Below are 57,671 nucleotides of genomic sequence, written 5' to 3' on the forward strand. Positions count from 1 at the left end.
AGCTGGCGGGCACCTTGCATATTTGAGCGAAAATAAATACTTAGCTGCAACAGCAGCTTCCTTGCCATCTCCACATTGGTTCTGCACAAAACAGAGATGGTATTAATGGCGTTAAATAAAAAGTGCGGGTTCACTTGTGCTTGAAGGGCTTTGATCTCTGCATCTTTTAGCAGGCGGCTTTGAGTTTCCGCCTCTCCAAGCTCAAGCTGTGTGGAAAACAGCATCGCCAAACCTTCTGCAAGCTCCTCTTCCACCCTGCTTAATCCGACCGGAGAATTGAAATACATTTTTAACGTCCCGATCGTTTGACCGTTAGAAGTGAGCGGCAGCACGATTGCGGCTTCAAGAGGGCAATGAGCGACGGAACAATTGATTTCGCCCTTCGAATGTGCCTTCATAATCTTGCCGCTCATCAAGACTTGTTTCGACAGCCCCGTAATCAGGCTTTTAGATGGAATATGATGATCTGTTCCATCTCCGACATGCGCTAAAATCTTTTCTGTATCTGTTAAAGAGACCGCATCTGTTTCAGTCAATCGATGAATGATCTCCGCCACACTTTTACAAGACTGTTCATTTAACCCTTGGCGGAAAAAAGGCAGTGTTTGATCGGCGATCAAAAATACACGATGCGTCTGCATCGCCTTTGCCTGCTCTTCTTGCCGAATGACTGACTGTAAAATAGATAAAAAGATAAAGCTGCCGATTCCATTCACAAAAATCATCGGCAGGGCAATGATACTGACTAGCCCCCATGCATCGGCGAATGGCCTTGCAAACAGAAGGATAATGATCATCTGTAATGATTCCATCGCCACACCAAAAAAAGCTGCTTGGCGAGGTGTCACCATTCGATTCCTCCGCTTAAACCTGCTGCCGACATAACCTGCAATGACACCGGCTAAAATGGAAGAAATCGCACAGCTGAGCGCGGTGCTTCCTCCAAGGGAATAGCGATGAATTCCAGCTAAAAGCCCTGCACCAATCCCTACAAACGGCCCCCCGATCAAACCGCCCATTTCGATCCCCATAATTCTCGTATTGGCGATAGAGCTTGACGAGCCGAGATGATAAGAAAACTCATGGTTCATGACAATTTGCTGCTGGATTTCAATTCCTGTGTAATTGCTGATAATGCTAAAAGAAGCAAAAATGAAGACAAGGATAGCCTTTTTCCGAAATCCTTGATTATGTAGCAATAGATTGCGAAAGCCCTTCACATGAGCAAGCACAAATCCTAGAATAACGATGATCCCTACACGCTCGATCATCATGATAATTAAATGAAGCAAACCGGCCACCTCAATTGATGTATGTCATATCTACTGTCTTTCTATTCTATCATGTGCGGTCAATGATCAAAGATCTCTCAAATCTTTTCTTTATTGGCCTCTTCTTCTATTGTAAAATGAACATGAGCCTGTCACTTGCAGTTGAAGGTAACACATACATAAAAAGGGAGAAGATCATGAAAGCCGTATTTTTCGATTTAGATGATACTTTGCTTTGGGACGAAAAAAGCATTCACACAACTTTTCAGGAAACTTGCCGGGAAGCGGAAAAGAAATATGGACTCGATCCAGAATCGTTTGAACAGATTGTACGTGAAGAAGCAAGAAAGCTGTACTCTTCCTATGAAACATATGATTATACTGTCATGATCGGCATTAATCCTTTCGAAGGACTGTGGTCCAATTTTAGTGAACCGATTAGCGAAGGCTTTCAAAAGCTGAACGCCATTGCACCAGAATATCGCAAAAACGCTTGGACCAATGGCTTAAAGGCAGCGGGAATTGACGATGAGGCGTTTGGACAATATTTGGCTGATTTCTTTGCAGCAGAGCGCAGAAAACGCCCATATGTCTATGAAGAAACATACCCTGTTTTAAACCGACTGAAAGGCCGCTACGAATTGCTCCTTTTAACAAACGGAGATCCTAGCCTTCAAAAGGAAAAACTTGCGGGTGTTCCTGAGCTTGCTCCTTACTTTAACGAGATTGTGATTTCAGGGGATTATGGGAAAGGCAAGCCTGATCCAGGTATCTTTGAGCACTGCCTTCAGCTGTTAAACTTAACAAAAGACGAAGTGATCATGGTTGGGGATAATCCAAAAACAGATATTCTCGGCGCATCTCGCGTTGGTATCCAAACCGTTTGGATCAATCGCCATGACAAGAAAAATGAAACAGATGTGACGCCTGATTATGAAATCAAAGACTTACATGAATTGTTTGATATATTAAAATAGAACAAAAAAACACCCTGCTCCTGACGAGATTGGGTGTTTTTGTATTCTCAGAGTTATATGATTGCTGCTAGACTTTGCGCTTGCCGGTCTAAGCCGCGTGCTGCTTCTCCTACAATGATGAATTCCTCGCTTGCCAGCTTTACAAGATCCCGGTTTGTAAACACGGTTGTCTTTGCCCGGCTTGTTCCGCTGCTGACCTTCTCTACTTCTGCATGGATCGCCTTCACATATTGATCGACCTTGACGATCGCTTCTTTTGAATTTGTCGCAAGCTTTCGAATTTCTGCTGCCACTACACTAAAGCCATTTCCATAGGAACCCGCATGTGCCGCTTCTATTGCCGCATTTAAGGCGAGTAGCTGGGTTTGCGAAGAAATACTGTTAATGGTTGTAGCAATGGAGCTGATGGACTCTACCTGCTCCGTTAATCCTTTTAGCAAGCTCATATTTTGATCGGTTTCGTTTGCTATATGATCAAAGGAGGCATTGACACTTTGACTATGCTGAATGCCAACTTCTGCTCGTTCCATTAATTTCGCAGACATCTCCTTTAAGTCTTCCACAACCTGTTTCATCGAGAGTTCTCTCTCCGTAATATCTGTCGCCACTTTCACAACACCCACTACAGCTCCTTCTTCATCTCGAACAGGTGAATATGTTGCTTCAAGCCATAAGCTGCTGCCGTTTTTTGTGATCCGCTGCACTTTTTCCTGAAAGACTTGACCTTCTCTCAAACGCTTCCAAAACATGTGATAACTTGTGTGTTCTGTAATATGTGGAGGACAAAACTGTCTATGTTTAAGACCGATCATCTCTTCTTTAGAATATCCCATGGCTTTTGCAAAAATATCGTTCACCCATAGAACTTCACCTGTCACATTAAATTCAATCATTGCCAGCGAGTGTTCTAATGCACGAAGAACAGCTGATTGCTCCAATACTTGTGACGATAAAGTGTTTGTTGTTTGCTTCATCGATTTCATTCCCCCAATTTGTCTCAAACCAATAGTACATACTTACCCTTACTTTTGTACTATCTAAACGTCTCTTTTTAGGAATTGGATCACTATTGGAGAAAGTTTTCCAAAAAGAAAAAAGCCAGTGATCTAAAAAGAATCACTGGCTGCTTCATTATTTTTTCGCTTCTGCTACTGCATGTTTCACAAAGGCTTCGAGATCCATTGTTTCTGAATCTTGTTCCCCGTATTTTCTAACATTGACAGCGCCATTTTCTGCTTCTTGATCTCCGACAACAAGCATGTACGGAATCTTTTGCATTTGCGCTTCTCTAATTTTGTACCCAATTTTTTCATCGCGGCTGTCAAGTTCTACACGAAGGCCTTCAAGCTGCAAACGTTCCTGCACTTTTTTCGCATAGTCTAAATGAACAGACGGTGAAACCGGGATGACTTGGAATTGTACAGGTGCCAGCCATGTTGGCAGAGCTCCTTTGTATTCTTCAATTAAGAAGGCAACGAAGCGTTCCATTGTAGAAACAACGCCTCTATGAATGACAACTGGACGATGGTGCTTTCCATCTTCTCCGATATATGTGAGATCGAAGCGTTCTGGAAGTAAGAAATCAAGCTGTACAGTGGATAATGTTTCTTCTTTTCCAAGAGCTGTCTTCACTTGTACATCCAGCTTCGGACCATAAAATGCCGCTTCGCCTTCTGCTTCATAATAATCGTGGCCAAGCTCGTCCATTGCATCCTTCAGCATCGATTGTGCTTTATTCCACATCGCATCGTCATCGAAATACTTCTCAGTATCTTCTGGATCACGGTAAGATAAGCGGAATGTGTAGTCATTCAAGCCAAAGTCTTGATACACTTCTTCAATTAAGCGAACTGTACGGATGAACTCGTCTTTGATTTGATCTGGACGAACAAAGATGTGTGCATCGTTTAATGTCATACCGCGGACACGCTGAAGGCCAGATAAAGCACCTGACATTTCATAGCGGTGCATTGTACCAAGCTCTGCAATACGAATTGGCAATTCGCGATAACTGTGCGGCTCGTTTTTGTAAATCATCATATGGTGCGGACAGTTCATCGGACGAAGAACAAGATCTTCGTTGTCCATTTCCATCACGGGGAACATGTCTTCTTGATAATGCGCCCAGTGTCCTGATGTTTTATACAACTCAACATTCGCAAGAACTGGTGTGTACACATGCTCATAGCCAAGACGCACTTCTTTATCGACAATGTAACGCTCAATAACGCGGCGGATCGTTGCGCCTTTTGGCAGCCAAAGCGGAAGTCCTTGACCAACCTTTTGGGAATTTGCAAACAGTTTCAGCTCTTTTCCAAGCTTACGGTGATCGCGTTCTTTCGCTTCTTCAAGCAGACGTAAATGCTCATTTAAATCTTCTTTGCTGAAGAAAGCTGTTCCGTAAATACGCTGAAGCATTTGGTTGTTACTGTCACCTCTCCAGTATGCACCTGCAAGGCTTAACAGTTTAAACTCTTTGATTTTCCCTGTAGATGGCAAGTGAATACCGCGGCAGAGGTCAAAGAATTCACCCTGCTCATAAATTGTCACAGCTTCACCTTCTGGAATCGCCTCTAACAGCTCAAGTTTCAACTCATCACCAATCGCTTCAAAGCGCTTTTTCGCTTCTTCTCTTGATACTTCAATTCGCTCAATTGGCAGATTGCTGTTAATGATTTTCTTCATTTCTTTTTCAATCTTTGGTAAGTCTTCAGGTGTGATGGCTACATCGATGTCCACATCGTAGTAGAAGCCATTTTCGATGACAGGACCTACGCCAAACTGAACGTGATGCTCTTTTCCATAAAGACGTTTGATCGCCTGCGCTAGCAAATGGGCTGTGCTGTGGCGCATAATGTCGAGTGCTTCTTCACTTTTATCTGTGATGATCTCGATTGTTCCACTTTCTAATAGCGGCGTACGCAGATCTATTTCTTTACCGTTCAATTTACCGGCAAGTGCTTTTTTCTTTAGGCCCGGGCTAATTGATGCCGCGATGTCTTCTGTTGTAGCTGTTTTGTCAAACTCCTTGACTGCTCCATCTGGAAATGTAAGTTGAATTTGTTCTGACATCTCTGGTCACTCCTTTTTTTGGCAATATAAAAACCCCGCCCCCTGGAAAGGGACGAGGTTGAATAAACGGAATCGTGGTTCCACCCTTTTTCCCGTACTTGCAGCTTGCTTTTCATATGCAAATACGGCTTGCGGTTCGATAACGGGAATTCCCGTCAGCCATTACTAAAAAGTTCACAGCTGATGTTCAAAGGTGGTAAAGCAAATGGTCCTCTGCTAGGAAGCTTTCAGCCGCGGCTTCCCTCTCTTTAAGCGGGTGTTCATTTGTTCATGTCCTTATCAATACGGTCTCTGTATGAAGTTACACCGTATTATAAAACGTTTTTTCGTGAAAATCAAGAAAGCTTTTCACTTTTCTTGTCGAAATGGTCATGTACAAATTGAACATTCTGCTCTTGGAATGAATGAGACGGGAACACCTCGACCCTTTCTTGAAAAATATTTTGAATCGTTTGCACCATCGAGTGACCTGTATCATTTGTAAATAGGTCAATTTTTTGCGGTGCAATGGAGACAAGCGGTGCAATCAGCTGCGAATCAATATACATTGGATGCTCTCTTACAAACTGTCTGTCTATGTATTGTTTTTGATCACGCTCAGAAGCGTAGCGAAATTCCCAAATCACCAGGCGGTCCTGATGCACAACATGTACTTTTTCGAGCCTAGGCTCTCTTGCCATCACATAGTCTCGAAGCGATTGAATGAAGTTTTGATACTCTTGCTCCATTTTGTATTCTTCAATGGACACTTCAACATAGTTCTTCAGCCTTCGATCATATTCTGACAGCCTAAATGTCATAAATGAACCAATTGAAAAAACACCTTGCTGTAAAGAAATTGCCTCAAGCTCCTTTTTTAAAAGGGCTTCTCTTGACGGGTCTTGCTGAATGCCGGGAATATCATCTAAGTCCCCGTTCATGATACTGTGAGCGATGGAAAGAATTTGGTGCTGCTCTTCAGGATCTTTAAACAAGTAAGTGTTTTCAAGGATGCTGCGCATGCGCTCATTTTCTTTGCATTCCAAAAAAAAGTGAACCAATAATGGCCGCACAATGTGCTCAAGTGCTTCTTCTGATTCCTTCGCCTCTATGAGAAGCCGGTCTTTCCCTTGTTGAATTGACATGTGATGCCGACTGTCCAAGTGTTCAGCAAGATGTAAAAAAGCGGCGGTATCATATTCATCTTCAAAGATTATTTCAAGCATGTTTGTCCCCCCTAACGACATCTGTTACATATATATGGGGGAAACATAAAAAATAGACGCCTAAAATAAATCAGGCATCTTTCTTTTTAAAATGAGTGGAACGGAGATAAAGATCAAATAAATCAAACAAACAACCACTAAGGCGGCATAATTGCCGCTGACAAAGCTTGAGCCGAGAACATTTAACGCAATTGTACCCGGTATTAAGCCTAAAAAGGTGGCTGCCACAAATGCACGATAATTTGCACGTGAAGCAGCTGCCGCATAGCTGACGAAATCAAAATGAATCGGTGCAATACGCAATAACAAAATATAAAGAAATCCATGCTCCTGAATGCGGGACGTCACCGCTTTCAGCTTCCGGCTGTTTGATGCCGTTTCCTTCTTTTTTGCACGAAAGGTTGAAGCAATCATGAAGGAGCCTGTTGCCCCGGCTGTAGCCCCAATGAGGGCATAAATCGTCCCAAGGACACTGCCGAATGCCAAACCTGCTGCCAGCGAAAAGACTGTAATCGGGACGAGAACAAACGGGCGAAAAAGAGATAAGAAAAGAAAAACAAAGGGAGCCAGTATCCCAAATTGAAGCACCCAATTCTTCACATCTTTCGGCGCGAGCTGAAGATGCTGTTTATTCAGCCACCACAACGCAGCAGCAAGAATGCCAATCACAAGAAAAAGCAGCCATTTTCTTTTGTTCATTTCATTTGCTCCTCCTTCAGGTGACATACGCTTTTATAAATGACGGCGATTTTCTCCTTCGAGCAAGACCGGCTCTGCTAAATAGAGAATCCGTTCCATTAAACGAGCGGCTTTGACCTCTTCTTTTTCCCCGCGCTGAGAGTACGTAAAATGATGTTTCAGCTCATTTGGTGAGAAATTAGAAGAGAAAAACGTCGGCAGCTGCTCTGCCATACGGTATTGTAAGATCGTACCGAGCAGCTCATCCCGCACCCAGCTTGTCATCGATTCTGCTCCAATATCATCAAGCATTAAAATCGGGGTGGATTTGACCATATTCAGCTTTTCTTCTAGCGTATGATCAGCTAACGAATTTTTTAACTCTCTCACAAATTCAGGCACGTAAACAAGGAGAGATGGGTATTCTTTCTCCGCTAGCTGCTGCGCAATGGCTGCCAGAATATACGTTTTTCCTACTCCAAATTTCCCGTGTAAATACAAGCCTTTTCCTTTTCCAGTCTCATCATAGCTTTGGAGGAATTGACCTACTTTTTGGATGACCTCTTGTCTTCCCACAACGTTCAGATCAGCGAACGTCGCTTGAAGGACATTTTGCGGAATATACATGCTTTTCATCAGCTCTTGCTGTTTTTTCTGTCTATCGAGCCGCAGCTTGACTGGACAAGGGGAATATTCAATATCAATACTCTGACCTTTGATCACAAGCTTCGGGTGATACCCATCTAAAATGGCATTGACGTTTTCGTCATCTAAGCAGTAAGAGCAGCCCTTCGACTGCTGCACATATTCAAAGAGCCGGTTCAAGCTGCGATTGATCATGTCTTCATGTATCTCTTCTTGATGCTTCTGTAAAAAGGCCTTCACATCTTCATCAGATAACACACTTTCTTTAATCTGATTGTATCTCACGCGAAAATCTACTCGTCCTTTTAGCTGTTCAAATGAACGACCGATCGGTTTCATCCCATCTCACCTCACCTTAATGTGCATTGTACTTTTTCATATTTTTAAACTGATCTAACAGTTTTTCTTTTTCTCGTTCGAGGTCTTCTGTAGACAGATTGTCCGTTTGCTCTTTTGCCGGCTGTTCTTTCGTTTCGGTTTCTTTCATCCAGTCAGGCAGTTTCTCTTCCCTGACGACTTTTCCTGAACCATATGTGCTGCGCTGCTTTTTCTGCTGCGCCCACTCTGTCATTTGCCTGTTCTCTTCTTTGGCAATTTTCATGGCCGCGGCAACGGTTTTGATTTTCTTTCTTACCCAATGAGCGGCGATTTTTTGCATGTATGTTTTCGACAACTTCATATCTGTTTTGAGTAATGTATAGTAGATGAGAACATTCATGACACCTGGCTCGAGCTGCTGCTCGAGCATGATATCTTCGACAATTCTTAAGTCGGCATATGTTGGCTCAATGCCATCTGCCATGTCTTTTAGCAGCTCTCTAGGCGAAATATGATCCAGCTTTTCAATCAATTTTGCATCTGGAGTATCCGCTGCCGGCGTCTTTGAAGCATCTTGTCGCAAGTGTCTTGGCTGTTTTTGATCAATCAGCTTTGGCTGTTCGCCTCTGTATTCAATTTGGTACCAGTCTCTTGCTGCTTTTCTCAGCTCTTCTGTTGAGATCATTTGATCCGAACCACATGCACCTGCTACAATATTTTGCATTTGAAGCGGGGTGATGCCGTATACAACAGCTAACTTCTTAATTGTTTCTTTTACCTGCTTTGTCAAAGCCTTTCTTGGAATCATCATGTCAGACATACCCGCTAACAATAGATCGAAATCGAAGGATTCGTCTGAGAGCGGTGCCGGCTGACTCGATCCAACAGTCACATATTCATAGCCTTGATCAAGCGATGTCGCCTGATGAATCTCTTCTGTCATCTTGCGTTCGCCTGGCTGCAATACGTGAAAGACTTCTTCAAACGACCGTGAAATGTTCTTTGCTTCTGCAGGAACACCTGGGTAAGAGAAATAATCACGAAGCTGCATATATTTTGCTTTCTCTACACGATGGTACAGCAGGACATTCAGCATACCATCTTGGAAAAATTCATCCGGTCTTAGCGGCGGTACAAGCTCATATGTAAACAGTCTGCCTTCTACCGTTTCCTGTTCATATGTGCGGAGTAAGCCGATCGCTTCAAGCTTTAAACGTTCCTCAAAAATATCATTTAAATTCGTCTGCAGCATGACCATGAGCTGCCGATGAGGTGCAGGTTTTCCCCACATACGATTTTGTTCCAGCTCTCCCCACAGCGTCATGTATAAGCTAAAAGCGGACATGCCAATAAGCGGCTGATATAAAAGAGTGATGAGCTGTCTATCGATGTCACCGAGCAATGAAGCGCTTTTGACGACATACGGATCGACGGCTAGCACTTCCTTCCAATGCTCTGTCATATGCTGATCCTCCCCATGAATTGCGATTGTTTCCATTGTACACTCTTTTTGCGTTTTACGCTTTACGCAGGAAAAAGAGCATGAAGAATCTCCAGCTCTTTTTAGCGTTCTTTCTTTAATAGATCTTTTAATTCATCAATAAAGACATTGATGTCTTTAAACTGCCGGTAAACCGAGGCAAACCTAACGTAAGACACTTCATCAATTTTCGCCAGCTCGTCCATCACCATTTCACCTACAAGCTCGCTTTTCACTTCTGACATGCCTTGATTGCGCAGTTCTTTTTCGATATTAAAGCAGACATCCTCCAGCTGCTTTAAAGCGACAGGACGCTTTTCACACGCTTTGATAAGTCCTCTCAGCATTTTTTCGCGGCTGAATTCTTCTCGAATCCCTTCTTTTTTCACCACAATCAGCGGTAATTCTTCTAATTTCTCAAACGTCGTAAAGCGATATTGGCAGCTTTCACACTCTCTTCTACGACGGATGGATTTCCCCTCATCTACTGGTCTTGAATCAAGCACCCTTGTGCCAAGGTGCTGACATGTGGGACATTTCATATCATCAGCTCCGATCTATTCTTGGAAGTTGTTTGTCTAGTTCATCATAAAGGGACAGAACGGTCTTCTGACTATAGCCGAAATCTGTTGGCAGGGCCGTTTCTGTTGTTACATTAAAATCGACAGCTGTTTCAAAAGGACGAATTGAAATGACAGTCGCTACGAGAAAGGCTTTTTTCGGCAATCGTATGTTTGCGCTGATTTCACCTCGTTCTGCTGAAACAGATGTCACTTGATAGGAATCGTTTCGGGAAAGAATGGCTTCCACCGCTTGAAAAACTTGTGCATTCGTCGATTTGTAGTAATGGCTTTTCAGTTCTGACACTGGATGCTCGTCAGATGTTTCTGTATGGTTTGACATGAACCGTTTAAACTTTTGTCTTAAAATCATACACGTATCCCCTTTGCCATAATGCCTCTTTCTTTATTTTATAAAAAAAACCTTTGTTTTCCTAGAACAAAAGTATAGACAAGCTGGGGAATGTTGGATTTTTTATTAAATAAATATAAAAAGGAGCATAACACAAAGGCATTTAATGCTTTTGGCCAGCTCCCATTGCAATCTTTTTTATGTTTACAGTGCTTTGGCTTGTGCCTGTTTTACTTGTACAGGTCCCATGCCTCGAGGAATTTCGATGTTTTCTCTTGTTTCAGCACCTAATTCATCTCCGATATGATCTGCTGCAATATTCGGATCTAGGTCGCCGCAAGTATAAACATCTATGCTCGCATAACCATGTTCAGGAAAGCTGTGAATTGTCAGATGAGATTCAGAAATAATGACAACTCCACTTACTCCTTGAGGTGCAAATTTGTGAAAAGCAACCTCTCTTACCTCAGCTCCTGATTTCAAAGCTGCATTTACAAACGTTTTTTCAATAAAATCCATGTCGTTCAGTTTATCACAGTCGCATCCCCATAGCTCGGAGATAACGTGACGTCCGATTGTTTCCATCATGGACCCCCCTTTAAACAAGAATGAAAGAGTGAAGTTCTAAGCAGCCGGACCGGACATATACCACGGGGGAAAGTTAGTCCTAAGAGGTCCTAACCCTTTAAGTATACCCGAATGAGTCTGCGAACAAGAAGTTCACGAAAAATAGTATACTTTGTTTAGACCCATTTTGCAAGCTGTGTTTTTAGTGGGATTTTCTCTCATTTCTTGAAAAGGGACGATCGTCTTCTTCATTTCAAACAGCAGAAAGCTCTTTCATCTGTGCGCCGACAAATTTCACAAGGTCAACCACTCGGCATGAATAACCCCATTCATTGTCATACCATGCAAGAACTTTTACTTTTCTCCCTTCCATTACCATCGTTGTCAATCCATCAACGACTGCTGAGTAAGGGTTCGTGTTAAAATCCGTAGAGACAAGCGGCTCATCTGTGTAATCTAAAATACCAGCAAGAGATGTTTTAGATGCATTTGAGAAGGCTGCATTGACTTCTTCTGCTGTGACATCTTTTTTTAAGTCTACAACAAGGTCAACCATCGACACATTGGAAACTGGCACGCGGAGTGCAAGCCCATGCAATTTCCCTTTCATGTGCGGAAGCACTAAAGAAAGCGCTTTAGCGGCACCTGTCGTAGTTGGAATAATGGACTGAGCACATGCTCTTGCCCGGCGCAGATCCTTATGCGGGTTATCGATATTTTTTTGATCATTTGTATAAGCATGAACCGTTGTCATTAACCCGTTGTCGATGCCAAATTCATCATCTAACAGTTTCACAACTGGTGCTAAACAGTTTGTTGTACAAGATGCGTTTGAAATAATGACGTGCTTTTCAGGATCAAGATCATCCTCATTGACACCCATCACAATCGTAATGTCTTCATTTTTACCTGGAGCTGTTAGAACGACTTTTTTCGCTCCGGCATCTATATGGCCCATCGCTTGATCTTTTGAATTAAATTTACCTGTTGCTTCAATGACGATATCAATCCCAAGCTCTCCCCATGGAAGCTGCTTTGGGTCTCTATTATTAAGCAAAAGCACTCTTTTGCCATTTACAATCAAGGCGTCATCTTCTGCTGTCACATCACATTCGTAACGTCCATGATTTGTGTCATATTTAATTAAATGTGCTAGCGTTTCGGCAGGATAGCTTGCGTTCACCGCTACAATTTGAATTTGATCATCAAGCATTGCTTTTCTGAAGACCATGCGTCCAATTCTGCCAAACCCATTGATCGCTGCTTTTACCTTCATGAACAGGTCACTCCTCTATTATGTGTTATACTCAATAAATTTATTTATGAAATTAGTATATCACATTAGAATGTAATTGCCAGTATATAAACGTATATTTTCTAAAAAGGGCTGTTCTTTTCAAAGGAAATCAGAATAAAGCATAAAAAAAGAAGAGTACGTGTATGTACTCTTACTTATCTGTATGTTCCCATTCATTTAATATGTTCTGCAATTGCTTTCTGATAAACGCGAGATCTTGTGTGTTCTCTATCACACGGTCTGCTTTTTTACATTTCTCCTCAAGAGACTGCTGAGAGTGAATACGATTCAGCGCTTCTTCCTCGCTGAGGTCATTTCGATTCATGAGCCGCGACAGCTGCAATTCAGGCGTTGTATACACCACAATGATGCGGTCGACAAGGCTTTCCAGCTGACTTTCAAATAAAAGCGGGATATCGAGGACAACGAAGGTTTCTTGCTGACTAACTCCTTCATCTCTCTGTTTGAGCATTTCCTTTCTCACTTCAGGATGAACAATCGCATTCAGCTGCTTTCTTTTCTCTTCATCAGAAAAAATGATGGCTCCAAGCTGCTGCCGGTTCAGCTCCCCATTTGGCAGGAGAACATCCTCGCCAAAGGTTTGAACGATTTGTTGAAGAGCTGGTGTACCTTTGGCAACCGCTTCTTTTGCAATGACATCTGCGTCCACGACCCGGATGCCCTGCTCTTTTATCATTTGCGAGACGGTGCTTTTTCCACTAGCAATCCCGCCTGTTAATCCAATGACAAGCGTCAATTGATTTCCTCCTTTACAGCTTCCACACCCCAATTAAAATGAGCAGAAGCCCTGGTAAGCATGCAAGTTTATCGATCCAGCGCCAATTTGCCAAGTAATGTCCGGAACGAAGCCCGATACACACAAAGAGTGAGCTCATCACGGCCACAGTGATACTCATGACAATTGGTGAAAAGCCTAGAATCGCAGCGCCAATCCCTGCGCCAAATGCATCAATGGATAAAGCAATCCCAAGAAGCACTGCTTCTATTCCATTGATCGTCCCAGAACGGTCAATATCTGCACTTGTCGGCTTGCGCAAAATTTGAATGACAAGACCAAGTGACTGCACTTCCACATTAAGCAATGTCTTTTCATGAAGTAGCAAATCACGCTCTTTCGCTGGTTTGTAAAATTGATAAAGGACCCAAAGTCCAATGGCGATCAAAATGCCTCCACCAAGTTTATCTGTCACTGAGACAGGGAGGAATGTCGTCAGCAGGCTGCCAATCAGCATAGAAATGAGCAGCACAATCCCTGAACAGCATGCAATAATGACAATCGCTTTAAATGGAATCTTCATTTTACGAAGTCCATACGTAAAGCCCACAGAAAAGCTGTCAATGCTGACTGCAATAGCTAAAAACAGGAGCGAAATCGAAATCATACCTGAACTCTTCCTTTCTGTTCATGCAACGATGATCAAGAGTCTCTAGGCGTCCTTAGACTCTTCTTCACTATATGAAGAGCAGGTGGGCTGTGTGTCAGTCTACACCTTGCTGAAAAATGAATGTTTTTTATCGTATGCACAGCAAAAAGGAAGCATGCTGATGGCTGATTTTTATTGAGGACGTTTTTGGCAGGTTACACAAAAATGTGTGCCGCGCCCTCCGACTACTGTTTTCTCAATGATGCTTCCGCATGTTTGACAAGGCTCTCCCCGCCGGTCATACACAAGAAGCTGCAATTGAAATGTTCCAATATCACCTTGTGAATTGATATATGAGCGAATCGTGCTTCCTCCTGCATCTACCGCTACTTGAAGTGTATCGATAATATGCCTGTGAAGTACTTTACACGATTCAAGGCTGAGCTGATTCGCTTTTGTTTCTGGATGAATGCCTGCTTTAAACAAAACCTCGTCTACATAAATATTACCTAGTCCCACGACAATCTTTTGATCAAGCAGCGCTGTTTTGACCACACGAGATGTTTTTTTCAATTGCTCCCATAAATATTCCGGAGTGAATTGATCATCAAAAGGCTCATACCCCAGCTGTGAGAGCGGGAGTTCCTTTTCCTCTTCACCCGGCTGAAATAAATGCATTGTGCCAAATTTACGCACATCATGATACCGAAGCTCAGTACCATCGGTAAATGTAAAGACGACGTGTACATGTTTATCGTATGGTTCATGCGCTTCATGTACACGGTATTTCCCTTCCATCCTTAAATGAGAGACCATTACGTAGTGGTCTAAATGAAAGAGCAGGAACTTTCCTCTTCTTTCAATGGTTTGTATCGTTTCTCCTACCATCCTTCTTGCGAACTCTTCCGGCTCCCCAGGACGTTTGATGATATTTGGCCATTTGATATCGACCGTTTCAATCGTTTTTCCTTCGACTAACCGCTTGAGTGTGCGCCGGACGGTTTCAACTTCTGGTAATTCCGGCATGCTCCTCGCTCCTTTTTCTCTCTCTATTATTTTGCGTCGTACCAAGATGGGCCTGAAGCAAAATCAACTTTTAGCGGCACATCTAGCTGAAGTGCATTTTCCATGACTTCAGGGACAATTTTTTCGAGTATGGCAATTTCTTCTTTCGGCGCTTCGAAGATCAATTCATCGTGCACCTGTAATAAAAGATTTGCCTGCAAGTTTTCTTCTTTTAACTTACGCGCCATATCAATCATGGCTTTTTTAATAATATCAGCTGCACTTCCTTGGATCGGTGTGTTCATGGCTGTTCTTTCCGCAAAGCTTTTGATATTAAAATTACGGCTGGTGATATCCGGGATATACCGTCTGCGTTTGAGAAGTGTCGTGACATATCCTTTTTGTTTCGCTTCCTGCACAATCTCTTCCATATAGGTTTTCACGCCTTTAAAGCTTGTTAAATAGCGTTCGATAAAGGCAGCCGCTTCTTTTCTTGTGATCCCAAGATTTTGAGATAATCCATAGTCACTGATTCCATATACAATTCCGAAGTTGACAGCCTTGGCTTGTCTTCTCATAGAGGAAGTCACTTCTTCTTCTGAGACATGGAACACGTCCATCGCTGTTTTCGTGTGAATATCCATATCTTGCGTAAACGCTTCGATCAAATTCTCATCCTGAGAAATATGAGCGAGTACACGCAGCTCAATTTGTGAATAGTCAGCAGCAAACATAAGCCAGCCTTCTTTTGATGGAACGAATGCTTGACGAATCTTCCGTCCTTCCTCTAAACGAATCGGGATGTTTTGCAGGTTGGGATCTGTTGAGCTTAGTCTTCCTGTTTGCGTGAGCGCTTGATTAAATCGTGTATGCACTTTATGTGTATCCTTGCGCGTTACCTTCATTAAGCCTTCCACATAGGTCGATTGGAGCTTTCCAATTTGGCGGTAATGCAGAATAGACCGAATGATTTCGTGCTTATCTTCAAGCTTTTCAAGAACATCCGCAGATGTCGAGTAGCCTGTTTTTGTCTTTTTAATAATCGGCAGACCTAATTTTTCAAAAAGAATCACGCCAAGCTGTTTAGGAGAATTGATGTTAAACGTTTCTCCTGCTAAGCGGTGAATCGTTTCCTCATATTCTTTCAGCTTTTTCGCTAACTCTTCACCCATCTTCTCTAGGCGCTCAATATCTACCTTTACGCCAAGTGATTCCATTTCACCTAAGATGAGGGCAAGCGGCAGCTCTAAGTCTTCATACAGTTCATGTTGATCATTTTTTTCTAGTGCTTCAAGTGTTAAGTCATGCAGAGCAGAGATCGCCGCTGCTTTTCGCCCAAGATGTTCCTTCAGTTCATCTTCAGGTGGGATCGCCTGCTTTGCTCCTTTTCCGTACACTTTTTCATCAGAAAATGCGATGTTCAGACCGTATTCCTTCGCCACACTTGCGACGTCCTCATAGGATTTCTGAGGATTGACGACATAGGAAGCGAGCAGGACATCGTTATCGACACCTTTTAGATCGACATCGTGCCATCTGAGGGCGACAACTGCTCTTTTTGAATCGAAAACCCATTTCTTCTTCGTTTCATCCTGTACCCATTGTTTAAATGCATCTGATTGAAGTGCATCTTCTTTCGTGATAAAAAATGCACCGTTTTCATTATGGATCGCAAAACCGATCAAATCCGCTTCATGATAATTATCTCCAAGCTGTTCTACCACAAGGGCGGCGTGATCTGTCAGCATTTCATCCGTTACATCGGTCATTTTTTTCACTTCTAATGCTTCAACTTCGACCTGTTCACCTGTTTCTGGTGCTTCTCCTAGTCGCTCTAGCAGCGTTTGAAAGCCTAGTTCTTTATAAAGAGAGATCACTTGATCCATATGAGGACCTTCATATGCGAGATCCTTGCTTGATACATCAATTGGCGCTTCTACAAGAATCGTTGCGAGTTGTTTACTCATCACCGCTTGCTCTTTATATTCTTCAAGCTTTTCTTTGAGTTTTTTACCGCTGACTTCGTCAATATGTTCAAGCAGGTTTTCTACCGTTTCAAACTGCTTTAACAATTTTATCGCTGTTTTTTCCCCTACACCCGGCACCCCTGGGATATTATCTGAGGAATCTCCCATCAAGCCTTTCATATCAATGATTTGATCTGGGCGCAGGCCATACTTTTCTTCAATATGAGCCGGTGTGTAATATTCTACTTCTGTAATGCCTTTTTTCGTAATTGCCACCGTCGTATGGTCTGTTGAGAGCTGCGTTAAGTCCTTATCTCCTGAGAAAATTTTCACTTCAAAGCCGTCTTTTTCTGCCTCCACAGCCAATGTCCCGATAATATCGTCAGCCTCGTATTGAGGAAGCTCGTACCTTTTCACCTGATAGGCATCTAATAGTTCACGGATAAACGGCATTTGTTCTGATAGCTCTGGCGGCGTTTTTTGTCTTCCACCTTTATATTCTTTAAATGTCTCGTGGCGGAACGTTGTTTTCCCCGCATCAAATGCGACGAGCATATGGGTTGGCTTCTCGTCCTCGAGCATCTTCATTAAGATCATTGCAAAGCCATAAATGGCATTTGTATGGACGCCTTTATCATTTGATAGTAGCGGCAAAGCAAAAAAGGCTCGATAAGCGAGACTGTTTCCATCCACTAGTACTAATTTCTTTTTGTCTGTCATGTTTTAATCCTCCATCGGCTGAGCCATTTCAGCCGTCTCTTTCACACATTGTATCATCATTTTATCAAAGTTTATTTTGAAAAGAAAATAGTCGAACCTGCATAAAAAAAGGGACGAAAACAACAAGTGTTTTCGTCCTTACAAAATTGGCTCCTTGGATGAAGGGGTTCCTATTCATCCTACCAATGATTGTTTAACTTAACATGAATCCATTGTAAAGATCATGTAAATTTTAACGTGACTTTCCTTTTTCCCTATTTTGATTTCAGGCTCACTGTAAAAGTCGTTCCTTTCCCTTGTTTGCTATGGACTGAAATCGTCCCTTCATGCGCCTCCACAAGGTGTTTGACAATCGCAAGACCAAGTCCTGTTCCGCCTGAATTTCTACTTCTATCTTTATCAATTCGATAAAACCTCTCAAATATTCTTGGAATCTCTCTTTTCTTCATGCCGATTCCTGTATCTGATACGTCAAATTCATAGGCGCCTTTCCGCGGTCTTGCCGAAATGGTGACACTCCCTCCCTCTGGTGTATATGTAAGGGCATTGTTCACGAGATTGAGGAAGATTTGCTTTAATCTCAACGGATCTGCCATCACATAGACAGGCTCTTTCGGAATACGCACTTGTAATTGAATACCTTTTTCCGCAGCCTTTTGTTTTAAAAGAACTTCAATCTCTTGAATGATTTCTGACGCATTGGCGTCTTGAATATTTAGTTTGAAATGCTGCTGCTCGATTTTGGAAAGATCGAGTAAATCTTGAATGAGAGTTTCGAGTCGGACACTCTCTTTTAAAATGATGGAAAGGAATTGTGTCAGCGCTTCTTTGTCATCAATTGCTCCATCAAGAAGGGTTTCGGAGAATCCTTTAATCGACGTAATCGGTGTCTTTAATTCATGAGAAACATTGGCGACAAAATCTTTTCGCATTTGCTCGAGCTGCTTTGTTTCTGTCACGTCATGAAACACAAGGACAATTCCTTTCCATTCATCGTCTGTACTTAAAATTGGGACACCATCCACTTGGAAGTAGCGCCGTTCAATGTCAACGGCTAGGCGCAAAAACTTCCGCACCTTCGTTTCTGTCATAAAAATTTCGTCAATCAGCTCAATAATTTCGTCATGTGTAAATGCTTCATGATACAGCTTGTGCATGTAAATGTGCTTTTGCACCTTAAACTGCTTGCGGAAGGTTCGATTGACTAGGTTGATATACCCCATCTTATCAATCAAAATAATTCCTGCACCGATGTTTTCAATGACTGTTTGCAGACGGTCCCGCTGCATTTCCCCAGTGCTTGTCATTTCTTGAAGGCTTTCTGCCAGACGCTTCATTGATGTATTAAGCTCACTAGTTTCAATGATGAGCTCTTCATAATGATTGGTATCATAGTTCCCGCGTTCCAGCTGTTTGGCTACCTTTGTGGCATAATCTATCGGTTTTACATATTTCATCGACATGCGGTATCCAAAGAAAACGATGATAATAATCGCCGAGCCAAGACAAACGGCTAATGCGAGCCAAAGCTGGCCGTCAATTTCATTTAAAGGCTGGAATGACGCATGGAGAAATAAATAGCCTGCCGGTTCGTTTTGTTTCACGATAGGGACTGCGTAATGAAACAGCGCATCCTTTTCATCCTCAATGACGACGCCTTTTGTTTGAAGCCGTTCATTGTTCAGTGTGTTTTGAATGATGCCCCTTTGCTCCGCTTGACCCGTTGTATGTATGATATTCCCCTTCAGATCCACAATTGACGCATTCATGTCGAGATGCTGCTTTGCCTGATTGAGGATCTCCTTGTTTTGCTTCGCCTGCAGATCATCACCATCCATGGAAGAAAGAAGAAAGCTCGATTCATTTTCCATTCGTTCCGTTAATTTTGTTTCATAAAAAACATGGAACATGTGATCCAAGAAAAGGCCAAGTGCAACAAACACAATAAAAAGGAGAAAAATAAGTCCCGAAAACAGGCGGGTTCTTATTTTACTCATTTGGCTTTGGCTCCTCCAATTTGTAGCCTAAGCCGCGAATGGTTTTAATGTATGTTGGTTTTTTCGTATTCTTTTCAATTTTGTCCCGCAAGTGGCTGATGTGTACATCCACAATACGAGTGTCTCCTGCAAAGTCATAATTCCAAACGGCACTTAGCAGCAGATCACGTGTGAGGACACGTCCTTTATGCTTGGCCAAATAAAGCAGCAGTTCAAATTCCTTCGGCGTAAGCTCTAGACGTTCTTCTTGGAAGTAGACTTCGTAGTGTTCTGGTAAAATGCGCAGTTCACCAATTTTGATTTGGTCTGCAATGACCTCTTCCTTGTCCTCTTGCGTGGGGGCAGGCTGAGATTGCTGCGCTCTTCTTAAGATGGCTTTTACCCGAGCACCCACTTCTCTAGGACTGAATGGCTTTGTCATGTAATCATCGGCTCCAAGTTCAAGGCCGAGCACCTTATCAAATTCATCGTCCTTTGCTGTCAGCATTAAAATAGGGAACATCATTTTTTGAATTCTCAGTTGTTTGCACACTTCAATGCCGTCCATTTTCGGAAGCATTAAATCTAATACAATGAGATCAGGCTGTTCACTTGCTGCTTTTTCAAGCGCTTCTTCCCCATCTCTTGCTGTGACGACATCATAGCCCGCCCTTTCAAGGTTATAGCTTAGAAGTGTTACAATCGATTCTTCATCATCCACAACTAATATTTTTTTATTCATGTTGTGCCTCCAATTAGTGATTTCCCCTGCATCCGTTTTTTTGTATCTTATGTGAAAAGCGAGAAGTCACGCTTTCTCTTTCATTTTAACGAAAGCTTAACAAGAGGACAATTTAAAATTTCGACAAGATTTGTTTTGTAAACAAAAAGAAGGCCCCTCATAAGAGAAGCCTTCCTTTTTCATATTAAGACAATACTTTCATGACGTTCTTAACAGATTCAACAGAACGGTCAAGCTGACTTCTTTCTTCTTCTGTCAGCTCAAGCTCAATGATCTGCTCAAGGCCGTTTCCACCTACGATTGTTGGTACACCAAGGTAAATGCCTTCGTAGCCATATTCACCTTCAAGGTAAGCAATCGTTGGGATTACGCGGCGCTGATCTTTTAGAATCGCCTCAACCATTTCTACAAGTGAAGCAGCAGGTGCATAATAGGCACTACCGTTACCTAATAGGTTCACGATTTCGCCGCCGCCTTTTCTTGTTCTTTCAACAATCGCATCAATTCGATCTTTTGGAATCAATGTTTCAAGCGGGATACCGCCTGCATAAGAGTAACGAACAAGCGGAACCATGTCATCACCATGTCCACCAAGGACAAAGCCCGTCACATCTTTGACAGATAGGTTTAATTCTTGAGCAACAAACGTACGGAAACGTGCTGTATCAAGAATACCCGATTGTCCAATGACTTTTTCTTTTGGTAATCCTGATTCTTTATAAACTGCATATGTCATTGCATCAACAGGGTTTGTTAACACAACAATAATGGCTTCTGGAGAATATTTAACGATTTCGCGTGTCACGCTGCGCATGATTTTTTCATTTGTTGACACGAGATCGTCACGGCTCATTCCCGGCTTTCTTGCAATTCCTGCCGTAATGACCACGACATCAGAACCGGCTGTATCTTCGTAGTTAGAAGTGCCTGTAATGTTCGCATCGAAGCCTTGAACAGGGCTTGCTTCCAGCATATCAAGAGCTTTCCCTTTTGTTGGGTTCTCAAGCTGCGGGATATCAACTAAGACGACATCCGCTAATTCTTTTTGAGCTGTTAAAAATGCTGTAGTTGCTCCAGTAAAACCTGCTCCGATGACAGATACTTTTTTACGCTTGTTTGCCATTTCCTTTTTCCCCTTTAACTTTAAAGTTTAAGAATCAAGACAAGTTTTTGATGAGCTCGTCAGCAAACTCAGAACATTTCACTTCTGTTGCGCCATCCATTAATCTAGCAAAATCGTAAGTGACGACTTTAGATGCAATTGTTTTTTCAACAGATTGAATCACTAGATCAGCTGCTTCCTGCCAGCCAAGGTGCTCAAGTAAAAGCACGCCTGATAGAAGAACAGAAGATGGATTCACTTTATCAAGACCAGCATATTTTGGTGCTGTTCCGTGAGTCGCTTCAAAAATAGCGTGTCCTGTTTCGTAGTTGATGTTCGCACCTGGTGCGATACCAATTCCACCAACTTGTGCTGCAAGTGCATCAGAGATGTAATCTCCATTTAAGTTCATTGTAGCCACAACATCGAACTCAGCTGGACGAGTTAGGATTTGTTGAAGGAAAATATCTGCAATGCTGTCTTTGACAATGATTTTGCCAGCAGCTTCTGCTTCACTTTGCGCTTTGTTTGCCGCATCTTTCCCATCTTGTTCTACAATACGATCATATTGTGCCCATGTAAAGACTTTGTCGCCAAACTCTTTTTCAGCCACTTCGTAGCCCCAGTTTTTGAAGGCACCTTCTGTAAATTTCATGATGTTTCCTTTGTGAACAAGCGTCACAGATTTACGGCCTTGGTCAATTGCATATTGGATAGCCGCTCTGACAAGACGGGATGTTCCCTCTTCAGAAACTGGCTTGATTCCGATACCTGACGTTTCTGGGAAACGGATTTTGTTCACACCTAATTCGTTTTTCAAGAAGTCAATTAACTTCTTCACTTCGTCTGAACCTTTTGCATACTCAATACCAGCATAGATATCTTCTGTGTTCTCACGGAAGATCACCATATCTGTGTCTTCTGGACGTTTCACAGGAGAAGGTACGCCTTTGAACCAGCGAACTGGACGTAAGCATGTGAATAAATCAAGCTCTTGTCTAAGTGCCACGTTTAATGAACGGATTCCTCCGCCAATTGGTGTTGTTAGTGGTCCTTTAATGGCAATTAAGTATTCACGAATGTCTTCAAGCGTTTGCTCAGGAAGCCACTCTCCAGTTTTATTGTAAGCTTTCTCACCTGCATATACTTCTTTCCAAGTGATTTGCTTTTCACCTTTATATGCTTTTTCTACAGCTGCTTCAAGTACTCTTGATGCTGCTTTCCAAATGTCAGGACCGATTCCGTCCCCTTCGATAAACGGGATGATTGGATTATTTGGTACATTCAATACGCCGCCAGTAACTGTAATTTTTTCGCCTTGTGACAATGATATTACCTCCCAGGTTATGTAGTGAATATTTGAAACTTCTTGGCTTGATGTCTGCAAGCAAAAAAGTTTTTCACGTGATTCGTTTTTTGTTGATGTTGATATGGAGGCTGATTAGCCTTTTGAAATCAGCCCCCGCTTATTCTATAAACATTAGTCTCTTTCACTGATCGGAACAAAGGTTTGAAGATCAGGTCCAATGTAATCAGCTCTTGGACGGATGAGTCGGTTGTTGTCATATTGCTCTAGAATATGAGCAATCCATCCAGAGAATCGGCTGATCACGAAAATTGGTGTAAACAAGTCATGATCAATGCCAAGACTGTGATATACAGATGCAGAATAAAAATCAACATTTGGTGGAAGATTTTTCTCTGATGTCACGATTTCCTCTGCGCGAACAGACATTTCATACCATTTCGGCTCGCCAGTGAGGTTTGTTAAACGCTGGCTCATTTCTTTTAGATGCTTTGCACGCGGGTCACCTTGACGGTATACGCGGTGGCCAAAGCCCATAATTTTTTCTTTCTTCTCTAGCTTACCATGAATATAGGAATCTACGTTTTCAACTTCGCCAATTTCTGAAAGCATCTTCATCACGCCTTCATTAGCGCCGCCATGAAGCGGTCCTTTCAGCGCACCGATAGCCGCTGTCACACCAGAGTAGATATCTGATAGTGTAGCAACACATACACGTGCTGTAAATGTCGATGCGTTTAATTCATGATCCGCATGTAGAATAAGCGCCTTATCAATGGCTTCAATTTCTACTGGTGACGGCTCTTCGCCATTTAGCATATACAAGAAGTTTGCAGCATAGCTGTATTCTTCTTTTGGCTGTACAGGCTCAAGTCCTTTGCGAATGCGAGAAAACGCAGCGACTAGTCCAGAAATTTTCGCCTGTAAGCGAATTGCTTTTCTGTAATTCGCTTCTTTGTCCATAATCTCTGATTCGTCATCTAGTAAACCTAGTAAGGATACTGCTGTACGAATCGCAGACATTGGATGAACCCCATCGAGCGAATAAGATTTAAAATGCTCAATGATTTCTTGCGGAATCTGAGCATTTTCATTGAGCTGCTGTTTTAATTCACTCAGCTCCTGCTCATTCGGCAGCTTTAAGTGCCATAACAGGTAGACAATTTCTTCGAATGTAGCTTTTTCAGTTAAATCATCGATATTGTACCCTACATAAGTAAGAGTATCATCAATAATTGAGCTTACGGATGAAGTTGTTGCCACGATACCTTCAAGACCTCTTGTTGCTGTCATGTTCAATCTCCCCTTTTTAAAAAGATTCCCCTTCGTTGCAGAATTCTCACTTTTTGAAAGCGCTATCCAATCCGAATAAGATGGCAGTTTCTGAAAAGAAAATGCTTACATTTACCTATACGGTTAGAGCGCTTTTAGCCTCATATCTCTTGTGTGATCAATGAGTTCAAAATTAAGCCTATTCCCATTATAAACAATAATCAGACATTTGTTAAATGTTTAACTATAATTTTTTTTGATATTTTTTTTTCCAGTCTCCCATATCAGGCATGGAATAAAGGGAATTTGCTTCTTTTAATATATTTAATTATGTTTTTTTGCAAAAGCTCACGCAAGAAAAAATTTAAAAAAGAAAGTGGCAGGAACCACTCTCTTTTCACCCGCTGAAAAATTTCACAGCCTGCATCGCCAAATAAGCAATTCCTGCCCCGATGAGCGGTCCAACAGCCACCCCTTTAAATAAGCTGACTGCCAAAATGGTACCGAACACAAGCGCTGCCGTAATATGCGGATCATTTTCGAGTAGCACAATCCCGTTTTTTGCAATTAATGCTACTAATATACCCGCTCCAAGAGCTATCCAAGCATAGGAAGATTTCATCGCTTCTCCAAGCTGCTTAAATCCAATGTCACCTGTTGCAATCGGGACCAGCACAGCAATGGTAATAACGGTCACTCCCCAATTAATGCCTTTAGATTGGAGAACCGGGAAAATTTTTTGATCCAGGCCAATCAGCTTAATTGCGATCAGTACAGAGACCGCTAAAATTAACGAATTGTTTTTTGCAATAAGTGCAATAACGAGTAAAAGTACCAAAAATAAATTTGCTTGAGTAAACATACGCCGCTCCTTTCTTTCTTTTTATTGCGACCTTTTCATATTACTAATCTTTTTGAATAAAATGAAGTATCGGACATGCTTGTTTTTTGGAGGGGATTGTGTGAATCACGCCTATGTGGCCATTTTTCTGCGAAGTTTGATGATGATCAGCATTGCTGTTTTTGCTGTTGTCTTTTTATATCAGTCTTTTCCGTTTTTATATCCTTTTTGGATCGCCCTTATTGTGTCATGTTTGATTCACCCTGCCGTCTGCAAAATTGAAGAGATTACCGGGATGCCAAGAGGACTTGTTGTGGTCATTGTACTGTTGCTCTTTTTAGTCGCAGCCGCCGGCTTCATGACGCTTTTAGTGGCTGAAATCATTTCAGGGAGTGCTTATTTGGCAAAGGTGCTGCCTGGCCATCTTGATCAATTGATTGGTATTGTAGAGCAATTTTTCACAGATAAAATTCTGCCTTTATATCATGATGTCACAGCCCAATTTAATACGCTTCAAGCAGGTCAAAAGGAATCCATTTTGGGACAAATTCAAGCACTCGGTGATGAAGCTGCCGCAAAAATCGGGACTTTTCTTTCAAAAACACTTGAGCTTATTCCGGCTTTTTTAGGTCTTTTGCCTGATGCAGCAGCAACATTGTTATTTTCTGCTCTGGCAACTTTTTTTATCACGAAAGATTGGTTTACATTAAAAACATATGGCTCACGTATCTTTCCCGCAAAATGGATGCAGCATACACGCGCCATTTTATCTGAAATCAAAAAAGCCATTACCGGCTTTATGAAAGCTCAGCTTCTGCTTGTGGCCATGACGATTGGTATTGTATTGATTGGACTCATTATTTTAAAGGTCAAGCATGCCCTTGTGATTGCTTTATGTATTGGGCTCGTCGATTTACTTCCTTACATCGGGAGCGGCACTGTATTTCTACCGTGGATCATTTATTCTGCCATGACAGGAAATCTTTCACTTGCCATTGGTCTAGGCATTTTGTATATTGTTGTCCTCATTCAAAGACAAATATCAGAGCCAAAAGTCTTAAGCAAATCCATCGGACTTAATCCTTTAGCAACACTTGTGGCGCTATTTGTCGGGTTAAAATGGTTTGGTTTTCTTGGGCTTGTGATTGGCCCTGCTTCCCTTGTCGTGTGGCAGGCGTTCCGTAATGCAGGAGTTTTCAGAGATATTTTTGAGTACATTCGGTATGGCATGCAAAAATAAAAGAGACCTAGGCTGAAGGTCTCTTTAGCGAATGATTGTATAGCGGTTGCGATTAGACAAGTTTCTAAGCCAGCGTTCAAAGAGCGGCTTGATTCCCTTTCTCGTTACCGGAATGAGCAGCAAAGCCCCAATGAGATCCGATAAGAAGCCTGGAATGAGCAGCAGCAGACCGCCAATCAGAATACAAAAACCATCGACAATCGCTCCCCCTGGCATCTTGCCATATTGCAAATCTCGCTGCACTTTTTGGAAGGCTTCTATTCCTTGTTTTCTTGCGAAGTAAGCACCTAATGCACTTGTCAGCACGATGAGCAGCATCGTTGGCAAAATGCCAATGATTTTACTTGAGATTAAAAATAAACTAATTTCCACCGCAGGGAACAGAATTAATAATAGTAGAAAATATTTCTTCAACCATATCACCTCATGGGGTATCTTTCATCGAAAGCTGTTTACTTTTTTTAGTGTAACATAAAAAAAGAGAGGAGTCAGACAACTCCCCTCTTGGATGATTTAAAGGACGCTAGCACGGCCTTTGTAGATCGCTCCGCGTGCTGGATCTACTGTAATCTCTTCGCCTTCTTTTAATAGTGTTGTTGCGCCGTCAAGACCTACAATTACTGGAATGCCAAGGCTTAATCCAACAACAGCTGCATGGCTTGTTAAACCGCCTTCTTCTGTGATAAGGGCAGATGCTTTTTCTAAAGCTCCCATCATATCACGATCTGTGCAGTTTGCGACTAGGATCGCACCGTCGTACATTTTTTCTTCTGCTTCTTTTCCGCTTTGTGCAATGACAACCGGTCCAAATGCAGATTTACGGCCAATACCTTGACCTTTCGCAATGATGTCACCGACAACATATACTTTCATTAAGTTCGTCGTACCTGTTTCACCAACTGGCACACCTGCTGTAATCACGATTAAATCGCCGTGTCTTACATAGCCTGTTTCAATAGACTTCTCTACTGCATTCTCAAGCATTTCATCAGTAGACGTCGTTTTTGATCCGCTCTTTGCAAATACACCGAATACGAGTGAAAGCTTTCTTGCCACTGATTCGTTTGCTGTAACTGCTACGATTGGTGCTTTTGGTCTATATTTTGAAATCATTCTTGCTGTATGTCCACTTTCCGTAGGCGTCACAATTGCTGCCACATCAAGCTTCATTGCTGTATGTACAACAGATTGACCGATCGCATCTGTAATGCTGACTTCTACTTCTTCGCTTCTACGGGAAAGAATTGCTTTATAGTTTAGTGCTTCTTCTGAACGTGATGCAATGTTATGCATCGTTTGTACAGCTTCTACTGGATATGTTCCTGCTGCTGTTTCACCAGAAAGCATAATTGCATCTGTACCGTCAAAAATAGCATTGGCCACGTCACTTGCTTCCGCGCGGGTTGGACGAGGGTTACGCTGCATGCTGTCCAGCATTTGAGTCGCTGTGATGACAGGCTTGCCTAAACGATTGCATTTTTTGATCAGCATTTTTTGAACAAGCGGTACTTCTTCTGCCGGGATCTCTACACCAAGATCTCCACGCGCAACCATTAAACCGTCAGATACCTCAAGGATTTCGTCGATGTTATCAACACCCTCTTGGTTTTCAATCTTAGGAATGATTTGAATATCAGTCGCATTGTTCTTTTCAAGAAGCTCACGAATTTCAAGAACATCAGAAGCTCGTCTAACAAAAGAAGCTGCGATGAAATCGACGCCTTGTTCAATTCCAAACAGAATATCATTAGCATCCTTTTCTGTAATACCTGGCAGGTTCACACTGACGCCAGGTATGTTGACGCCTTTTTTGTTTTTGAGCGTGCCTGTATTCATGACTTTAGTGACGATTTCTTTGCGGTCCTTGTTAATTTCTTTTACTTCTAAACCAATCAGACCATCATCTAATAGAATCGTTGAACCTACTTCTACATCATGAATTAAATCTTCGTATGTCACACTAATTTTTTCCGTATTTCCAACAATGTCTTCCATACTCACGATAAGATCAGCACCAGCGACTAGCTCAATTGAGCCGTTTTCAACTGTACGTGTACGGATCTCTGGACCTTTTGTATCTAGAAGGATCGCAATGTCCTTGCCTAATGTTTTACCTGCTTTACGTATGTTTTCAATGCGTGCACCATGCTCTTCAAAATCTCCGTGGGAGAAGTTTAGTCTGGCTACATTCATTCCTGCTTCAATCAATTCAGTCAGCTTTTCAATGCTTTCACTTGCTGGACCGATTGTACAAACGATTTTTGTCTTTCTCATTACTGTTCCTCCTAAGGTCTTCTCGTTTTATATAGAGAGCTCTTGTGAAAGTCGGTACATATTTTTATCGACTGTATGTTTTTTATCTAAGATTTCTAAAATATCATGATGGACAAGTTCATTGCTTTGAATGCCTACACAGCGTCCGCCTTGTCCTTCAAGGAGAAGCTCGACTGCGTATGCTCCTAAACGGCTTGCCAGTACACGGTCAAATGCACTCGGAGAACCTCCGCGCTGAATATGTCCTAAGACAGATACACGTGTTTCAAGGCTTGTCTCCTCTTCAATCCGCTTACCAAATTCAACACCGCTGCCTACGCCTTCTGCAACGATAATAATACTATGCTTCTTGCCGCGCTCGTGACCTCTTCTTAACCTAGCAATAATTTCGTCCATGTCATAGTCTGCTTCAGGAATCAAAATAGATTCGGCTCCGCCCGCAAGACCTGACCAAAGGGCAATATCACCAGCATGTCTTCCCATTACTTCCACTACGTATGTACGTTCATGAGATGTGGCTGTATCACGAATTTTATCAATGGCATCAATGACAGTATTCAGTGCTGTATCAAAGCCAATAGTGAAATCAGTACCTGGAATATCGTTGTCAATCGTGCCAGGGACACCTACACATGGAAAACCGAGCTCTGTTAATTTCTTCGCTCCCATAAATGACCCGTCTCCACCAATGACTACAAGTCCTTCAATACCGAATTTTTTTAAGTTTTCAATTCCCTTTTCACGACCTTCAACTGTCTTGAATTCAGGACATCTTGCCGTGTAAAGTTTTGTTCCTCCACGATGAATGATATCGCCTACCGAACCTATTTCGAGTTTCTCAATTTTACCGTTAATTAGACCTGAGTATCCATTATAAATACCGTAAACTTCAACATTATGGTAAATTGCTTTCCTTACAACTGCGCGCACAGCTGCATTCATTCCTGGGGAATCCCCACCGCTTGTTAAAACTCCTATACGCTTCATCTTTTTCACCTCAGAGACCATATATGAATTAAACATACCATTTCCACTGCTTGAAAACAATCATGAGCAAATTTGGATGTTTTCAATACGAATTTCTAAAACCGTACTTATTATACAATTAAATAAACCGTTTTTAAACAAAAGTTAAGAACGTCGTGAAAGCAAATCTCTCTGAAATCTGTAAAGGCAAGTGCTATAAACCTTATCATATCAAGGTTTTCAGACGTTTCAAATTTTATGAAAACAAAAGAAAATTATTTTCAAATAGCGCTTACATGAGGTCGGTTTTCATGAAAAAAGATGAAAAAAATAAACGCCAGCCAAAAAGGCTGTACGTTTATTTAGTTTACCCCAATATATTGATTTTCAATCGATACTTTCCCGATTGCTTTGTATTTTTCATATCTTTGTTCGACTAGTTCTTCAGGTGTTAGTTTGAGCAAAGATGTAAGTGATTGTTTTAATACATTTTCCATGTAGGCTGCTTGTTGTTTCACGTCTCGATGTGCTCCACCTTGCACTTCTTTAATAACATCATCTATAATATCTAATTCTTTTAGGTCTGGAGCGGTAATTTTCATTGATTCTGCAGCTTTTTTCGCAAGTGATGAGTCCTTCCAGAGCAGTGCTGCTGCACCTTCAGGTGAAATCACTGAATACGTTGAGTTTTCTAGCATGAATAGGTGGTTTCCTACGCCTAGGCCTAGTGCGCCGCCGCTTCCGCCTTCTCCAATGACAATACAGACAACCGGTACACGAAGTCCTGCCATTTCGAATAGGTTTTTCGCAATTGCTTCACTTTGTCCGCGCTCTTCAGCTGCTTTACCAGGATAAGCTCCTTTTGTATCAATAAAGCAAATGATCGGGCGATTAAATTTATCTGCTTGTTTCATCAAACGCAGCGCTTTACGGTAGCCTTCTGGATGAGGCATTCCGAAATTACGGCGCAAGTTTTCTTTTGTATCTTTACCGCGCTGATGACCAATAACAGTGACAGGAAGCCCTTTAAACGTGGCAATTCCTCCAACGATCGCTTCATCATCACCATAAAAACGGTCACCGTGACATTCGAAAAAGTTGTCAAACAGCTCTTGAATGTAATCGAGAGTTGTTGGGCGCATCGCATGCCGAGCAATCTGCACTCTGTCCCACGGCTTTAAATTTGTATAAATGTCTGCTTCAAGCTTGCTCAGACGCGTTTCAAGGCGCTCAATTTCTGCACTTAAATCCATTTCTGAGTTTTGTGTGAACTTTTTCAGTTCATCAATTTTCGCTCGAAGTTCAATGACAGGTTTTTCAAATTCTAGTTCTCCAGCCACTCTCGTTCACCTCCTGTGCTGTGTAGCGCTAAGATTCGGCCTAGTGTTTCTTTCATTTCTGCACGATGGATGACAGCATCAAGCTGTCCATGCTTCATTAAAAATTCAGCCGTTTGGAAGTCCTCTGGCAGGTCTTCACGAATCGTTTGTTCAATGATTCTTCGGCCTGCAAAACCAATTAAAGCACCCGGTTCTGCAAAGTTGTAATCACCGAGAGACGCAAAACTAGCTGATACACCGCCAGTTGTTGGGTTCGTCATCACAGAGATAATCAGCCCTTGATCTTCGCTGAACAGTTTTAATGCTGAACTTGTTTTTGCCATCTGCATCAGACTGAGAATTCCCTCTTGCATTCTCGCTCCACCAGATGCAGTAAAGATAATAAACGGCACCTTGTCCGCTTTTGCTTTCTCGATCGCCAGTGTGATCTTTTCACCAACAACCGATCCCATGCTGCCCATACGGAACGTGGCATCCATGACAGCAATGACAGCACTTTGGCCTTCAATCTCACCTTTACCTGTGACAATGGCTTCATTCAAAGATGTTTTTTCTCTGTCTTTCTCAAGCTTTTCTTCGTAGCCTGGGAAACCGAGCGGGTTTGCTGAAATGAGGTGCCCGTTAAATTCTTCAAATGTGCCTTCATCTACAAGGCTTTCGATACGCTGTTTTGCATTCATTTGCAAATGTCTGCCGCAATTCATGCAAACACGTAAATTTTTATCTAGTTCTTTGGTGAGCATTATTTTTTTACATTGCGGACATTTGGTCATGATGCCTTCAGGCACATCTTGGCTTGCCTGTTCAGAGGGTACAGATGCATATTTTTTCTTTTTACTGAAAATATTCTTGATTGACAAATGACTACCTCCCTTTTTGAAGGGTTTTTTCTTTACACGCACATCCACTATTATAGGACATGTCATAACTGTACCGAAACTATTGTACTTTTTTTGTCAAACGCTGTCATCCTTCATTCAATTTTTTCAGTGGGGAATTGATGAGAAATGAGTAGGTGTTTGGGGCGCTGAGCAGTTGATATGTTTGAATTGTGAACGTCTACAAAAAAATCTCATTCCGGATGAAAAATTTTTCGCGTAAGAGAGGAAATGTTGCACGTTTTTCCTCCAATTTCAGAAAAAACGTGCACACTTTTCCAGTTGATTATTCGCCGATAATCGTTAATTTTCTTGTTTTTTCAGCGACCGCTTCTGGGTCGACTTTGATTCTTGCAACGCCAGTTTCCATTGCTGCTTTTGCCACAGCTTTTGCTACCGCTGGTGCCACGCGTGCATCAAATGGTGCAGGGATGACATATTCAGCTGACAATTCCTCATCTGAAACAAGAGACGCTATCGCTTCAACAGCTGCGATTTTCATTTCTTCGTTAATGTGAGTTGCACGTACATCTAATGCTCCGCGGAAAATTCCTGGGAATGCCAGTACGTTGTTCACTTGGTTCGGGAAGTCAGAACGGCCAGTTCCTACAACACTTGCACCTGCTGCATGTGCATCTTCTGGCATAATCTCTGGATTTGGATTAGCCATAGCAAAGATGACAGGATCTTTTGCCATTTTTCCAACCATTTCTTTTGTTAAAGCGCCTGCTACAGAAACCCCGATAAAGACGTCTGCGCCTTCAATGACTTCTTCTAATGAACCTTCTTTGCGGTCTTGGTTCGTGAATTTAGCTACTTCGTTTTTCACTGCATTCATACCATTCGGGCGGCCTTCGTAAATGGCACCTTTCGTATCACACATAATGATATCACGTACACCGAAATGATAAAGAAGTTTGATAATCGCAATTCCTGCTGCCCCGGCGCCGTTTGCCACTACTTTGATTGAAGACATAGATTTTCCAGAAAGCTTCAGTGCATTCACAAGTCCTGCTACTGTCACAATGGCTGTTCCGTGTTGATCATCGTGGAAAACTGGAATGTTTGTCTCTTTTTTCAAGCGCTCTTCAATGATAAAGCAGTTAGGAGCTGCAATATCTTCAAGGTTCACACCGCCAAAAGTCGGCTCAAGAAGCTTCACTGTTTCAACGATTTTGTCTACATCGTTCGTTGCAAGCGCGATTGGGAAGGCATCTACGCCTGCAAAGCTTTTGAATAATACGGCTTTCCCTTCCATTACTGGAAGAGATGCTTCTGCACCAATATTTCCAAGCCCTAAAACAGCGCTTCCGTCTGTGACAACAGCGACCATATTGCCTTTCATTGTATAATCATACACTTTGCTTGTGTCGTCATAAATATCTTTACATGGTTCTGCAACACCAGGTGAATAAGCCAAGCTCAAGTCTTTCGCATTTTTCACTTGTACTTTTGATTTTGATTCGAGTTTGCCTTGATTCTCTTTGTGCATATGTAATGCTTCTTCTCTTAATGACATGTGATGAACACTCCTTCAAGTGGAAAATGATTTAATGATTTGCTAAATTGATAAGCACATACTGGCAGTTTTAAATACACAGAATCTTTAAAATGATAACACAATAGGTGAATTTGTAAAACATATTCAGGCGATTTGTCATCATTTAATCACAACGTTTTGTTCACCGAGCAGCTCTTTTAACTGGAAAATCACAGCATGATCTGCATGAACTTTGTATGCATCTGGAAGTCTCATCGTCTTTTTTTGCTTCTCATAATACAAATAGACATCTGCTTCTCCTCTGTGCATCGAGAGGACTCGTTTTACTTGCTCTAGCAGCTCCTGCGTATGATTCTTTTCTTTCACCCGAATGTAGACAGACTCTTTTCTTTTTACGTCCATCTCTTCCAGCAAAGCAGCTTCTTGCACGATGATTTGACTGCTGTCATTTCTGATCTCTACTCTGCCTTCCACATAAAGCATGGTGCCCTCCTCAAGTAAGGGGGACAGCTTTCTAAATTGCTCTGGAAAGATGACGCCTTCCATTTCTCCCGTTTCATCCCCAAATGTAACAAATGCCATCGATTGTCCATTTTTTGTCCGAATCGATTTCACTTTTGTCAAAAGACCACCCATTGAAATCTTCCGCTTAATATAGGAAGAAAGTCTGATTATTTCCACTGCACCATTCTCTCTTAAGCGGTCTCGGTATGCTTGTACTGGGTGATTTGATAAATATAACCCGAGTGCCTCTTTTTCAAATTGCAGGAGATCAACAAGCGGCATTTCTTCTATCTCCGCATATTTTGGCTTAATGGAGAAGGTTGTATCCCCAAGAAAGTCCAGCTGATCCTCAGGATTTAAAAATGACACGTGGTCTAACGCAATATCTATCGATGCTAATAACGAAGCACGATTGGGATAAAACTCATCCATCGCCCCTGAAAAAATGAGCGCTTCAATCGTTTTTCGGTTGACACTCTTTGGTGATACTCTTGCGCAAAAATCGAATAAATCTTCAAACGGCTTTTCCTGTCTTGCCCTGTATATATCCTTTACAGCTGACACTCCGACATTTTTAATCGCTCTTAAGCTGTAGCGGATCTCCCCTTTTTCAACCGTAAATGGAAACTCACTCTTATTAATAGAAGGCTTCAACACAGATATCCCTTTTTCCTTCGCCTCATAGAAATATTGAGCAATTTTGTCTTCATTTCCAATTACACTCGTTAAAAGACCGCACATAAAATATAACGGATAATGCGCTTTTAAATAAGCAAGCTGAAAGCCAATCATGCTATATGCAACAGCATGGCTTCTATTAAAACCATAGTTTGCAAATTTGACGATTAAGTCATAAACGTCATTTGCAATGTTAACAGGATACTCCTTTTTTAGGCATCCTTCAACAAAATGGCTTCGCTCTTCATCAAGGACCTTTTTATCCTTCTTCGAAACAGCTCTTCTTAATAGATCAGCCTCGCCCAGCTGAAAACCAGCCATCTTCGCTGCAATCAGCATGATTTGCTCCTGATAGACGATGACCCCATATGTATCCTTTAATATGTCATACAAATCAGGATGAGGGTAGGAGACCTTGACTCTGCCATGCTTTCGGTCGATAAAAAGCGGGATATTTTCCATTGGACCTGGACGATAGAGGGCATTGACCGCTACGATATCTTCTAAACTAGACGGCTTCAGGCGTCTCAGCACCTGACGCATTCCCTGTGATTCAAGCTGGAATATTCCAGTTGTATCGCCCGCAGATAACAATTCAAACGTTTTCTGATCCTCATATGAAATGTCACTAAAGTTAATGTGGACGTTTTCCTGTCTTTCAATCTGGTTTTTAATGGATTCAATTAATGTTAAGTTTCTGAGCCCTAAGAAGTCCATCTTTAAAAGTCCGAGATCTTCTAAATAATTCATGGCATACTGCGTTAAATACACACCTTCATGGCCGTCTTGAATCGGAACGACCTCTGTCAGCGGCTCTTCGCTCAGCACAACGCCAGCTGCATGTGTCGAGGTGTGTCTCGGTAAGCCTTCTACCTTTAAAGCAGTTTGGAAGACCTTTCGAAGCTCTTCAGATTGCTGAAGCATCGTTTTTAATTCAGGAGATGCAGTCACCGCTTCTTTCAGCGTCGTTCCTGGCTTTGATGGAATCAGCTTGGCAAGACGGTCCGCTGCCTTTGAATCGATTCCCATCACACGTCCAACATCCCTTAAAGCAGCCTTTGCTGCAAGTGTTCCAAACGTGACAATTTGCGCCACATGCATGTCTCCGTATTTGTCTTTTACATAAGAAATGATTTCGTCTCTTCTCGTGTCGGGGAAATCAATATCAATATCTGGCATACTGATTCGCTCTGGATTTAAGAAGCGCTCAAATAAAAGACCGTGACGGATCGGGTCGACATCCGTAATAAACAGAACATATGCAACAAGTGAACCCGCTGCTGATCCCCGTCCAGGGCCTGTGACAATCCCTCTGTCATGCGCATACTTCATAAAATCCCACACAATGAGAAAATAATCACTGAAATTCATTTTTTGGATAATGCTCAGTTCATATTCAAGTCTTTTGACATACGTGTCATTTGAAGCAATCTTTCTTTGCTTCATCCCTTCTGCGCACACTCTGCGTAAAAACTGATCTGCTGTTGATTGATCAGGAGTTGGATAGGATGGAAGTTTTGTCTGCCCAAGATTTAAATCGACCTCGCAGCGGTCTGCAATCTCCACCGTTCTTGTCAGCAGCTCTCGATCATCTCTATACCATTCCAACATTTCTTCAAAGGATCTGAAATGCTTTTCTCCTCGGTCTTCCTCTATCTCTGAAAGCTGCTCTCCTGCTTTAATAGCCTTTAAACACGTATAAGCCATTTTATCCTCTCGATTGATGTAGTGAACATCCCCCGTCGCAACAAGAGGTATGTCCACAATTTGTGAGACGTCCCGCAGTTTGCTGGTGAGCGATTCGTCCTGCTGAAATGGCTGAAGTGCGATGTACACGTGGCCCTCGCCGAATATATGCTTTAATTGTTTTGCGGCTTCACGCGCTTCTTCTATCTGATCATGCTGCAAAAGCGTTTCAATATACCCAGATGCACCTGGTGTGATCGCAATGAGCCCGCGATGATAGCTTTTTAGCCATTTTTCTTTCAGTCCGGCTTTTGATTTTGATTTCAGCACACTGCTGATTTTGATCAGGTTTTGATAGCCTTCGTTGTTTTTTGCAAGGAGTACCAAGGGATAAGCCTCTGTCTCTTGTTCATCTATGAAGACAGAAGCTGTTAAACCGATAACCGGCTTGATGCCATGTTTTTTACATTCCTTATAAAATTCAACCGTTCCATACATCACATGGTCATCGGTAAGAGCGAGCGCCTTGCAGCCAAGTTCTTTTGCTTTCAGTACAAGCTCCTTTACTTTAGCTGCACTGCTTAACAAGCTGTATCCACTGTGGACCTGAAGATGAACATAAGACATGCTAAATCCACTCCTTTCGTCTAAAGTCATTCTTTCATTATAAAACGCGATGCGATGAGAAACAAATGTTCTTTCTTTTCTGTCCGTTCATACTTGTCCAGCACACACCATATATTGAATAGAGTGAGGTGGACAAAATGGATGTGAAGGAAGCTTTTATTCCGAATTTTATCAGCTGTTATTTTATCGCCCTTGGGGTCATTTTGGGTGGTGCTATCATAGGCGGTGTTGGTGCGTATTTATCTGGTCAGCCGCCTTTATCCATTATTACTAGTCTTGCCAACCGTTTAAAGATTTGGGCGCTTGTCGCCGCTATCGGCGGAACATTTGATGCTGTTTATAGCTTTGAACGAGGCATTTTCGAAGGAAACACGCGTGATATTTTCAAGCAGATTTTATTAATTATCTCTGCCATGGGCGGCGCACAAACGGGGTATCTCATTATTACGTGGCTTACACAGGAGCATGTGTCATCATGAGGGTGCCGGAGCTGTATAAACGCCCAGGCTGGCAGCGTTTTTTTGCAGGAATGATGTTTGGTGCGATTGTAAGCTGGCTCATTTTTCTCTTTACATACGGAACCTTTCAGGAAAAGCAAGTGACACTGCTGAGAAGCCAGCAGCATCATATGGACAGTTTGAAGGAACAAATCACACTCTATCGGGAAGATTTGCATAAGTTAAATGAGGATAATAAGAAGCGGCTGCTGATCCAAAGCGTAGATGTTCATCTCGTGAATCGTGAGCAATATAAAATCCCAGAGCCAGATACGCTAAAGTTTGAAGATCAGGTTAAGGAGGATATCTCAGAAGTCATTACAAAGGATATTGAAAGTGTCTATAAAACAAAGGAATTACTAAAACGGACAGTGGAAAATAAAGAATATACGATTCGGGAAAAGGCATACCGAGCGAAAGTGACAGAGCTGACAATTTATACGAAGCTTTCACTTGAAGTACGTATTTCATTTGCTGAATAAGGAGGTTGTGGAATTTTTATGAATTTCTGCCCTCAATGATCGCTTTTCACGCTTCATTTTTATACACTAAAAGTAGAACGAGATCTTAAATAGAAAGAGGTGAGGACAATGGAGGTTTACAGCTATCGTCAAATGGCACGAGACAAAGCAAGCCGGATCAAAGACGGCATGTGTGCTTATGCTGAGACAGAAATGATGGCTCATTTAATTAAAAAAGAATTAAAGCATCAAAATCTCCAAGCCTATGAAGATTCAACAGACATCGGCTGCTGGTTTATCCCTGTATGCAAGTAACCCTTTTCTCCATGACAAAAAAAGAGAGAAGGGACTTCATATCCCTCCTCTCTTATGATGATGATTTACATACTTCTTCTAAATCTCGCAAAATCTCATCTGCTACGGCCCAATCATAAATGGACGCACCGGCTGCAAGCGGGTGGCCGCCGCCATGATATTTTTTCGCAATGGTGTTAATGACGACACCTTTAGAGCGGAATCTGACACGAATCTGATCGTTTTCTTCCACAAAAAAGACCCATGCCTTAATGCCTGCAATATTTCCTAGTGTCCCAACAAGCTGTGAGGCCTGCTGCGCTGTTGTTTGGAACGATTCCAAAATTTCACGCTTAATGAACACAGATGCAACCCCGTTCTCTGACAAAGAAATATGTTGAAAAATATAACCATTTAATTTCACGACATTCAAATCTGTCTCATACAATTGATTGAAAAGATCTGAAGATGAAAACGGATATTCGATGAGTTCCCCTGCATATTTGAGTGTCTTTTTCGTTGTGTTTGGGAAAAGGAAGCGGCCAGTGTCTCCTACAATGCCGGCATAGATCAATTCAGCCGCCTTTGTATTCAGCTGATATCCTTCTTCTTTCCCCTCTAAGTACAATTCATAAATCATCTCGCTCACAGAGCTTGCCTCTGTATCCACCCAAAGCAAATCACCATAAGGATCTTCATTCGGGTGATGGTCGATTTTCATCAGCTTATCGCCCATTAAATAGCGCTGATCATCAATTCTTGCTTGATTGGCCGTATCACAGACAATGACAAGGGCCCCTTTATACACGTCGTCTGGTACCTCATCGAGTTCATATAAAAATGAAAGGGATGGCTCAGGGGTTCCTGTTGCATAAATATTTTTTTCTGGATAGGTGGCACGCAAGATTTCCGTAAGGCCGCACTGCGATCCATACGCATCAGGATCTGGTCTTACATGTCTATGAATGATGATGGTGTCATATAATGATATGGTTCTAATCAGTTCTTTTTTCATAAAAACTCCTTCTCATGCGATACTCTTTTTATTATTAAATCATAATCTATCGTGACGGAAAAGTGAGGAATAGACAATTTATTCTAGTAAGCAAGCCTATTTACGTTTAAAATAGGGTTGTAACCACTTACAATGGAGGCTTGGCACATGCTTGTTTTGATTGTGTTTATTATTTGTTCTGCCATGTTTTATTTATACTACAAAGCGAAAAATGTCCGTACGAACCGGCCAGTTGAGAAAAAATTCTGGTCGGCGAAATCCAGTATGGCCCTTGGCTGCTTTGTCCTGCTTTTCGGTGTGAATCAATTATTTTTAAACCGCTCGTCACTCGCATTTGTCATCGGATTTATTTTTGTTGCTGTCGGTATCGGCAGTACGTGGGCTGGGTATAAAGCCTACAAGCATTACCTTCCGCTCTTTTTAAAGGAAGGCGAAAAAGATCACGCGTAATAAGGAAAGGGGCGACATGGGTTCGCCCTTTTTATCATTATCCCCTCTCCATCAGCTGCACCATCAGCATCGCTTTACCTACGATATTCGATTGGTGATAAACCTCGACTTCCAGCTTTCCAAACTTGCGCCCTACTTCTAAAATATTCGGCTTGATCTGGATTGTGGATTCCATTTGAACTGGTTTTAAGAAGTAGACAGAAAGACTCTCGACGATCAGCTCGCCCTTTTTATGAGATTTTAAGAAGCGATTGGCTGATTCAATTAAAATTTGTGTGAACACCCCATATGAAATGTTTCCAAGCTGGTTCGTCATTTGCGGGGTGACCTCATATTGATAAACCGCATCTGCTTTTGGTTTTTCTGTATCAGTTTCTTTAAACCCTCTTGAGACAACATCATCCAGCTTTTCTCCGACCTGCGGCTGCTTTTGAATCATTTGGAGCGCCTTGAGCACATCCTGACGGCTGATCATCCCGATCAGCTTCGCATGATCATCCACAACTGGCAGCACCTCAATGCCTTCCCACACCATCATTTGGGCAGCTGAGGCGACAGATGTTTTGCCAATGACCGTCAGCGGATTTTTCGTCATCACCTTTTCAATCGGTGTGGAGCGGTCATGCCCCGCAATATCCTTTGAGGTGAGGATGCCGTGAATCTTCATTTGATCATCTGCGACCGGGAAACGGCCGTGGCCAGTTTCATAATTCTTTTCATACCATTTTTCAAGCTTATCCTCTGGTGATAAATACACAGTGCGTTCAATCGGCGTTAAAATATCTTCTACAAGCACAATCTCTTTTTTAATTAATTGGTCATAAATGGCTCTGTTAATGAGAGCCGCTACGGTAAATGTATCGTAGCTTGTTGATAAAATTGGCAGCTCTAGCTCATCTGCGAGCTGAATAATTTCATCATCTGTTGAGAATCCGCCAGTGACCAGCACAGCCGCCCCTGCCTCTAATGCCTGCTTATGGGCATTGATCCGGTTTCCGACGATCAGCAGGTTGCCAGCTGCCGTATAGCGCATCATCGCATCCAGCTCCATCGCTCCGATGACAAATTTATTTAACGTTTTATGTAAGCCTGCTCGTCCTCCAAGCACCTGTCCATCAATGACATTAACCACTTCTGCATATGTCAGTTTTTCAATATTTTCTTTTTTCTTCTGTTCAATTCGAATGGTGCCGACTCGTTCAATGGTACTGACGAATCCTTTATTTTCAGCATCTTTGATGGCCCGATAAGCGGTGCCTTCACTCACTTTCATTTCTTTCGCTATGCGCCGGACAGAAATTTTCTCCCCGACATCTAATGAATCAATATACGATAAAATTTGCTCATGCTTTGTCGCCAATCCCGTTCACCCTTTTTGTTTTCAGCGTTTTCATCTATGTTTCATTATAAGGGCAGGAGGCTTTTAATAGCAATTTGTCTTTTCTTTCAGCAGATAAAGGCAAACAAAAAAGCCGGCATTTGTGTGCCAGCTTTTTTCATATGGGGATTAAATCTCGATTGATTCCCCGCTGTTTAACACATGACCGACGCCTCCATGCAGGCTGTCTGCAAATGCATGCGGATCCTGTTCAATTGGCGGGAATGTGCTGTAGTGAATCGGAACGACCTGTTTTGCCCGCAGCCATTCTGCTGCGATTCTTGCATCCTCCGGCCCCATCGTGAAGTTATCACCAATTGGAAGGAATGCGAGCTCAATATGATTCAGCTCACCAATCAGTTTCATATCTGAAAAGAGTGCAGTGTCTCCAGCATGATAAATTGTTTTGCCCTCTGCGGTAAATAAAATACCTGATGGCATCCCTGTATACGTAATTGTCTGTGCCTCTTCATCAATGACAGCAGAACCATGGAACGCTTGCGTGAGCTTCACTTTACCAAATTCAAACTCACGGCTGCCTCCAATAGAAAGCGGGTGCGTTTTCACCCCTTGCCAGCTTAAATACGTGGCAAGTTCGAAAGGCGCGACAACAAGTGCATCATTGTTTTTAGCGATTTCAATGGTGTCACCGATGTGATCTCCATGTCCATGTGTCAGTAAAATGACATCTGCTTTCACATCTTGCGGATTGATATCTGTGTGCTTATTTCCATTTAAAAATGGGTCAATCCAAATATGATATCCGTTTGTTTCAATGTGTACAACTGAATGTCCATGATATGTAGCTTTCATGTAGTATATCCACCTTTCAATTTTGATCTCATATCATTTATTCCCTCTATAAAAAGCTGAAAAACTTAATGCCTGTGAATGACGTTAAGACCACCTGTTGCTTCAATGACGGTGCCTGTAATGAGGTCTGAACGGTCATCACATAGAAATGAGATGATACGTCCTATATCCTCTCCAGTACCAGACCTGCCTATTGGCGTTTCTTCGTCTTTGATTTGGCGGGCTTCCTCTATTGTCGATTCTTTCATGTCTCCAACGATTTTGCCTGGACAAACCATATTGGCGGTGATGCCGTTTTCGGCTTCTTCAATCGCAATGGTTTTCGTCAATGACGCAAGGCCCACTTTTGCCGCTCCAAAGGCTGATCTGTGCATCCAGCCTGGCGCATGGTCTGCACCTTGGAAGCCATAAGTGATAATGCGGCCAAAGCTTTGTTTTCTCATCATTGGGATGACCATTCGGAATAAATGGAATACTGCTGATAAGTTGCCTTCCATCATTTGATACCATTCATCTTCAGAGTAATCCGCCAGTTTTTTTCGTTCAAAAATATAAGGACCAGCATTGTTAATCAAGGCATCAATCCGCCCAAATCGCTCTATTGCCAGCTCTACCATGTTTTTTAGATCTTCTTTTTTTGTCACATCTCCTTGGACAAATTGAAGCTTTTCTTCGTATTCCTGCAATTCTTCTTTCATCTGCCGGACAGCTTCATCATCACTTCGATAATTCACTGTCACAGAATACCCCATATTCAGTAAAGACTCGGTGACTTTCCGGCCAAGTCCTTTAGAACCCGCTGTTATTAATGCGTGTCGCACACAATCTCCTCCTAAAGCAAAGGTTGCAAGTTCACGTGTTTCTTATCTTATCTTTTACTTTACTATAAACCGGCAGCTGGCGCACTTATGAACCCTTTATCAATAGGAGTAAAACAGTATAGGGTGATTCATCCACTTTTTCAGATCCCATGAGCCATGGATATCGAGAAGCAGCGAAACAAAACGATAGCATTCTCTCACCTCATGAAGCTCGCGAGGAAGCGGACAAATCTCTTCATACCCCAATTGGACATCGCGGGCAGCTTCTTTCGTCAGAAGGTATTCCAATGCAATAAAATCAAACGCAGCTGGTCCATATACGACATATTCTGTATCAACTAAACTCGTTACTTGATCATCTTTTTCAATATATTGAGACGGATCTAAATCAATTAAAATAAGACTGGCTGAATCAGGAGGCTTCAGCTTTTCAATCTTTTGCAGCACAATTTCTGCATAACAGTGAAATTCAGTCTGATCAGCATAATAACGCTCTATGAGTTTGGGTACAGCCTTTTTTAACACCGCATGAAATTCTCTCAAATGTTTCTTTTCAGCTCCGTATACTGCCCCAAAAAAGTCAGTTCGATATGAATGAAGATGTGCTAGTTTCCTCCCATAATCCTTATAAAAGTTTGATGAACGTCCATCGAAAGATGTGAAAGGTGTTCCTTCTACTTTCTCCATTACATAAAAATGTCTCCCTGCCTGCTTCACTTTACGAACAACTTCTGGAATCTGAAATGAATTCGTATGAGACAGTTTTTGATTAATTTGATCGATATACTTTTGTGTAGTATGAGCATCTACTCCATAGATCATATTGATCCCAGTCACAAATTCACTTTCTTCTCTTACAGTTTTAGGAGATTTGATCACATATTCCGTTTTATCTTGTAAGGAGATCAGCCACACATCATTGGCCCGTCCGTCATATTGTTCTCCTAACGTTTTCACTGATACGATCGGTTGATGAAACAAAGCCTCAAGCGTTTTCTTCATGATCTGCTGTCACTCCCTCTTCTGCTTGACGCTAGTATGCTTTCATTTTCTCCAATGGTCATCAATCTCCTTTTTTCCATGACAAAAAAACCATCCGTATCATACGAATGGTTTTTTGCGTGTTATGCCAGACAGGCTTTTGCTTTTTCTAAAGCGAGCTGGATTTGTTTGAATCCAGTTCCGCCTGCACTTGTTCTTTTTTCAACCGCAACATACGGATCAAGAACAGTGTAAATGTCTTGTTCAAAAAGCTCACTTGCTTCTGTAAAAGTTTCAAAAGGAAGATCACTTAAGTAGATGCCTTTTTGAATACATGTATACACAAGCTTGCCAACGATTTCGTGTGCTTCACGGAATGGCATGCCTTTTTTCGCAAGGTAGTCTGCCACTTCTGTCGCATTTGAGAAATCTTCTTTTGTTGCCTTTTTCATGACATCTTCGTTCACTGTCATGGTTTGAATCATACCTGTGAAGATTTGCAGGCTGCCAGCGATGGTTTTCACTGTATCAAACATGCCTTCTTTATCTTCTTGCAGATCTTTGTTATACGTAAGCGGCAAGCCTTTCATAATCGTGAGAAGCCCCATTAGGTTGCCATACACACGGCCTGTTTTTCCGCGGATTAATTCAGCCATATCCGGGTTTTTCTTCTGCGGCATCATGCTGCTGCCTGTTGCATACGTATCATCGAGTTCAATGAATTTGAATTCTTGTGAGCACCATAAAATGATTTCCTCACAAAAACGTGAGAGGTGCATCATCACAAGACTGCTATTAGACAAAAACTCTAAAATGAAGTCCCGATCACTCACACCATCAAGGCTGTTTTCGTAAATGTGGTCAAAGCCAAGCTGCTCTGCAGTATATTCACGATCAATCGGGAATGTCGTTCCTGCTAACGCTCCGCATCCAAGTGGAGACACGTTAATTCGCTTCAATGAATCTTGAAAGCGCGCTTTGTCACGCTCAAGCATCCAAAAATAGGCGAGCATATGATGGGCAAACGAAATAGGCTGCGCACGCTGCAGGTGCGTATATCCTGGGAAAATCGTTTCAACGTGCTGTTCTGCCTTCTCTACAAGCACCGTTTGAAAGGAAGAGATCAATTCAATGATATGCTCGACTTGGTTATTCAAATATAAGTGCATATCAGTTGCGACCTGATCATTCCGGCTTCTCGCTGTGTGCAATTTGCCGCCAAGCGGACCAATCTCATCAATGAGCATTTTTTCAAGGTTTAAATGAATGTCCTCATAATCTACTGAGAATTCCAGTTCATCCGCCTCTGCCTTTTTCATGAGCGTATTTAGTCCGTCTTTGATGGCAGCGGCCTCCTCATCACCGAGGATACCGCATTTATTCAGCATACTTGCATGAGCAAGGGAGCCGGTCAGATCTTCTTTCACTAATTGTTTGTCGAAATGAATGGACGCGCCAAACTCATCGACCCATTTTTCTGGTGTTTTTTGAAATCGGCCTCCCCAAAGCTTTTTCATGCTTTAACCTGCTCCTTTTTATTCACGATGCTGTTTACTTTTGTCGGTAAGCCCCAAAGGTTAATAAATCCTACAGCTGCATCATGATCAAATTCATCTGCTTTTGTATAAGTTGCGAGATTTTCATCATAAAGTGAATATGGTGATTTACGTCCTTCTACAATGGCATGGCCTTTAAATAGTTTCACACGTACAACACCTGTTACGTTTTGCTGTGTTTCTTGTAAGAATGCATCTAGTGCTTCTTTAAGCGGTGAGAACCATAAGCCGTTGTATATTAATTCAGCCATTTTTTGTTCCACGATTGGTTTAAAGTGTGCGACTTCTTTAACAAGTGTTAAGTCTTCAAGCTCTTTATGTGCTTTAAGAAGTGTGACTGCACCTGGGCACTCGTACACTTCACGAGATTTGATCCCAACAAGTCGGTTTTCAACGTGATCGATTCTGCCAACACCATGCTGACCAGCGACTTCATTTAAATGAAGGATAAGATCAGATAATGAATACTGGATTCCGTCAATCGCTGTCGGTTTTCCTTTTTCAAACGTGATTTCAATGATTTCAGGTGTGTCAGGCGTTTTTTCAAGTGGATTTGTCAGATCATATGCACCCTCTGGCGGCGCAGCCCAAGGATCTTCTAAAATGCCACATTCGTTACTTCTGCCCCAAAGGTTTTGGTCGATTGAATATGGGCTGTCTAAGTTAATCGGAATTGGAATACCGTGTTTTTGTGCATATTCGATTTCCTCATCACGAGACCATTTCCATTCACGCACTGGCGCAAGAACTTCTAGATCTGGATTCAATGCTTTAATGGATACTTCAAAACGAACTTGGTCGTTCCCTTTTCCAGTACATCCATGAGCAACTGCTACTGCATTTTCTTTTTCTGCTACTTCCACTAATTTTTTTGCAATAAGCGGACGGGATAGTGCAGATACTAGTGGATATTTTCCTTCATACATTGTGTGTGCTTGTAATGCAGTGAGTGCAAACTCTTCAGCAAATTCTTCTTTTGCGTCAATCATGTATGATTGAACCGCTCCGACTTGAAGCGCTTTTTGTTGAACGAATGCCAAGTCTTTTCCTTCACCTACATCAAGGCAGCAAGCAACAACTTCGTATCCTTGCTCTTGTAACCATTTAACTGCAACAGAGGTATCAAGACCTCCGGAATATGCTAATACAACTTTTTTATTTTGTGACATGATTGAAAAGCTCCTCTCGCTTGTTTTGATTCTGTGAATGTTTTTTGCATAAAAATAAGTTTTAATTTATAAACATGCATTTAGTATGTATACACTGTAACAAGGAAAAATTGTTTTTTCAACCCCTTTATGAAAAAAACTCTGCCAAATTTTCTTGGCAGAGTCATTTTGGGCTATTTTTGATCTTTTTCAAGCTCTCGTAAGACGTGAGGTAGCTCTGGAATCACGAGTTTTGTCATGGCTAAACGAACGGCTCCGGTAGATCCCGGCGTGGCAAAGACAGCCTTTTGATTGACGACCCCTGCCGCTGCCCGGGACAAGATAGCAGCTGAACCTATGTCTTCTGTATAGCTGAGCATGCGGAAGATTTCACCAAAGCCAGGCAGCTCCTTGGAAAAAAGAGGGGTAATCGCTTCAATGGTCACATCCCTTGCAGCAATTCCTGTTCCGCCATTTAACAAGACGGCATCTATTTTCGGTTCGCTTGTTCCTTCCAGCACAGCGTCTTGAATCGATCCAATATCATCTTTTACAATATCGTATGCAAGAACAAGATGTCCCTGTTCTTTGAGCAAATCAATCATCAGGCGCCCGCTTTTATCTGTTTCCTTCGTTCTTGTATCACTGACCGTAATGACCTTCACATAAAGCCTTTCTTTCGCCTCTCGTTTATGTTCTGTCACGCTCATTTTCCGCAACGCTCCCTTTTACTTCATATTGGACAACATTATAGCATGCAGCTTTTAACAGAAAAAAGCTCTTTTCCTTATTGGAAAAGAGCTCAGATTGTTGACAAAGGGCTAAAATGATTTTGATTTTAGCCCTTTGTCTTCTTTTCAGCGTGATAGAAAACCTTTGCAGTCTAGGAAGGACGAGCACCGGAGCGGAGCGAATTTGACATTCGTGAGCACCGAAGCGCAGACCTGACAACGAATGCGAGGATTTGTCTACACGCTGAGCTTTTCAAACTTGATTACGCTAAACGCATAACGTCTCTTGCAATCATTACTTCTTCGTTTGTTGGGATGACGATCACTTTTACAGGAGAGTGCGGGTAGCTGATGAATGCTTCTTCGCCTCTCATGTTGTTTAGGGAAGGATCCCAGTAAACGCCCATGAATTCTAGACCACGAAGTACACGTGCTCTTACTTCTGAACTGTTTTCACCGATTCCAGCTGTGAAGATGATCGCATCTACGCCATTCATTCTTGCTGCATAAGAGCCGATGTATTTATGAATACGGCTCGCAAAAATATCAAGAGCAACTTCTGCACGGTCGTTTCCTTCTTCTGTTGCTTCTTCAATATCACGAAGGTCACTTGACAGACCAGACACACCTAAAAGACCACTCTTCTTATTCAAAGTAGAAAGCACTTCTTCAGCAGTATGTCCTGTTTTTTCCATAATGAATGGAATAAGAGCAGGGTCAATGTTACCTGAACGTGTACCCATTGCAACACCAGCAAGTGGTGTAAAGCCCATAGATGTATCGATTGATTTTCCGCCTTCAACTGCTGCGATACTCGCACCATTTCCAAGGTGGCAAGAAATCAAACGAAGCTCTTCTAGTGGACGGCCTAATAGCTCTGCTGCACGCTCTGTAACGAACTTGTGGCTTGTCCCGTGGAATCCGTATTTACGAATACCAAAGTTTTTGTAGTAGTCGTACGGAAGGCTGTATAGATAAGACTGCTCTGGCATAGTTTGGTGGAACGCTGTATCGAACACAGCAATCGCTGGTACGTCAGGCAGAATTTGTTTGAATGCTTTGATTCCTACAACGTTTGCAGGGTTGTGAAGTGGTGCAAGCTCTGAAAGCTGATCAATGTCGTTAATCACTTCATCAGTTAAAAGTACAGAATCGCTGAATTTCTCTCCGCCGTGAACAACACGGTGTCCTACGCCATCAATTTCATTAAAGTCTTTGATGATGTGAAATTCAGTTAGTTTTTCAAGCAGCATTTTGACCGCTACTGCGTGATCTGGAATATCTGTCACTTCTGTTTTCTTTTCTCCATCTACAGAAATCGTGAAGATACTGTTGTCCATTCCGATTCTTTCAACAAGACCTTTTGTTAAAACGGTTTCTTCTGGCATGTCGAACAATTGGAATTTAAGAGATGAGCTTCCTGCGTTGATTGCAATAATTTTGGACATTACTGTCGCTCCTTTTACTCAGTTGTTATATAAGGTTTCACGTTTTTTCCGGTGCTATATTCAACCTGTTTGACGGGTCTTTTATAGTTTAACGATAAGTCCGAAAAATATCTGACTTTTTCATTTAAACATTGAAAACTTTGCATTTCAAGTGCACCTTCAAACTGTTATCGCTTACATCAATAAGTCATTATTTTCTGAATAGTAAAATAGCCAGAATTAACTCTGGCTATTTTTTCGTTTCTTTTTCTTCTATAAACCACTGGTCTAGTTTTCTCATCACACCGACCATTGCTTCCTTTTGTGAGAAAGATGGAAGATTGGCAAACAGCATTCGTTTTGGTGCTTCCAGCCCTTCTTTTTTCTTTTGCATCACAAATAAGCTTTTGGCGTGTTTTTTATCCTTAAACATGGACACTGGCAGCTGAATTAACGCATTCATATACGCATGATCTTTGATGAAATCCTTTAATTGTACGCTCTCTTTTCCTTCAAACAAGTCGTTTGGAATGATGAAGAATAAGAAGCCGCCTTCTTTTGTGTAGCGGAGGCTTTGTTCAATGAATAAATAATGGGCAAAGGCATGTCCTTCTTTTGCCTGCAATTCAAAGTCTGCTGCACGCTCATCATTTGGATAATAGCCGACTGGCAGGCTGCATACAGTGACATCTGCCGGTGAGATTAGAAGCGGTTCAAGACTGTCCTGGTGGAAAAGCTCGACTTCCTTCTCCTCTAAATTCGCCTGGGCCCAAGCAATTTTAATGAGCACATCATCAATTTCAGACGCAAAGCCGCGCTTTGTTTCTGCAGTGAGATTGTTTAAAACCGCAAGAAGTAAGTTTCCTGTTCCAGCTGCTGGATCAAAGACAGCAAGCTCTTTTTGACCTTCTAAAAATTTATTCACCAAATAGCTGACAAACAGTCCAATCGTATCTGGCGTCATCTGGCGATTTGGATGAGAAATATCCTTTTGACCTTTCAATACGGCGAGCTGAAACGCTTTACGAATCTGCTCATGATCATAAGAAGCAAAATCTGCTTTCTCTATTAAATCCTTTAATAAACCGTTTCGATCATTTGCTTGGAAAAAGGCTTCTCCTGCTTCTGCCAATGCCTCAATATAGGAAATGCTCTGTTCCTTTTTCAATCGAATAGAAGCTGTATCGAGCAGTTCAAAAATAGTACTTACTTGATCTTTCTGCAATGCTTTTCTCTCCTCGCTTTGTTAAAAGCTATATGTTCTCATTGAAAAGAGCCCCAGGTTGAAGCCGGAGCTCTTGTCGATGCTGCTTTTATAACAGTGATTTTGCAACTTCAATGGCTTTTTCATAATTTGGGTGATTCGTTGCTTCACTTACGTATTCAGTGTAAACCACTTTTCCGTTAGGGTCTAATACGAAGACTGCGCGCGCCAATAAACGCAATTCTTTCATATACACTCCGAATGCTTCACCAAATGACATATCTCTGTGATCAGATAATGTTTCGACATTTTCAATTCCGTTTGCTCCGCACCAGCGTGCTTGTGCAAATGGAAGGTCTGCACTAATCGTATAAATATTGACCGGACCTAAACCCGCTGCCTCTTCATTGAAACGTCTTGTTTGTGCGTCACACACACCTGTATCAATAGAAGGAATCACTGAGATGATCGTCACTTTTCCTGCTAAATCAGAAAGTGAAACTTCTCCAAGTGAGTTCGTTAAAACCGTAAAATCAGGAGCCTGCTCGCCTACTTTTACTTCATTTCCTACAAGCGTGACAGGACTTCCTTTAAATGTGATCGATGCCAAAACAATTCCTCCCTTTTCAAATGTATGGTTCTATCATAGTAGAGAAAGCAAAAAACTGCAAAGCCTAATCGTCCATTTTGAAAAAAAAGTTAACTGCAGCGCAGCTAACTTTTTAAAGGTCTATGTCATCTAGTTTTCGTTCTTTATGACGGTGCTCCCGCTCATCCTTCTTAAACATGTGCTGAAGACGTTCAATTGCTTGAGGAGCAGAATCCAATATTTTATCGAGCAGATGTGTGTGTTCATCCAAATGAAGCATTCGAACTCCGTTTGTTCCTACAATTAAGAAGGCAATTGGTGTAATCGACACCCCGCCGCCGCTTCCGCCGCCAAATGGGAGTCTCGGTTCTTTTCGTTCTTGATCATCAGAACGCTTTTCCTTCTTTTGGTTCCCGTTAAATTCACTGCCGCCGGCTGCAAATCCAAAACCAACTTTTGACACAGTGAGAATGACACTGCCGTCAGGGGTTTCGACTGGATCGCCGATGATTGTATTCACATCTATCATTTCTTTTAAGTTTTCCATCGCTGTCTTCATGAGACCTTGGATTGGATGATCTGCCATTTTCGGGTTCCTCCTTAAACAGATGATTCATTCTTCGTTGCTTGAAGAGAGGCACTTTTTCTCGCCTTTCTCCCTTTTAACCAATGGACAAGTAAACGAATGGCTGCAAGCATAGCATGTCCAATACGAAAAAAAGCTATACATGTAAACTGAGTCTGTGATACGTTGTGCTGAAAGGCCGGAATGACTTCATATACTGGTTTATGCTTAAAGGTGAGATGCTCCTGCATAAAGGCAAGCAGCGCTCCTTTAACTGACCACACACCGCCGGCTGCTACACCTGTTAAAGCGGCGTCATGAAAGCCGATCCATGTCGACCAGTGAAATGAGACAACCCTTATGTGAATGAAGAACTTGCGCATGATCCGGTTTAAATCGACAATCTCTTTTGTGATGCGTTCCATTTGATGAAGAATTTGCTTCATATCACGTTTTCCTACTTTTTTATGCATCGATTCTTTTTCGTGATCAGGGGTTTTGGCGCTCTCCATTTTCTTTTCACGAATATCAATCGTTTGGTCTTCTGGATTGACCCTCACCATCGGAATCTCTTTTTTGAGTCTGACCAATCCATATAAGGTGATGACCTTCAGTGCAATATGGTCATTGTCGTTTGTATGCGAATAGTCCAGCGAAATGGTTACTTTCATGAAAATCAATAAGATCACAAGAAACAACAACGCGGCGATCCAAACGTAAAGCACTGTGCTCACTTCCTCCATAACAAATGATGCTTCCCCTACGATTATGGCTCTCATTCTGGATTTTATACCCAATCAACAAAAAAAGAGTTTGACCGGTACGCGGCCAAACTCCTCTGATTATACGTTTGATTCTGTTTTTTCATATAAATGTTCATGGACAACCACCGTATCAGCAAAGTAATCATGAACCCCTTGCTTTTTCGGCGAGAACCCAACGATAGCATAGAGAACAAAGATCGTATTAATGTAACGCCCCACAATCTCTCTAAAGAAAATAACATCCCATGCCAGCTTCTTCTCAGGCTGAAGTGAGACCACTTTAATCCCAAACACCATCTTGCCAAGTGTTTGCTGAAAGATTTTCGTCATGATGGCGAAATAAAGGAGAAATACAATTGTCGTTGTGACGGAAAATGGAGAAAACCATCCCCCTCCTTTGGACCAGCCAAACAGACTAAAGATTGGAGAAACCGTCAAATGGTTGACACCCCAGACGACGAGCCAATCAAGAATAAACGCCCAAAATCTAATCCAAAAACCTGCAAACGCCTGTGCTTCAATTGAAGCGCGCTTCACAAAGGCCGGCTTCGATTCTTCCTCTTGGCTGCGGCTTTCGCTTACTTCATCGAATGTAGAATCCATCTATGATCCCTCCTTTATTTTGAATAGAGATACATCGGTTTAGACCCATTTGAGCCAGCCAGTGTTTCTTTTAAATTCAGAAAATCGATTTCGCTTTTAAAGAGCTTGCTTGCACTCATGTTAAAGAGTGAGTTCCAGCCAAAGCTTTGAGAATAGCTGACCACTGTTGCTCCTTTTAAGCCTTTTTCATTTTTCTTCATCGCTTTTAATGCATCTTCATAATACCCAAGCTCATCGACTAATCCGTTCGATTTTGCCTGTGTCCCGTCATATACTCGGCCGTCAGCAATTTTCTTGACTTCCTTTTTTGACATGCCTCGTCCTTCAGAGATCACTTTGACAAATCCTTCGTAAGAGTTATCGACCATGCTTTGCATGATATTACGCTCATCTTTTGTCATATCACGGTTAGGAGACATGATGTCTTTGAACTTCCCGCTCTTAATTGTTTCATATTTAATCCCCAAATTATCTGCCAGCTTTGAATAATTCAAGCTCTGCATAATAACACCTAGTGATCCTGTTAATGTTTCAGGTGAAGCAAAGATTTTCTTCGCTGGAGTTGACACGTAGTAGCCGCCAGAAGCTGCCATTGAGCCCATAGATACGTAAATCGGCTTCTTCGCTTTTTTCACTTCTTCTAATTTTTTATGTATTTCAGCACTTTCATAGACACCGCCACCAGGAGAGTTAACGCGCAGCAGTACGCCTTTTACCGAAGCATCCTCTTTCGCTTTATCTAGTTCCTTGAGGAATGCACGATGATCATACCCTTCTCCGCCTAGTAGGCTCGATGCGCCGCCATTATCTTGAATGGTTCCATTAATCTCAAGAACAGCAATCTTGCCTGCACCGCTGCCATTCTCTAGTACCTTCTCTTCTATTTCATCCCCGAATTGATAGCTCATTTTATTGTCATTGAAGCTATCGAACAAGGCCATCGTGACACTAATCACAATTGAAAATCCGAAAACACCAAGTGCAATAATTAGCGCTACCCATCTTTTCGCATTCATCTTTTTCTCCTCCTTTTTGTCTCACTTCATTCATACGAATGCCCACATGAAATGTTTCACAGGAATTGTGGTTTTTTTACATTTCATGTAGGCATATGATAGCACCTCTCTTAAATAACGATCAACTTTACATCGTCTACGTAGATAAGCGCATGACGAAAAATTGGCTTTTTTATCCTCTCCCTGAACCTAATAGGCTAGATCTTCACCGCAACGAAACACCTAAACCATTCTTCCATGAGAAAACGGCTATTCAATTATGCTCAGGATTCAGCCATTTCGAATCACTCACATCGACTCATTTCTCATCATGCAAATATGATCATCAGATGGTTCTTTCTAATGTTTTTACTTTCATATGAAAAAAGTGTAAAATGTGAGCAAGGGTTTTCATGTAAGCCCTTTATTATTGGAAATTATTTTTGACAGCAAAGGGGAGAACGTCAATGACAGACAATCGACGCAATGTATTTTTCTTTTACAAAAAAGATCATGAATTGGATGGACACATTTCTTCTCTCGAGAAGCTCGCTACCGATCAAGGCTTTCACGTCGTCAAGCGTGCAGAGGATGCCCATATTATTGCTTCAATTGGCGGGGATGGCACATTTCTTCAAGCAGTCCGCAAAACGAACTTCCGGGATGACTGCTTGTATGTAGGGGTATCAAAATCAGAGAATACGCATCTATACTGTGATTTCTCGTTAGAGCATTTTGATAAAATGATTGATGCCATGAACACTGAACAGCTTGAAGTGAGAAAATATCCGATTATCGATGTAAGCGTTGACAGTACAAATCAGTTCCATTGCTTAAATGAACTGTCGATCCGCTCCAGCATTATTAAAACATTTGTGATCGATGTGTATATAGATGATTTCCATTTTGAAACTTTTAGAGGCGACGGCATGATTATTTCCACTCCGACTGGTTCAACGGCTTACAATAAATCCGTGAGCGGCGCCGTGGTTGATCCGATGCTTCCATGTATGCAAGTCACAGAGCTTGCATCTCTGAATAACAACTCGTACCGTACATTAGGCGCTCCTTTCATTTTAAGCAGTGACCGTAAGCTGACGCTGAAGGTGGTGCAGGATGGAAACGATCATCCAATTATCGGGCTTGATAACGAAGCGCTCGGTACAAAACACGTCAAACAAATTGACATTGGACTTTCAGGAAAAGTGATTAAAACGGTGAAATTAAAAGACAACTCTTACTGGGAAAAAGTAAAACGAAGATTCCTTTAATCTTTCAGATTATTGAGGGTTTAAAGCTCCTTTATGGGGCTTTTTTTTATGTCTTTTCATTCACGGTCATGGTTATGGTATGATGTCACAAGTATGATTGTACGAAAAGGAGAACACGATGACATTACAACATTTTGATCAATATCCATTAAGTGATGAATTGAAACAAGCGCTAGAAGCGCTTCACTTCCATACACCTACACCCGTTCAGCACGAGACATTATCTGTTGCTTTTTCAAAGCAGGATTTAATCGTCAAATCTCAGACTGGCAGTGGCAAGACTGCAGCATATGGTCTGCCGATTTGTGAAATGGTTGATTGGGCTGAAAATAAGCCTCAAGCCCTTATCCTCGTTCCGACACGAGAACTCGCCATGCAGGTCAAACAAGACCTCACAAGCCTTGGACGATTCAAACGAATCAAAGCCGCAGCCATTTTTGGAAAAGCCTCTTTTCAAGCGCAGAAAGTAGAGCTTTCACAGAAAAACCATATTGTGTGCGGGACACCAGGCCGCATTTTGGATCACCTTGAGAAAGGCACCCTTTCTTTAGAAAATCTCAAATTTTTCGTGTTAGATGAAGCGGATGAAATGCTGAACATGGGATTCATCGATCAGGTTTCTTCTATTATTCAGTATCTGCCGCCAAAGCGCATGTCGATGCTATTTTCAGCGACAATGTCTGAAGATATGAAGAAATTGAGCGAACAATTTTTACAATCACCGAAAATCATTGAGATCGCACGTGAAGAAACGTCTGTACAGCAAATCACCCATACCGTAATTGAAACAGAAGAGGAATCGAAATTCTCCCTTCTTCAGCGGACGATCGTCATTGAAAATCCAGATAGCTGCATTATTTTCTGTAATACACAGGACCGGGTGAATGAACTCACGATGAAGCTGGATGAATGGGATGTGCCTTGTGACAAAATTCATGGCGGCATGAGACAGGAAGACCGCTTTGATGTGATGGATGAATTTAAAAAAGGTGAATTCCGTTATCTGATCGCAACAGATATAGCAGCCCGGGGAATTGATGTCAGTGATATGACACATGTCATTCATTATGATCTTCCTTATGAAAAAGAGCGCTATATTCACCGAACTGGTAGAACAGGCAGAGCGGGAAAAAGCGGAAAAACGATTGCGTTTATGACAAAGAATGCTAAGCCGCTTATTGATGAATTAAAGCAGGATGCCGGCATAGATTTTCAAACTCAGCCTTATCCAACGAAGGAAGAAGCAGAAAAGCATGTAGAAAGATTTGAAGAGAAAATTGAAACGCCTATTCAAAAGGAAAATAAACAGGCAGGCGTTGAGAAGGATATTATGAAGCTTTATTTTAACGGTGGAAAGAAAAAGAAGCTGCGAGCTGTTGATTTTGTTGGGACTATTGCCAAAATAGAAGGCGTTGCATTCGATGACATTGGGATTATTACGATTCAAGACACGAAAACATATGTAGATATTTTAAACGGCAAAGGCCCTCTTGTGCTGAATGCCATGCGTCACACAACCATTAAAGGCAAGCAGTTAAAAGTACATGAAGCACGTTCATAAAAAGTAAAGGCCCAGCGCCTTTATTTTTTTATTGATGATGTAATAAGCGCACAAACGTTGATCCCATCAGCCTTTTTGATGACAAACATGACAAATGTCATATTGAATACATGATGGGTGCTACTATGAGCATGACACCTTCCCTTCTATACTTTGAAGTAGAAAGAAACGGAAAGGACTTGAACGTTCATGACGACTTCAACAAACACAAAGCAGCAAGCCACTTTAAGAAAACAAGTGGGTCAATTCTCTGGTGCTGATTCGAAAAAAAGTATCATTCAACTCTTTAATACATTCATTCCATTTTTAGGGCTTTGGTTTCTTGCTTATTATAGCCTGAATATCTCCTACCTTTTAACCCTCTTCTTTGCGGTTATTGCAGCTGGATTTTTAGTACGTGTCTTTATTATTTTTCACGACTGCTGCCATCAATCCTTTTTTAAACAGAAGCCGCTAAATCACCTGTTCGGTTTTTTAACGGGCGTACTCACCCTTTTCCCTTATCTTCAATGGCAACGAGATCATTCAATTCACCATGCCACAAGCAGTAATTTAGACAAACGAGGTACTGGCGACATTTGGCTCCTAACAGTCAAAGAATATCAAGAAGCATCAGCATGGACGAAATTTCGCTACAGATTTTATCGTAACCCGTTTGTGATGTTTATTTTAGGACCGATCTTTGTCTTTCTCTTAAAAAACCGTTTCAACGTCAAAAATGCTCGTAAAAAAGAGCGTTGGAACACGTATTTCACAAACGTGAGCATCATTGCGTTAGCAGCCGCAACATGTCTTCTTTTTGGCTGGCAGGAATTCCTGCTTGTTCAAGGTCCGATCTTCCTAATCTCAGGATCTATCGGTGTATGGTTGTTTTATGTACAGCATACGTTTGAGGACTCTTACTTTGAAGCAGATGAACATTGGAACTATGTGCAGGCAGCTGTAGAAGGCAGTTCTTTTTACAAATTGCCAAAACTACTTCAGTGGTTAACAGGCAATATCGGTTATCACCATGTCCATCATTTAAGTCCGAGGGTACCGAATTATCACTTGGAGCATGCACATGATCATAGTGAGCCGCTTCAAAATGTTCCAACCATCACTTTAAAAACAAGTATCGAGTCAATGAAATTTAGACTTTGGGATGAAGAAACGAAAGCATTCGTTACCTTTAAAGAAGCACGGCAATCTAAGAAGATACCCGCACCTGTCATTAAAGGAGACATTCTAAAGAAAAATGCATAATTGGTTCAAGCTCTTTCTTACACTAGAAGGAGCTTGTTATCATTTACAGGATGCAGCCGCATGTTGAATTTGATAAAGTAAGGAAAAAGAATGAAAAAGGTGGCACACGGATGAAAAAACAGTTTAAAATTCAAAAATTGCATGGGATTTCCCCTTATATATGGGCCATTTTTTTCATCCTGCCCTTCTATTTTATCTTTAAGACACCTTCGACTTTAGGCATTGTGATCGGCATTATTTTGAACGTCGTCTTTTTCGCTGTGTATCGTTTTGCGTTTGTCGCAAAAGGCTGGTCTTTATATGTCTTCGGTCTTTTATTGATCGGTATTTCAACTGGTTATGTGATGCTCTACAGCTATATTTATTTCGCTTTTTGCATCGCCTATTTTAACGGACATATCAAACGAAAAGTCCCCTTTTATATCTTGTACTATATCCATCTGGCGAGCGCCGCCGTGGCAGTGAACTTTAGTTTGATCTTAAAAAAAGGCTGGTTTCTCACACAAATTCCTTTTGTCGTCATCACACTGATTAGTGCCATCCTTCTTCCCCTAAGCATTCGAAGCAGGAAGGAACGTGAACGGCTTGAGGAGAAATTAGAATATGCCAATGAACGGATTGCTGATCTTGTGAAACTTGAAGAAAGGCAGCGCATTGCACGCGACCTGCATGACACCCTTGGACAAAAGCTTTCTTTGATCGGTTTAAAAAGTGATCTTGCCCGTAAACTCGTGTATAAAGACCCTGAACAGGCTCGGGCCGAACTCAAAAGCGTCCAGCAGACTGCCAGAACGTCTCTCAATGAGGTGCGAAAGATTGTTTCCTCTATGAAAGGCATCCGAATTAAAGATGAAATGTCGAACATCGAGC

Annotated in this window: 53 protein-coding genes and 1 other annotated feature (2 of these 54 cut by a window edge); of the genes, 10 read left to right on the forward strand and 43 right to left on the reverse strand. The window is 41.9% G+C overall.

Going from position 1 to position 57,671, the window contains the following annotated elements:
* On the reverse strand, positions 1-1,292 hold the 5' portion of the coding sequence (locus MHI46_RS13475) for a sensor histidine kinase (RefSeq protein ID WP_064497837.1). 466 nt of this gene lie to the left of the window's left edge; the window shows 1,292 of its 1,758 coding nt (coding positions 1-1,292); its start codon is at positions 1,290-1,292; its stop codon lies off the left edge, out of view.
* A 176-nt stretch (positions 1,293-1,468) separates the two neighbouring features.
* Here MHI46_RS13475 and MHI46_RS13480 point away from each other — a divergent pair, with 176 nt between their 5' ends.
* Positions 1,469-2,248 (forward strand): HAD family hydrolase, encoded by a 780-nt coding sequence (locus tag MHI46_RS13480; RefSeq protein ID WP_260774609.1) that lies wholly within the window; start codon positions 1,469-1,471, stop codon positions 2,246-2,248.
* Positions 2,249-2,301: 53 nt separating this feature from the next.
* Here MHI46_RS13480 and MHI46_RS13485 read toward each other — a convergent pair whose 3' ends face one another.
* The 20 genes from MHI46_RS13485 to MHI46_RS13580 form a co-directional block, all read right to left on the reverse strand.
* Complete coding sequence (locus MHI46_RS13485; RefSeq protein WP_342502895.1) at positions 2,302-3,222, reverse strand: methyl-accepting chemotaxis protein; 921 nt, start codon at positions 3,220-3,222, stop codon at positions 2,302-2,304.
* Between the two features lie 157 nt (positions 3,223-3,379).
* Complete coding sequence (gene thrS / locus MHI46_RS13490; protein WP_024425713.1) at positions 3,380-5,320, reverse strand: threonine--tRNA ligase; 1,941 nt, start codon at positions 5,318-5,320, stop codon at positions 3,380-3,382.
* 45 nt (positions 5,321-5,365) lie between these two features.
* Positions 5,366-5,612 (reverse strand) — a binding site (T-box leader).
* A 43-nt stretch (positions 5,613-5,655) separates the two neighbouring features.
* The gene (gene ytxC, locus MHI46_RS13495; protein WP_047202650.1) at positions 5,656-6,525 is read right to left on the reverse strand and encodes a putative sporulation protein YtxC; all 870 of its coding nucleotides are present in this window, start codon (positions 6,523-6,525) and stop codon (positions 5,656-5,658) included.
* 60 nt (positions 6,526-6,585) lie between these two features.
* A complete protein-coding gene (locus MHI46_RS13500) occupies positions 6,586-7,224 on the reverse strand; it encodes a TVP38/TMEM64 family protein (protein ID WP_107163494.1) in 639 nt (212 codons plus the stop codon).
* A gap of 33 nt (positions 7,225-7,257) precedes the next feature.
* Positions 7,258-8,187, reverse strand: a complete 930-nt coding sequence (dnaI, locus tag MHI46_RS13505) for a primosomal protein DnaI (protein WP_024425710.1) — start codon at positions 8,185-8,187, stop codon at positions 7,258-7,260.
* 16 nt (positions 8,188-8,203) lie between these two features.
* The gene (locus MHI46_RS13510) at positions 8,204-9,628 is read right to left on the reverse strand and encodes a replication initiation and membrane attachment family protein (RefSeq protein WP_342503258.1); all 1,425 of its coding nucleotides are present in this window, start codon (positions 9,626-9,628) and stop codon (positions 8,204-8,206) included.
* A 101-nt stretch (positions 9,629-9,729) separates the two neighbouring features.
* Positions 9,730-10,188, reverse strand: coding sequence for a transcriptional regulator NrdR (nrdR, locus tag MHI46_RS13515; RefSeq protein ID WP_003216720.1), 459 nt, complete (start codon positions 10,186-10,188; stop codon positions 9,730-9,732).
* A gap of 4 nt (positions 10,189-10,192) precedes the next feature.
* Positions 10,193-10,579, reverse strand: a complete 387-nt coding sequence (locus MHI46_RS13520) for a hypothetical protein (protein ID WP_064497835.1) — start codon at positions 10,577-10,579, stop codon at positions 10,193-10,195.
* Between the two features lie 183 nt (positions 10,580-10,762).
* Positions 10,763-11,143, reverse strand: coding sequence for an adenosylmethionine decarboxylase (speD, locus tag MHI46_RS13525; RefSeq protein ID WP_003216492.1), 381 nt, complete (start codon positions 11,141-11,143; stop codon positions 10,763-10,765).
* A 235-nt stretch (positions 11,144-11,378) separates the two neighbouring features.
* Positions 11,379-12,401 carry a glyceraldehyde-3-phosphate dehydrogenase gene (locus MHI46_RS13530; protein WP_024425707.1) on the reverse strand — a complete coding sequence of 341 codons (1,023 nt, stop codon included), beginning with the start codon at positions 12,399-12,401 and terminating at the stop codon, positions 11,379-11,381.
* A 172-nt stretch (positions 12,402-12,573) separates the two neighbouring features.
* A complete protein-coding gene (coaE, locus tag MHI46_RS13535) occupies positions 12,574-13,179 on the reverse strand; it encodes a dephospho-CoA kinase (protein ID WP_047202652.1) in 606 nt (201 codons plus the stop codon).
* 13 nt (positions 13,180-13,192) lie between these two features.
* The gene (ytaF, locus tag MHI46_RS13540) at positions 13,193-13,825 is read right to left on the reverse strand and encodes a sporulation membrane protein YtaF (RefSeq protein WP_034279660.1); all 633 of its coding nucleotides are present in this window, start codon (positions 13,823-13,825) and stop codon (positions 13,193-13,195) included.
* A gap of 174 nt (positions 13,826-13,999) precedes the next feature.
* Positions 14,000-14,833 (reverse strand): DNA-formamidopyrimidine glycosylase, encoded by an 834-nt coding sequence (mutM, locus tag MHI46_RS13545; RefSeq protein ID WP_024426140.1) that lies wholly within the window; start codon positions 14,831-14,833, stop codon positions 14,000-14,002.
* A 26-nt stretch (positions 14,834-14,859) separates the two neighbouring features.
* Positions 14,860-17,499 carry a DNA polymerase I gene (gene polA / locus MHI46_RS13550; protein ID WP_041086577.1) on the reverse strand — a complete coding sequence of 880 codons (2,640 nt, stop codon included), beginning with the start codon at positions 17,497-17,499 and terminating at the stop codon, positions 14,860-14,862.
* 254 nt (positions 17,500-17,753) lie between these two features.
* Positions 17,754-19,496: an ATP-binding protein gene (locus MHI46_RS13555; protein ID WP_251180590.1), complete on the reverse strand. Its 1,743-nt coding sequence runs from the start codon at positions 19,494-19,496 to the stop codon at positions 17,754-17,756.
* The gene (locus tag MHI46_RS13560) at positions 19,489-20,217 is read right to left on the reverse strand and encodes a response regulator transcription factor (protein ID WP_039180559.1); all 729 of its coding nucleotides are present in this window, start codon (positions 20,215-20,217) and stop codon (positions 19,489-19,491) included. Before MHI46_RS13560 ends, MHI46_RS13555 begins: the two co-directional genes overlap by 8 nt.
* A 184-nt stretch (positions 20,218-20,401) precedes the next feature.
* The gene (mdh, locus tag MHI46_RS13565; protein WP_008356047.1) at positions 20,402-21,340 is read right to left on the reverse strand and encodes a malate dehydrogenase; all 939 of its coding nucleotides are present in this window, start codon (positions 21,338-21,340) and stop codon (positions 20,402-20,404) included.
* A gap of 34 nt (positions 21,341-21,374) precedes the next feature.
* Entirely contained in the window at positions 21,375-22,646 is a 1,272-nt protein-coding gene (gene icd, locus MHI46_RS13570; RefSeq protein ID WP_024424789.1) for an NADP-dependent isocitrate dehydrogenase, read from the reverse strand.
* 153 nt (positions 22,647-22,799) lie between these two features.
* Positions 22,800-23,918, reverse strand: coding sequence for a citrate synthase (gene citZ / locus MHI46_RS13575; protein ID WP_024424790.1), 1,119 nt, complete (start codon positions 23,916-23,918; stop codon positions 22,800-22,802).
* Between the two features lie 376 nt (positions 23,919-24,294).
* Positions 24,295-24,759 carry a DUF441 domain-containing protein gene (locus MHI46_RS13580; RefSeq protein WP_007501699.1) on the reverse strand — a complete coding sequence of 155 codons (465 nt, stop codon included), beginning with the start codon at positions 24,757-24,759 and terminating at the stop codon, positions 24,295-24,297.
* A gap of 100 nt (positions 24,760-24,859) precedes the next feature.
* On the opposite strand from MHI46_RS13580, the gene ytvI reads away from it, so the two are divergent.
* Positions 24,860-25,978 carry a sporulation integral membrane protein YtvI gene (gene ytvI / locus MHI46_RS13585; RefSeq protein WP_251180591.1) on the forward strand — a complete coding sequence of 373 codons (1,119 nt, stop codon included), beginning with the start codon at positions 24,860-24,862 and terminating at the stop codon, positions 25,976-25,978.
* A gap of 24 nt (positions 25,979-26,002) precedes the next feature.
* On the opposite strand, the gene MHI46_RS13590 is transcribed toward ytvI, so the two are convergent.
* The 7 genes from MHI46_RS13590 to dnaE all read right to left on the reverse strand — a co-directional run bounded on the left by MHI46_RS13590 (position 26,003) and on the right by dnaE (position 36,432).
* Positions 26,003-26,392 (reverse strand): FxsA family protein, encoded by a 390-nt coding sequence (locus MHI46_RS13590; protein ID WP_039180564.1) that lies wholly within the window; start codon positions 26,390-26,392, stop codon positions 26,003-26,005.
* Between the two features lie 99 nt (positions 26,393-26,491).
* A complete protein-coding gene (gene pyk / locus MHI46_RS13595) occupies positions 26,492-28,252 on the reverse strand; it encodes a pyruvate kinase (RefSeq protein ID WP_342502896.1) in 1,761 nt (586 codons plus the stop codon).
* Between the two features lie 27 nt (positions 28,253-28,279).
* Entirely contained in the window at positions 28,280-29,239 is a 960-nt protein-coding gene (gene pfkA / locus MHI46_RS13600) for a 6-phosphofructokinase (RefSeq protein WP_024424794.1), read from the reverse strand.
* Between the two features lie 341 nt (positions 29,240-29,580).
* Entirely contained in the window at positions 29,581-30,558 is a 978-nt protein-coding gene (accA, locus tag MHI46_RS13605) for an acetyl-CoA carboxylase carboxyl transferase subunit alpha (RefSeq protein WP_039180569.1), read from the reverse strand.
* Complete coding sequence (gene accD, locus MHI46_RS13610) at positions 30,543-31,418, reverse strand: acetyl-CoA carboxylase, carboxyltransferase subunit beta (protein WP_034279640.1); 876 nt, start codon at positions 31,416-31,418, stop codon at positions 30,543-30,545. The genes accA and accD overlap by 16 nt, the downstream gene beginning before the upstream one ends.
* A 304-nt stretch (positions 31,419-31,722) precedes the next feature.
* Positions 31,723-32,955, reverse strand: coding sequence for a malic enzyme-like NAD(P)-binding protein (locus MHI46_RS13615; RefSeq protein ID WP_025092260.1), 1,233 nt, complete (start codon positions 32,953-32,955; stop codon positions 31,723-31,725).
* A gap of 141 nt (positions 32,956-33,096) precedes the next feature.
* Entirely contained in the window at positions 33,097-36,432 is a 3,336-nt protein-coding gene (dnaE, locus tag MHI46_RS13620) for a DNA polymerase III subunit alpha (RefSeq protein WP_342502897.1), read from the reverse strand.
* Between the two features lie 137 nt (positions 36,433-36,569).
* Between dnaE and MHI46_RS13625 the strand changes: the two genes are divergently transcribed.
* From MHI46_RS13625 to MHI46_RS13635, 3 genes are all read left to right on the forward strand, one after another.
* A complete protein-coding gene (locus MHI46_RS13625) occupies positions 36,570-36,911 on the forward strand; it encodes a YtrH family sporulation protein (RefSeq protein ID WP_024424798.1) in 342 nt (113 codons plus the stop codon).
* The gene (gene ytrI / locus MHI46_RS13630; RefSeq protein ID WP_003216226.1) at positions 36,908-37,411 is read left to right on the forward strand and encodes a sporulation membrane protein YtrI; all 504 of its coding nucleotides are present in this window, start codon (positions 36,908-36,910) and stop codon (positions 37,409-37,411) included. The genes MHI46_RS13625 and ytrI overlap by 4 nt, the downstream gene beginning before the upstream one ends.
* 108 nt (positions 37,412-37,519) lie before the next feature.
* Positions 37,520-37,705, forward strand: a complete 186-nt coding sequence (locus tag MHI46_RS13635; protein ID WP_003216400.1) for a hypothetical protein — start codon at positions 37,520-37,522, stop codon at positions 37,703-37,705.
* 52 nt (positions 37,706-37,757) lie between these two features.
* Here the strand turns inward: MHI46_RS13635 and MHI46_RS13640 are convergent, their stop codons facing one another.
* On the reverse strand, positions 37,758-38,699 hold the full coding sequence (locus MHI46_RS13640) for a bifunctional oligoribonuclease/PAP phosphatase NrnA (RefSeq protein WP_024424800.1): 942 nt from the start codon (positions 38,697-38,699) through the stop codon (positions 37,758-37,760).
* 147 nt (positions 38,700-38,846) lie between these two features.
* Between MHI46_RS13640 and MHI46_RS13645 the strand changes: the two genes are divergently transcribed.
* Entirely contained in the window at positions 38,847-39,149 is a 303-nt protein-coding gene (locus MHI46_RS13645; RefSeq protein ID WP_003216665.1) for a YtpI family protein, read from the forward strand.
* Positions 39,150-39,186: 37 nt separating this feature from the next.
* Here the strand turns inward: MHI46_RS13645 and MHI46_RS13650 are convergent, their stop codons facing one another.
* The 14 genes from MHI46_RS13650 to sppA all read right to left on the reverse strand — a co-directional run bounded on the left by MHI46_RS13650 (position 39,187) and on the right by sppA (position 52,745).
* Positions 39,187-40,509 (reverse strand): CBS domain-containing protein, encoded by a 1,323-nt coding sequence (locus tag MHI46_RS13650; RefSeq protein WP_039180580.1) that lies wholly within the window; start codon positions 40,507-40,509, stop codon positions 39,187-39,189.
* A 147-nt stretch (positions 40,510-40,656) separates the two neighbouring features.
* Positions 40,657-41,340 (reverse strand): metal-dependent hydrolase, encoded by a 684-nt coding sequence (locus MHI46_RS13655; RefSeq protein ID WP_039180583.1) that lies wholly within the window; start codon positions 41,338-41,340, stop codon positions 40,657-40,659.
* A gap of 65 nt (positions 41,341-41,405) precedes the next feature.
* Entirely contained in the window at positions 41,406-42,161 is a 756-nt protein-coding gene (locus tag MHI46_RS13660) for an SDR family oxidoreductase (RefSeq protein WP_064497832.1), read from the reverse strand.
* Positions 42,162-42,260: 99 nt separating this feature from the next.
* A complete protein-coding gene (locus MHI46_RS13665; protein ID WP_024424804.1) occupies positions 42,261-43,163 on the reverse strand; it encodes an aminoglycoside phosphotransferase family protein in 903 nt (300 codons plus the stop codon).
* 122 nt (positions 43,164-43,285) lie between these two features.
* A complete protein-coding gene (argH, locus tag MHI46_RS13670; protein WP_024424805.1) occupies positions 43,286-44,659 on the reverse strand; it encodes an argininosuccinate lyase in 1,374 nt (457 codons plus the stop codon).
* Positions 44,656-45,867 (reverse strand): argininosuccinate synthase, encoded by a 1,212-nt coding sequence (locus tag MHI46_RS13675; protein WP_048239076.1) that lies wholly within the window; start codon positions 45,865-45,867, stop codon positions 44,656-44,658. The genes argH and MHI46_RS13675 overlap by 4 nt, the downstream gene beginning before the upstream one ends.
* 173 nt (positions 45,868-46,040) lie before the next feature.
* Complete coding sequence (locus tag MHI46_RS13680) at positions 46,041-46,556, reverse strand: MogA/MoaB family molybdenum cofactor biosynthesis protein (protein WP_039180591.1); 516 nt, start codon at positions 46,554-46,556, stop codon at positions 46,041-46,043.
* Between the two features lie 284 nt (positions 46,557-46,840).
* Positions 46,841-48,025 carry an acetate kinase gene (locus tag MHI46_RS13685; RefSeq protein ID WP_039180594.1) on the reverse strand — a complete coding sequence of 395 codons (1,185 nt, stop codon included), beginning with the start codon at positions 48,023-48,025 and terminating at the stop codon, positions 46,841-46,843.
* Positions 48,026-48,254: 229 nt separating this feature from the next.
* Positions 48,255-49,229 (reverse strand): class I SAM-dependent methyltransferase, encoded by a 975-nt coding sequence (locus MHI46_RS13690; protein WP_144464224.1) that lies wholly within the window; start codon positions 49,227-49,229, stop codon positions 48,255-48,257.
* A gap of 88 nt (positions 49,230-49,317) precedes the next feature.
* Complete coding sequence (gene tpx / locus MHI46_RS13695) at positions 49,318-49,818, reverse strand: thiol peroxidase (protein WP_144464226.1); 501 nt, start codon at positions 49,816-49,818, stop codon at positions 49,318-49,320.
* Positions 49,819-49,930: 112 nt separating this feature from the next.
* Positions 49,931-50,383, reverse strand: a complete 453-nt coding sequence (ytfJ, locus tag MHI46_RS13700; protein ID WP_024424811.1) for a GerW family sporulation protein — start codon at positions 50,381-50,383, stop codon at positions 49,931-49,933.
* Positions 50,384-50,397: 14 nt separating this feature from the next.
* Positions 50,398-51,105 (reverse strand): DUF2953 domain-containing protein, encoded by a 708-nt coding sequence (locus MHI46_RS13705; RefSeq protein WP_144464228.1) that lies wholly within the window; start codon positions 51,103-51,105, stop codon positions 50,398-50,400.
* 99 nt (positions 51,106-51,204) lie between these two features.
* The gene (locus MHI46_RS13710) at positions 51,205-51,729 is read right to left on the reverse strand and encodes an RDD family protein (RefSeq protein ID WP_041086612.1); all 525 of its coding nucleotides are present in this window, start codon (positions 51,727-51,729) and stop codon (positions 51,205-51,207) included.
* A gap of 14 nt (positions 51,730-51,743) precedes the next feature.
* Positions 51,744-52,745, reverse strand: coding sequence for a signal peptide peptidase SppA (gene sppA, locus MHI46_RS13715; RefSeq protein WP_059374781.1), 1,002 nt, complete (start codon positions 52,743-52,745; stop codon positions 51,744-51,746).
* 446 nt (positions 52,746-53,191) lie between these two features.
* Between sppA and MHI46_RS13720 the strand changes: the two genes are divergently transcribed.
* The 4 genes from MHI46_RS13720 to MHI46_RS13735 all read left to right on the forward strand — a co-directional run.
* Positions 53,192-53,995 (forward strand): NAD kinase, encoded by an 804-nt coding sequence (locus MHI46_RS13720; RefSeq protein WP_024424814.1) that lies wholly within the window; start codon positions 53,192-53,194, stop codon positions 53,993-53,995.
* Positions 53,996-54,113: 118 nt separating this feature from the next.
* Positions 54,114-55,556 (forward strand): DEAD/DEAH box helicase, encoded by a 1,443-nt coding sequence (locus tag MHI46_RS13725; protein ID WP_341084228.1) that lies wholly within the window; start codon positions 54,114-54,116, stop codon positions 55,554-55,556.
* A gap of 189 nt (positions 55,557-55,745) precedes the next feature.
* Positions 55,746-56,801, forward strand: coding sequence for a fatty acid desaturase (locus MHI46_RS13730; RefSeq protein WP_064497828.1), 1,056 nt, complete (start codon positions 55,746-55,748; stop codon positions 56,799-56,801).
* Positions 56,802-56,911: 110 nt separating this feature from the next.
* Positions 56,912-57,671, forward strand: partial view of a sensor histidine kinase gene (locus MHI46_RS13735; RefSeq protein WP_342502898.1) — the 5' portion only. It continues 377 nt past the right edge of the window; 760 of the gene's 1,137 nt are visible here — the first part of the coding sequence; it begins with the start codon at positions 56,912-56,914; the stop codon falls past the right edge of the window.

This window comes from Bacillus sp. FSL K6-1000 (assembly GCF_038630785.1).
Lineage (GTDB): Bacteria > Bacillota > Bacilli > Bacillales > Bacillaceae > Bacillus > Bacillus safensis.

Excerpts from the sequence above, each read along its gene's own strand:
- MHI46_RS13480 (WP_260774609.1), top strand. The coding sequence starts at position 1,469 with ATGAAAGCCGTATTTTTCGATTTAGATGATACTTTGCTTTGGGACGAA.
- MHI46_RS13485 (WP_342502895.1), bottom strand. The coding sequence starts at position 3,222 with ATGAAGCAAACAACAAACACTTTATCGTCACAAGTATTGGAGCAATCA.
- thrS (WP_024425713.1), bottom strand. The coding sequence starts at position 5,320 with ATGTCAGAACAAATTCAACTTACATTTCCAGATGGAGCAGTCAAGGAG.
- ytxC (WP_047202650.1), bottom strand. The coding sequence starts at position 6,525 with ATGCTTGAAATAATCTTTGAAGATGAATATGATACCGCCGCTTTTTTA.
- MHI46_RS13500 (WP_107163494.1), bottom strand. The coding sequence starts at position 7,224 with ATGAACAAAAGAAAATGGCTGCTTTTTCTTGTGATTGGCATTCTTGCT.
- dnaI (WP_024425710.1), bottom strand. The coding sequence starts at position 8,187 with ATGAAACCGATCGGTCGTTCATTTGAACAGCTAAAAGGACGAGTAGAT.
- MHI46_RS13510 (WP_342503258.1), bottom strand. The coding sequence starts at position 9,628 with ATGACAGAGCATTGGAAGGAAGTGCTAGCCGTCGATCCGTATGTCGTC.
- nrdR (WP_003216720.1), bottom strand. The coding sequence starts at position 10,188 with ATGAAATGTCCCACATGTCAGCACCTTGGCACAAGGGTGCTTGATTCA.
- MHI46_RS13520 (WP_064497835.1), bottom strand. The coding sequence starts at position 10,579 with ATGATTTTAAGACAAAAGTTTAAACGGTTCATGTCAAACCATACAGAA.
- speD (WP_003216492.1), bottom strand. The coding sequence starts at position 11,143 with ATGGAAACAATCGGACGTCACGTTATCTCCGAGCTATGGGGATGCGAC.
- MHI46_RS13530 (WP_024425707.1), bottom strand. The coding sequence starts at position 12,401 with ATGAAGGTAAAAGCAGCGATCAATGGGTTTGGCAGAATTGGACGCATG.
- ytaF (WP_034279660.1), bottom strand. The coding sequence starts at position 13,825 with ATGATTTCGATTTCGCTCCTGTTTTTAGCTATTGCAGTCAGCATTGAC.
- mutM (WP_024426140.1), bottom strand. The coding sequence starts at position 14,833 with ATGCCGGAATTACCAGAAGTTGAAACCGTCCGGCGCACACTCAAGCGG.
- polA (WP_041086577.1), bottom strand. The coding sequence starts at position 17,499 with ATGACAGACAAAAAGAAATTAGTACTAGTGGATGGAAACAGTCTCGCT.
- MHI46_RS13555 (WP_251180590.1), bottom strand. The coding sequence starts at position 19,496 with ATGAGTAAAATAAGAACCCGCCTGTTTTCGGGACTTATTTTTCTCCTT.
- MHI46_RS13560 (WP_039180559.1), bottom strand. The coding sequence starts at position 20,217 with ATGAATAAAAAAATATTAGTTGTGGATGATGAAGAATCGATTGTAACA.
- mdh (WP_008356047.1), bottom strand. The coding sequence starts at position 21,340 with ATGGCAAACAAGCGTAAAAAAGTATCTGTCATCGGAGCAGGTTTTACT.
- citZ (WP_024424790.1), bottom strand. The coding sequence starts at position 23,918 with ATGACAGCAACAAGAGGTCTTGAAGGTATCGTGGCAACAACTTCATCC.
- MHI46_RS13580 (WP_007501699.1), bottom strand. The coding sequence starts at position 24,759 with ATGTTTACTCAAGCAAATTTATTTTTGGTACTTTTACTCGTTATTGCA.
- pyk (WP_342502896.1), bottom strand. The coding sequence starts at position 28,252 with ATGAGAAAGACAAAAATCGTTTGTACAATCGGTCCAGCAAGTGAAAGC.
- pfkA (WP_024424794.1), bottom strand. The coding sequence starts at position 29,239 with ATGAAGCGTATAGGAGTTTTAACAAGCGGTGGGGATTCCCCAGGAATG.
- MHI46_RS13615 (WP_025092260.1), bottom strand. The coding sequence starts at position 32,955 with ATGTCATTAAGAGAAGAAGCATTACATATGCACAAAGAGAATCAAGGC.
- dnaE (WP_342502897.1), bottom strand. The coding sequence starts at position 36,432 with ATGTCTTATGTTCATCTTCAGGTCCACAGTGGATACAGCTTGTTAAGC.
- MHI46_RS13625 (WP_024424798.1), top strand. The coding sequence starts at position 36,570 with ATGGATGTGAAGGAAGCTTTTATTCCGAATTTTATCAGCTGTTATTTT.
- ytrI (WP_003216226.1), top strand. The coding sequence starts at position 36,908 with ATGAGGGTGCCGGAGCTGTATAAACGCCCAGGCTGGCAGCGTTTTTTT.
- MHI46_RS13635 (WP_003216400.1), top strand. The coding sequence starts at position 37,520 with ATGGAGGTTTACAGCTATCGTCAAATGGCACGAGACAAAGCAAGCCGG.
- MHI46_RS13640 (WP_024424800.1), bottom strand. The coding sequence starts at position 38,699 with ATGAAAAAAGAACTGATTAGAACCATATCATTATATGACACCATCATC.
- MHI46_RS13645 (WP_003216665.1), top strand. The coding sequence starts at position 38,847 with ATGCTTGTTTTGATTGTGTTTATTATTTGTTCTGCCATGTTTTATTTA.
- MHI46_RS13655 (WP_039180583.1), bottom strand. The coding sequence starts at position 41,340 with ATGAAAGCTACATATCATGGACATTCAGTTGTACACATTGAAACAAAC.
- MHI46_RS13665 (WP_024424804.1), bottom strand. The coding sequence starts at position 43,163 with ATGAAGAAAACGCTTGAGGCTTTGTTTCATCAACCGATCGTATCAGTG.
- argH (WP_024424805.1), bottom strand. The coding sequence starts at position 44,659 with ATGAAAAAGCTTTGGGGAGGCCGATTTCAAAAAACACCAGAAAAATGG.
- MHI46_RS13675 (WP_048239076.1), bottom strand. The coding sequence starts at position 45,867 with ATGTCACAAAATAAAAAAGTTGTATTAGCATATTCCGGAGGTCTTGAT.
- MHI46_RS13680 (WP_039180591.1), bottom strand. The coding sequence starts at position 46,556 with ATGAGCGTGACAGAACATAAACGAGAGGCGAAAGAAAGGCTTTATGTG.
- MHI46_RS13685 (WP_039180594.1), bottom strand. The coding sequence starts at position 48,025 with ATGTCCAAAATTATTGCAATCAACGCAGGAAGCTCATCTCTTAAATTC.
- ytfJ (WP_024424811.1), bottom strand. The coding sequence starts at position 50,383 with ATGGCAGATCATCCAATCCAAGGTCTCATGAAGACAGCGATGGAAAAC.
- MHI46_RS13705 (WP_144464228.1), bottom strand. The coding sequence starts at position 51,105 with ATGGAGGAAGTGAGCACAGTGCTTTACGTTTGGATCGCCGCGTTGTTG.
- MHI46_RS13710 (WP_041086612.1), bottom strand. The coding sequence starts at position 51,729 with ATGGATTCTACATTCGATGAAGTAAGCGAAAGCCGCAGCCAAGAGGAA.
- sppA (WP_059374781.1), bottom strand. The coding sequence starts at position 52,745 with ATGAATGCGAAAAGATGGGTAGCGCTAATTATTGCACTTGGTGTTTTC.
- MHI46_RS13720 (WP_024424814.1), top strand. The coding sequence starts at position 53,192 with ATGACAGACAATCGACGCAATGTATTTTTCTTTTACAAAAAAGATCAT.
- MHI46_RS13725 (WP_341084228.1), top strand. The coding sequence starts at position 54,114 with ATGACATTACAACATTTTGATCAATATCCATTAAGTGATGAATTGAAA.
- MHI46_RS13730 (WP_064497828.1), top strand. The coding sequence starts at position 55,746 with ATGACGACTTCAACAAACACAAAGCAGCAAGCCACTTTAAGAAAACAA.